Source organism: Actinomyces denticolens (assembly GCF_002072185.1).
Lineage (GTDB): Bacteria > Actinomycetota > Actinomycetes > Actinomycetales > Actinomycetaceae > Actinomyces > Actinomyces denticolens.
In genome coordinates, this window is record NZ_MVIW01000004.1 from 57672 (window position 1) to 113413 (window position 55742).

The 55742-nt window shown below is 71.8% G+C and carries 50 protein-coding genes and 2 tRNA genes (1 of these 52 only partly in view); 46 read left to right on the forward strand and 6 right to left on the reverse strand.

Annotated elements, in window-relative coordinates; translation table 11 throughout:
- Positions 1-916, forward strand: the 3' portion of a protein-coding gene (locus tag B1H55_RS01990; RefSeq protein WP_073452130.1) for a glutamate-5-semialdehyde dehydrogenase. The gene continues 431 nt to the left of window position 1, outside the view; the window shows 916 of its 1347 coding nt (coding positions 432-1347); its start codon lies off the left edge, out of view; its stop codon occupies positions 914-916.
- A 7-nt stretch (positions 917-923) separates the two neighbouring features.
- Here B1H55_RS01990 and B1H55_RS01995 read toward each other — a convergent pair whose 3' ends face one another.
- Positions 924-1700 carry a DeoR/GlpR family DNA-binding transcription regulator gene (locus tag B1H55_RS01995; RefSeq protein ID WP_073452128.1) on the reverse strand — a complete coding sequence of 259 codons (777 nt, stop codon included), beginning with the start codon at positions 1698-1700 and terminating at the stop codon, positions 924-926.
- A 330-nt stretch (positions 1701-2030) separates the two neighbouring features.
- On the opposite strand from B1H55_RS01995, the gene nadD reads away from it, so the two are divergent.
- The 7 genes from nadD (at position 2031) to B1H55_RS02030 (ending at position 7230) form a co-directional block, all read left to right on the forward strand.
- Positions 2031-2726: a nicotinate-nucleotide adenylyltransferase gene (gene nadD, locus B1H55_RS02000; protein WP_073452400.1), complete on the forward strand. Its 696-nt coding sequence runs from the start codon at positions 2031-2033 to the stop codon at positions 2724-2726.
- A complete protein-coding gene (locus B1H55_RS02005; protein WP_077240008.1) occupies positions 2707-4521 on the forward strand; it encodes a hypothetical protein in 1815 nt (604 codons plus the stop codon). Before nadD ends, B1H55_RS02005 begins: the two co-directional genes overlap by 20 nt.
- Before the next feature lie 77 nt (positions 4522-4598).
- A complete protein-coding gene (gene rsfS, locus B1H55_RS02010) occupies positions 4599-5021 on the forward strand; it encodes a ribosome silencing factor (protein ID WP_077240009.1) in 423 nt (140 codons plus the stop codon).
- A gap of 13 nt (positions 5022-5034) precedes the next feature.
- Positions 5035-5703, forward strand: coding sequence for a histidine phosphatase family protein (locus B1H55_RS02015; RefSeq protein WP_073452122.1), 669 nt, complete (start codon positions 5035-5037; stop codon positions 5701-5703).
- 108 nt (positions 5704-5811) lie between these two features.
- Positions 5812-5884 (forward strand) — tRNA-Ala (locus B1H55_RS02020).
- 35 nt (positions 5885-5919) lie between these two features.
- Positions 5920-5992 (forward strand) — tRNA-Ala (locus tag B1H55_RS02025).
- Between the two features lie 335 nt (positions 5993-6327).
- Positions 6328-7230 carry a hypothetical protein gene (locus B1H55_RS02030; RefSeq protein ID WP_073452120.1) on the forward strand — a complete coding sequence of 301 codons (903 nt, stop codon included), beginning with the start codon at positions 6328-6330 and terminating at the stop codon, positions 7228-7230.
- A 27-nt stretch (positions 7231-7257) separates the two neighbouring features.
- On the opposite strand, the gene B1H55_RS02035 is transcribed toward B1H55_RS02030, so the two are convergent.
- Positions 7258-7530 (reverse strand): DUF1540 domain-containing protein, encoded by a 273-nt coding sequence (locus tag B1H55_RS02035; RefSeq protein ID WP_073452118.1) that lies wholly within the window; start codon positions 7528-7530, stop codon positions 7258-7260.
- A gap of 455 nt (positions 7531-7985) precedes the next feature.
- Here B1H55_RS02035 and B1H55_RS02040 point away from each other — a divergent pair, with 455 nt between their 5' ends.
- The 8 genes from B1H55_RS02040 to B1H55_RS02075 all read left to right on the forward strand — a co-directional run bounded on the left by B1H55_RS02040 (position 7986) and on the right by B1H55_RS02075 (position 18116).
- Positions 7986-9572 (forward strand): sodium-dependent transporter, encoded by a 1587-nt coding sequence (locus B1H55_RS02040; protein ID WP_073452116.1) that lies wholly within the window; start codon positions 7986-7988, stop codon positions 9570-9572.
- A 1-nt stretch (position 9573) separates the two neighbouring features.
- Positions 9574-9744 (forward strand): methionine/alanine import family NSS transporter small subunit, encoded by a 171-nt coding sequence (locus B1H55_RS02045; RefSeq protein ID WP_073452114.1) that lies wholly within the window; start codon positions 9574-9576, stop codon positions 9742-9744.
- 83 nt (positions 9745-9827) lie between these two features.
- A complete protein-coding gene (locus tag B1H55_RS02050; RefSeq protein WP_080461547.1) occupies positions 9828-10700 on the forward strand; it encodes an HAD hydrolase family protein in 873 nt (290 codons plus the stop codon).
- Positions 10701-10712: 12 nt separating this feature from the next.
- Positions 10713-12818 (forward strand): serine/threonine protein phosphatase, encoded by a 2106-nt coding sequence (locus tag B1H55_RS02055; protein ID WP_080461544.1) that lies wholly within the window; start codon positions 10713-10715, stop codon positions 12816-12818.
- Between the two features lie 97 nt (positions 12819-12915).
- Positions 12916-13626: a vitamin K epoxide reductase family protein gene (locus tag B1H55_RS02060; protein WP_077240010.1), complete on the forward strand. Its 711-nt coding sequence runs from the start codon at positions 12916-12918 to the stop codon at positions 13624-13626.
- Positions 13623-14405, forward strand: a complete 783-nt coding sequence (locus tag B1H55_RS02065) for a metal-dependent transcriptional regulator (RefSeq protein WP_077240011.1) — start codon at positions 13623-13625, stop codon at positions 14403-14405. The genes B1H55_RS02060 and B1H55_RS02065 overlap by 4 nt, the downstream gene beginning before the upstream one ends.
- 123 nt (positions 14406-14528) lie before the next feature.
- The gene (locus tag B1H55_RS02070; protein WP_073452106.1) at positions 14529-14972 is read left to right on the forward strand and encodes an HIT family protein; all 444 of its coding nucleotides are present in this window, start codon (positions 14529-14531) and stop codon (positions 14970-14972) included.
- Positions 14973-15134: 162 nt separating this feature from the next.
- Positions 15135-18116, forward strand: coding sequence for a leucine--tRNA ligase (locus B1H55_RS02075; RefSeq protein WP_073452104.1), 2982 nt, complete (start codon positions 15135-15137; stop codon positions 18114-18116).
- A 288-nt stretch (positions 18117-18404) separates the two neighbouring features.
- Here B1H55_RS02075 and B1H55_RS02080 read toward each other — a convergent pair whose 3' ends face one another.
- The gene (locus tag B1H55_RS02080) at positions 18405-20378 is read right to left on the reverse strand and encodes a helicase HerA-like domain-containing protein (RefSeq protein ID WP_077240012.1); all 1974 of its coding nucleotides are present in this window, start codon (positions 20376-20378) and stop codon (positions 18405-18407) included.
- Positions 20379-20469: 91 nt separating this feature from the next.
- On the opposite strand from B1H55_RS02080, the gene B1H55_RS02085 reads away from it, so the two are divergent.
- The 4 genes from B1H55_RS02085 (at position 20470) to B1H55_RS02100 (ending at position 25395) form a co-directional block, all read left to right on the forward strand.
- Positions 20470-21384 carry a DegV family protein gene (locus B1H55_RS02085; RefSeq protein ID WP_077240013.1) on the forward strand — a complete coding sequence of 305 codons (915 nt, stop codon included), beginning with the start codon at positions 20470-20472 and terminating at the stop codon, positions 21382-21384.
- A 119-nt stretch (positions 21385-21503) separates the two neighbouring features.
- A complete protein-coding gene (locus B1H55_RS02090) occupies positions 21504-22253 on the forward strand; it encodes a ComEA family DNA-binding protein (RefSeq protein ID WP_077240173.1) in 750 nt (249 codons plus the stop codon).
- On the forward strand, positions 22250-23833 hold the full coding sequence (locus B1H55_RS02095) for a ComEC/Rec2 family competence protein (protein ID WP_077240014.1): 1584 nt from the start codon (positions 22250-22252) through the stop codon (positions 23831-23833). The genes B1H55_RS02090 and B1H55_RS02095 overlap by 4 nt, the downstream gene beginning before the upstream one ends.
- Positions 23834-24009: 176 nt before the next feature.
- Positions 24010-25395 (forward strand): replication-associated recombination protein A, encoded by a 1386-nt coding sequence (locus B1H55_RS02100; RefSeq protein WP_077240015.1) that lies wholly within the window; start codon positions 24010-24012, stop codon positions 25393-25395.
- A gap of 36 nt (positions 25396-25431) precedes the next feature.
- On the opposite strand, the gene B1H55_RS02105 is transcribed toward B1H55_RS02100, so the two are convergent.
- The gene (locus B1H55_RS02105) at positions 25432-25983 is read right to left on the reverse strand and encodes a zinc transporter (RefSeq protein ID WP_077240016.1); all 552 of its coding nucleotides are present in this window, start codon (positions 25981-25983) and stop codon (positions 25432-25434) included.
- Between the two features lie 284 nt (positions 25984-26267).
- Complete coding sequence (locus B1H55_RS02110) at positions 26268-27038, reverse strand: DUF6318 family protein (RefSeq protein WP_143221353.1); 771 nt, start codon at positions 27036-27038, stop codon at positions 26268-26270.
- Positions 27039-27368: 330 nt separating this feature from the next.
- Between B1H55_RS02110 and B1H55_RS02115 the strand changes: the two genes are divergently transcribed.
- The 11 genes from B1H55_RS02115 to B1H55_RS02165 all read left to right on the forward strand — a co-directional run bounded on the left by B1H55_RS02115 (position 27369) and on the right by B1H55_RS02165 (position 37035).
- The gene (locus B1H55_RS02115; RefSeq protein WP_077240174.1) at positions 27369-28151 is read left to right on the forward strand and encodes an SseB family protein; all 783 of its coding nucleotides are present in this window, start codon (positions 27369-27371) and stop codon (positions 28149-28151) included.
- Positions 28152-28228: 77 nt separating this feature from the next.
- The gene (locus tag B1H55_RS02120; RefSeq protein WP_073452092.1) at positions 28229-28972 is read left to right on the forward strand and encodes an ABC transporter ATP-binding protein; all 744 of its coding nucleotides are present in this window, start codon (positions 28229-28231) and stop codon (positions 28970-28972) included.
- 5 nt (positions 28973-28977) lie between these two features.
- Positions 28978-30600: a DUF6297 family protein gene (locus B1H55_RS02125; protein ID WP_080461545.1), complete on the forward strand. Its 1623-nt coding sequence runs from the start codon at positions 28978-28980 to the stop codon at positions 30598-30600.
- Between the two features lie 313 nt (positions 30601-30913).
- Positions 30914-31768, forward strand: coding sequence for a translation initiation factor IF-3 (gene infC, locus B1H55_RS02130; protein ID WP_077240024.1), 855 nt, complete (start codon positions 30914-30916; stop codon positions 31766-31768).
- An 89-nt stretch (positions 31769-31857) separates the two neighbouring features.
- Positions 31858-32052, forward strand: coding sequence for a 50S ribosomal protein L35 (rpmI, locus tag B1H55_RS02135; protein WP_073452087.1), 195 nt, complete (start codon positions 31858-31860; stop codon positions 32050-32052).
- 28 nt (positions 32053-32080) lie between these two features.
- The gene (rplT, locus tag B1H55_RS02140) at positions 32081-32461 is read left to right on the forward strand and encodes a 50S ribosomal protein L20 (RefSeq protein ID WP_017176906.1); all 381 of its coding nucleotides are present in this window, start codon (positions 32081-32083) and stop codon (positions 32459-32461) included.
- 103 nt (positions 32462-32564) lie between these two features.
- Entirely contained in the window at positions 32565-33425 is an 861-nt protein-coding gene (locus B1H55_RS02145) for a TrmH family RNA methyltransferase (RefSeq protein WP_077240026.1), read from the forward strand.
- A gap of 175 nt (positions 33426-33600) precedes the next feature.
- Positions 33601-34386 carry an amino acid ABC transporter ATP-binding protein gene (locus B1H55_RS02150; RefSeq protein ID WP_073452083.1) on the forward strand — a complete coding sequence of 262 codons (786 nt, stop codon included), beginning with the start codon at positions 33601-33603 and terminating at the stop codon, positions 34384-34386.
- 41 nt (positions 34387-34427) lie between these two features.
- Entirely contained in the window at positions 34428-35429 is a 1002-nt protein-coding gene (locus B1H55_RS02155) for a glutamate ABC transporter substrate-binding protein (RefSeq protein WP_077240028.1), read from the forward strand.
- A gap of 83 nt (positions 35430-35512) precedes the next feature.
- Positions 35513-36169 carry an amino acid ABC transporter permease gene (locus tag B1H55_RS02160; protein WP_077240033.1) on the forward strand — a complete coding sequence of 219 codons (657 nt, stop codon included), beginning with the start codon at positions 35513-35515 and terminating at the stop codon, positions 36167-36169.
- Positions 36166-37035 (forward strand): amino acid ABC transporter permease, encoded by an 870-nt coding sequence (locus B1H55_RS02165; RefSeq protein WP_077240036.1) that lies wholly within the window; start codon positions 36166-36168, stop codon positions 37033-37035. Before B1H55_RS02160 ends, B1H55_RS02165 begins: the two co-directional genes overlap by 4 nt.
- 46 nt (positions 37036-37081) lie before the next feature.
- Here the strand turns inward: B1H55_RS02165 and B1H55_RS02170 are convergent, their stop codons facing one another.
- On the reverse strand, positions 37082-38008 hold the full coding sequence (locus B1H55_RS02170; protein WP_157750269.1) for an alpha/beta fold hydrolase: 927 nt from the start codon (positions 38006-38008) through the stop codon (positions 37082-37084).
- Positions 38009-38253: 245 nt separating this feature from the next.
- On the opposite strand from B1H55_RS02170, the gene pheS reads away from it, so the two are divergent.
- The 15 genes from pheS (at position 38254) to tyrS (ending at position 55482) form a co-directional block, all read left to right on the forward strand.
- A complete protein-coding gene (gene pheS / locus B1H55_RS02175) occupies positions 38254-39348 on the forward strand; it encodes a phenylalanine--tRNA ligase subunit alpha (RefSeq protein ID WP_077240121.1) in 1095 nt (364 codons plus the stop codon).
- A gap of 1 nt (position 39349) precedes the next feature.
- Complete coding sequence (gene pheT, locus B1H55_RS02180; protein WP_077240140.1) at positions 39350-42016, forward strand: phenylalanine--tRNA ligase subunit beta; 2667 nt, start codon at positions 39350-39352, stop codon at positions 42014-42016.
- Between the two features lie 64 nt (positions 42017-42080).
- Complete coding sequence (locus B1H55_RS02185) at positions 42081-42575, forward strand: flavodoxin domain-containing protein (RefSeq protein WP_073452071.1); 495 nt, start codon at positions 42081-42083, stop codon at positions 42573-42575.
- Between the two features lie 70 nt (positions 42576-42645).
- On the forward strand, positions 42646-43755 hold the full coding sequence (argC, locus tag B1H55_RS02190) for an N-acetyl-gamma-glutamyl-phosphate reductase (protein ID WP_080461546.1): 1110 nt from the start codon (positions 42646-42648) through the stop codon (positions 43753-43755).
- Positions 43752-44921 (forward strand): bifunctional glutamate N-acetyltransferase/amino-acid acetyltransferase ArgJ, encoded by a 1170-nt coding sequence (argJ, locus tag B1H55_RS02195; RefSeq protein ID WP_077240141.1) that lies wholly within the window; start codon positions 43752-43754, stop codon positions 44919-44921. Before argC ends, argJ begins: the two co-directional genes overlap by 4 nt.
- 9 nt (positions 44922-44930) lie before the next feature.
- On the forward strand, positions 44931-45863 hold the full coding sequence (gene argB / locus B1H55_RS02200; protein WP_073452066.1) for an acetylglutamate kinase: 933 nt from the start codon (positions 44931-44933) through the stop codon (positions 45861-45863).
- Positions 45860-47143, forward strand: a complete 1284-nt coding sequence (locus tag B1H55_RS02205) for an acetylornithine transaminase (RefSeq protein WP_073452064.1) — start codon at positions 45860-45862, stop codon at positions 47141-47143. Before argB ends, B1H55_RS02205 begins: the two co-directional genes overlap by 4 nt.
- On the forward strand, positions 47136-47735 hold the full coding sequence (locus tag B1H55_RS02210) for an arginine repressor (RefSeq protein ID WP_073452062.1): 600 nt from the start codon (positions 47136-47138) through the stop codon (positions 47733-47735). The genes B1H55_RS02205 and B1H55_RS02210 overlap by 8 nt, the downstream gene beginning before the upstream one ends.
- 105 nt (positions 47736-47840) lie before the next feature.
- The gene (locus tag B1H55_RS02215) at positions 47841-49064 is read left to right on the forward strand and encodes an argininosuccinate synthase (protein ID WP_073452060.1); all 1224 of its coding nucleotides are present in this window, start codon (positions 47841-47843) and stop codon (positions 49062-49064) included.
- 164 nt (positions 49065-49228) lie between these two features.
- Positions 49229-50575 (forward strand): O-antigen ligase family protein, encoded by a 1347-nt coding sequence (locus tag B1H55_RS02220; RefSeq protein ID WP_077240142.1) that lies wholly within the window; start codon positions 49229-49231, stop codon positions 50573-50575.
- Between the two features lie 18 nt (positions 50576-50593).
- On the forward strand, positions 50594-52114 hold the full coding sequence (argH, locus tag B1H55_RS02225; protein ID WP_077240143.1) for an argininosuccinate lyase: 1521 nt from the start codon (positions 50594-50596) through the stop codon (positions 52112-52114).
- A gap of 1 nt (position 52115) precedes the next feature.
- Positions 52116-52835 carry a DNA-3-methyladenine glycosylase gene (locus tag B1H55_RS02230; protein WP_077240144.1) on the forward strand — a complete coding sequence of 240 codons (720 nt, stop codon included), beginning with the start codon at positions 52116-52118 and terminating at the stop codon, positions 52833-52835.
- Complete coding sequence (locus B1H55_RS02235) at positions 52835-53449, forward strand: class I SAM-dependent methyltransferase (RefSeq protein WP_077240145.1); 615 nt, start codon at positions 52835-52837, stop codon at positions 53447-53449. The genes B1H55_RS02230 and B1H55_RS02235 overlap by 1 nt, the downstream gene beginning before the upstream one ends.
- Positions 53446-54108 (forward strand): base excision DNA repair protein, encoded by a 663-nt coding sequence (locus B1H55_RS02240; RefSeq protein ID WP_073452053.1) that lies wholly within the window; start codon positions 53446-53448, stop codon positions 54106-54108. The genes B1H55_RS02235 and B1H55_RS02240 overlap by 4 nt, the downstream gene beginning before the upstream one ends.
- Before the next feature lie 111 nt (positions 54109-54219).
- A complete protein-coding gene (tyrS, locus tag B1H55_RS02245) occupies positions 54220-55482 on the forward strand; it encodes a tyrosine--tRNA ligase (protein ID WP_077240146.1) in 1263 nt (420 codons plus the stop codon).
- The last annotated feature ends 260 nt before the right edge of the window (positions 55483-55742 follow it).

Below are 55742 nucleotides of genomic sequence, written 5' to 3' on the forward strand. Positions count from 1 at the left end.
CGAGGCCCGGCCCAATGTCACCGTGGACGTCGCCGCGCTCGCCGTGAAGTCGGGCAACGCCGTCGTCCTGCGCGGCGGCAGCGCCGCCGGGCGGAGCAACGCCGCGATCGTCGCCGCGCTCCGGGCCTCCCTCGCCTCCCAGGGCCTGCCCGCTGACCTCGTGACCACCATCGACCCCGCCGGGCGGGAGGGCGCTCAGGCGCTCATGCGCGCCCGCGGCCTCATCGACGTGCTCGTGCCCAGAGGCGGCGCCGGCCTCATCCGCGCCGTCGTCGAGAACTCCTCCGTCCCGGTCATCGAGACCGGCTCGGGCAACTGCCACGTGTACGTCGACGCCAGCGCCGACCTCGCGGCGGCCGTGGGCATCATCGTCAACGCCAAGACCCAGCGCGTCGGGGTGTGCAACGCCGCCGAGACCCTGCTCGTCCACCAGGACGTCGCCCGGGAGTACCTCCCCGCCGCCGCCCGGGCCCTCTGGGAGCGCGGGACCATCCTTCACGCCGACGACGCCTCCCGCGCCGTCCTGGCCGATCCCGCCGTCGAGGCGGGCATGGAGCGCCTCCTCGTCGCGGCGGTCGAGGAGGACTGGGAAACGGAGTACGGCTCCCTGGACCTCGCCGTGCGGGTCGTCGACGGCCTCGAGGCGGCGATCAGCCACATCCGCCGCTACACCACCGGTCATACCGAGGCGGTACTCGCCCAGGACGTGGCGGTCGTCAACCGCTTCATCGCCGGCATGGACAGCGCCGCCGTCATGGTCAACGCCTCCACGCGCTTCACCGATGGCGGCCAGCTCGGCCTGGGCGCCGAGCTCGGCATCTCGACCCAGAAGCTCCACGCCCGCGGACCCATGGGCCTGGCCGATCTGACGACGACGACGTGGGTCGTCGAGGGCGATGGGCACGTGAGGCCCTGAGGCGCCCTCACACCGTGATGACCTCGATGCCGGCCCGCCGCAGGGGCTCGAGCTGCTCAGGGGCGGCGCCCGAGTCGGTCAGCAGCGCGTCGACGCGGTCGGCCCGGCAGATCAGCGCGAAGGCCGCCGTGCCCAGTTTCGTGTGGTCGGTGACGACGACGACCCTGCGCGCGCAGCGCACGAAGGCGGCGCCGACCGCGGCCTCGCCCTCGTGCTGCGCGTAGGCCCCCCTGGCATCGATCCCCTCGACGCCGAGGAACAGCGTGCCGATGGTGATCTGGGGGAGGATGAGCTCGGCCAGTGGGCCGGTGAGCTCGTAGGAGCGAGCGCGTGCCACGCCGCCGGTGACCACCACGCGCACGCCCTGGCGCACGGTGAGCTCGGAGGCGATGTTCACCGCGTTGGTCACCACCGTCACCGGCTGCTCGGGATCGGAGGCGCCCTCCAGGAGGGCGATCTCGCGGGCCACCTCCGTCGTCGTGGTCCCGCCGTTGAGGCCGACCGTGCCCCCGGCGGGCACCATGCCCGCCGCAGCGCGGGCGATCCGGGTCTTCTCATCGGACATCCGGGAGTTGCGGTAGCGCAGGGGGAGCTGCGCCGAGGTCGGATTGGCCGAGGCACCGCCGCGCGTGCGGGTCAGGAGCTGCTGGTTCGCGAGCAGATCGAGGTCGCGCCGTGCCGTGGCCGCTGAGACGCCGAGGCGCGAGACGATGTCGTCGATGTGGACTCCGCCCTCCTCGACGACGATCCCCAGGATCGCGGAGAGTCGTTCATGCCTGGACATGAGGGTTCCTCCTCGGCCGGTCAGGCCCCAGCGGGCCGCGCGGGCCCCGCCGAGGGCACGTCCTTCGGCTGGTCGCGGCGGATTATGGCGGTAGGGACGCGATCGTGTTGAGGCGTCCCAGGTCAGGAATAGGAAGAATGATGGCACTTCGACGCGCCTAGCACGCGGGAGCCACGCGACTCAAGGGCTGAGGGGAATCCCACGAGACGCGCTGACGCGCGCCGCGAGGCCCCCGAATTGTGCGCGTCATGGCAGGATGGGGGCATCCCGTGCGTGCGCGCGGGACCGACCGAAGGAGTATTCGTGCTCAAGAGCGCTGATGAGGCGGGCGTGGCGCAAGGAGCGCCGCGCCGGCTGCGCATCGGCATCATGGGCGGCACCTTCGATCCCATTCACCACGGGCACCTGGTGGCGGCGAGCGAGGTACAGCACGCCTTCGACCTCGATGAGGTGATCTTCGTCCCGACGGCGACGCAGCCCTTCAAGAAGGACCGCCGAGTCTCTCCCGCGGAGCACCGCTACCTCATGACGGTCATCGCCACCGCCTCCAACCCGCGGTTCACCGTGTCCCGGGTCGATATCGACCGCGGGGGCACCACGTACACGATCGACACCCTGCATGACATCGCCGCGAAATACCCTGGCGCCGAGCTCTACTTCATCACTGGAGCCGACGCGCTCGCGCAGATCCTCACATGGAAGGACAACGAAGAGATCTTTGAGCTCGCCCAACTCGTGGGCGTGACCCGGCCGGGCCACGCCCTGACGGATATGGGCCTGCCTGAGGACAGGGTCTCCCTCATGGAGGTCCCCGCGATGAGCATCTCATCAACGGACTGCCGTGAGCGAGTGAGTGACGGGGGGCCTGTGTGGTACCTCGTGCCCGACGGGGTGGTTCAGTACATTCGCAAGTACGGCCTCTACCGTAGGGCCGGGCGGGCGTCATCGACGACGTCGATGACCGCACGCGTCGCGCGAGAGCAGTCGCTCAGGAAGGAGAACGACGGTGAGCCCGGAGCCCACTGACGCCACGACATCCGATTCTACAGGCGACCCGAACCACTCCAGCCGCCGGTCCATCCGGCAGGCGGAGCGCGAGGCGGAGCGCGAGGCGATCCTCACCGGTCAGCAGCCCCTCCTGACCCGGCGGGAGATGAAGCGCCTGCGCGAGGAGGCCGAGGCGCTGCGCGCCGCCGTCGCCGCGGGTGAGATCACCATCGAGCAGGCCCGGGCGCTCCAGGACCCGCTGGCCGACGAGCACAACATCACGATCTCCTCGTCCTCGGCGGCCTCCTCGGCCGAGGCCGCGGGCGGATCCCACGACTACTCCGCCTCGGAGGGAGCGCTCGGCGTCGGTCACGGCTCCGGGCCGGAGGGCCCCGACGAGCCCGTCGCGACCCCCGGTGGCGGTGTCGTCGCCGAGCCCGCCGCGACCGAGGTGAGGGGGACGTCCTCGGCGGGGGTCGACTCCTGGCAGTACAGCTCCGCGCCGCCCGCGGGGCGCGCCGGGGACTCATCGGAGCACTCGGCGCCGGCCGATGAGCGCCACGGCCGCACGAGCCACGCGGCGGCCGCCCGGGCCGAGGAGCCCGCGGCCGGCCATGATGACGGCCCCTCCGAGGTCGCGGAGCTCCCGTGGGTGCGGGCCTGGTACGCCAGCCCCCAGGTCGCCCCTCCCGGCACATCCTCGGCCGCCGCGAGCGGGCCCGCCGATCCGTCCCCGAGGCCGCACGACGACGCCGGAGAGGCCCCCTCGTCCTCCGCGTCCCACGCGCCCGGGCGCACTCAGGGCGAGCAGACGACGGCGCGCGAGCAGCAGATCGGCTCGGCCGACTCGTTGAGCGCGGATCAAGTCGCAGAGATCTCCGAGGCGGAGACCGGGGTTCTGCCCGCGTCCGAGCTCCCACTCACCCAGGACGGCGCGGGTCAGATGGCGCCGTCGGCGGGTCTGGGATCCGGCAGCGCCGGCGAGCAGAGTCCGCCGACATCCCCCTCGCGGCGCTCGCTCATGGAGCGGGGCGCGCAGGCCGACTCCCCGAGTACCGCTCAGCAGTCCACGTCGCCCCAGCCGCAGCGCGGCTGGCAGCCGCCTCAGGCCGACCGGGGCTACGAGCCCACCTGGCGGGCGGCCGCCCGCGAAGGCTCCGGGCTCGATTCCCCGCGGGCCGGGACCTCCTCGGCTCCGGGGGAGGGGACGCCCACCGCCGCGCAGCCCGGCGGCGCGACGGCGGAGCCCTCGGCCCCCAGCGCCCTCCGCCGTCCCATCGTGCGCATCCCGGCGGCCGCCCAGGGCGTCCGCACGATGAACTCCAGCACCGGCAGGCTCAGCTCCGTCCAACCCGTCGACGAGGACTTCGATGGGATCGACTCCCCGCAGTGGCGCGCCCTGCGCTCCGGGGACGAGGCCCCGCTCGAGGCCGGGGCCTCCGTCCCCGCCGGGCCCGCCGACACCGTGGTGACCAGGGTGCCCGCGGATCTGAGGGATGATCCTGCGGGAGATCCCTCCTATGTCGTCCCCTCGCCCTACGGCACTTACGGCGGCTACAACGAGCCGGCCGCGCCGACGGCCCCCGCCGCGGCCGAACCGCAGTCCGGTCAGCCCTCCCTCGGGGTCCAGCCCTCCGCCGAGTCCTGGGAGGACGTGACGCGCGCGGGCAAGGACTCCTCGGGCTCCCCCGCCAGCCGTCGGACGCTCGCCTTCTTCTTCGCCCTCGTCCTGGCGGTCGTCATCCTGATCATCATCTGGTTCGTCGCCACGCAGCTGGGCGGCTCCTCGGTCAATGCCGAGGCGGCGCCCTCCTGGACGCCCCTCCTGACCTGATCGCGTCGGCCCGGTGGCCACCGCGCGGCCCATCGGGTCATAATCCGCCATACTCGCCCACCCCCGGAAGGAGCCCCATGGCCGCAACCGAACGCGCCGTCGAGCTGACGATCGCCGCCGCGCGCGCGGCCGCTGAGAAGAAGGCGGAGGAGAGCATCGCGATCGACGTCTCCGAGCGCCTGGCCCTCACCGACGTCTTCCTCGTGCTCTCCGGTGGCGGCGACCGGCAGGTGCGCGCGATCGTCGACGCCGTCGAGGAGGCCATGGCGCGCGCCGGCGCCAAGCGCCGGATGCGGGAGGGCCTCGAGGAGGCCCACTGGGTGCTCCTGGACTACGACGAGCTCATGATCCACGTCCAGCAGGCTGAGGACCGGGAGTACTACGGCCTGGAGCGCCTCTGGAAGGACTGCCCCCTCATCGCACTGCCCCCGGAGCTCGCCGGGATCGCCCGGGCGGCTGAGGCTCCCGAGGCTCCCGCGACAAGCGGGGCCCGGGGATGAATCCGGCACGGCTATGACCGACATCATCCTGTGGCGCCATGGGCAGACCGACTACAACGTGGGGCGCCGTGTCCAGGGCCGGGTGGACATCCCCCTCAACGCCGTCGGCCGGGCCCAGGCCGAGGCCGGCGCCGAGCTGCTGGCCGATGTCCTGCGCTCCCCGGGCGGCGCGCATGAGGCGGAAGGCGGGGCGTCAGCGCCCTGCACGATCGTCTCCTCACCGCTTCGCCGGGCCCGGGCGACGGCGCAGGCGCTGGCCGCGCGCCTCGCCGTGGAGGTGACGACGCATCCCGGGCTCGCCGAGCGCGACTTCGGGCAGTGGGAGGGGCTCACTGTCGAGGAGATCGAGTCCGGCTGGCCCGACGCCTACGCCATGTGGCGCACGGGGCATGACCCCCAGGGCGTCGAGGTCGAGCCCCGCAGTGCTGTGGGCCGGCGCTTCAGCGACGCCGTCAGGAGCCTCGCCGCGACTGCGGGTCAGGGGCCGCTCGTCGTCGTCGCGCACGGATCGGCCATCACTCAGGGCACGACGGCGCTGCTGGGCATGGACGCTTCCAGCTGGTTCGGGCTTCGGGGCCTGGACAACGCCCACTGGGCGCGACTGCGCTCCTCCCATCGCACCCCCGGATGGGAGCTCCGGGACTGGAACGCCGGCGCCGAGCCGACGGCCCTGCTGCCCTGAGGCACGCGCCCCGCGCGGCTCGGTGAGCCAGCACACGTGCGGTGGATTTGCCCAGGAGCCCGCGAGTCCATAGAGTTGTCCGCGTCGCCCGGCGGGTGGCGCCCGTGAGGGGCTATGGCGCAGTTGGTAGCGCGCTTCCATGGCATGGAAGAGGTCGGGGGTTCGAATCCCCCTAGCTCCACGATCCGATCGGCTCCGCCGTGAGGGCATCCCTTCGGGGCTATGGCGCAGTTGGTAGCGCGCTTCCATGGCATGGAAGAGGTCGGGGGTTCGAATCCCCCTAGCTCCACCCCTCGCACGAGGCCCGAATCCCTCCATCATCGATGATTGGATTCGGGCCTCGTGCGCACCTGGGCCCAGATGAGGGCCTCGGTGCTGGGCTCATAGCGCGCTTCGCGTTGATGGGGTTGGATTTTGTTGATATTGCGGGATTCCGCCGCGTTGGGGTCGGTTCGTTCCAGGCCCGATCGCGCGCCATCGCAATCCTCATGCCAAGGGCTGTCCGCTCCAGCGCTTCCGCGGCCCCTTCATCCACCCGCGGGCTCGACATACCCCCACCCCCTGAGGGTAGCCTCACCTGTGGTGTGAGGGCGCCCCGCCCGATCGCCGGATGAAGGAGACGGCATGAGCCCTGCCCATGAGCACCAGAGCACCGGCGCGCCCGGGATCGACGAGCGCGCGCGCCGCACGGCACGCAGGCTTCTCGCGGGCGCCGGGAGCGCCACCGTGAGCGCCTACAGGCTCGACCCCTCCAGGGCCGGCGCCTACGTCGCGCACGCGCTCGACGTCGATGGCCTCATCCTCATCGCCATCCGCCCCCAGCCCGGCACGCCCCTGGCCGACGCCCCGGACGACCGCCTCATCGATGTCCGCCTCGACATCGTCCTGGACTCCTCCGAGCCCGGCATCCGCGTCACCGCGGCCAGCGCCCATGTCCTGGGCTCCCTCCGCTGGGTGCCCGCCAACTGGGTCGAGACCGTCCTCGCCGAGAGCGCCACCCCCGTGTGCCACTGCGCCATCACGGGGGAGGACCCCCTCGGCCGCGTCAGCGAGCTCGCCCGGACCCCCGGCGCGCGCCTCGCCCTCGTCCAGGGCAGTCGCGTCATCCTCCACGGCCCCGACGGCGTCTCGCGCCACATGGTGGAGGACCTCGCCGGCCAGGGCGACGAGGACTCCGCGACGCCCGGGACCGCCTGGTCCCCGCTGGAGGTCCTCGACGCGCATGAGGCCGTGCGCTCCCTCGGAGACCTGTCCCTGCGCGCCCTGTGCGAGGCGGTCGTCGCCGACGAGGCGCCGGGCTCACTGTGCTCGAGACGGCCCAGCGTCGGGGTGGCCCGCAGCCTCATCGAGCGGGTTCTCGTTGTCGACGTCGACCCCTGGGGCCTCACCCTCATGCATGTCGGCGCCGACGAGACCCGCACCGTCCTCGTGGCCCTCCCCGGCGCGCCCCTGGCCCCGGCCGAGATCGCCCCGGTCCTGGGAGCCCTCGCCGACGAGCTCCTGCCCGCGCGCTTCGAGCTGGGCTGAGCCGCGCATCCGCCGCGGGCTCGCGCGTCAGCTGGCCTCGTAGGACAGGCACGCGGCGGTGTCACCGCCGATGCTCACGCCGTCGGCGGTGCACATGAGGTCGGAGTTGTGCACGCACTCGAGGCGCTGACAGGCGCCCACGTGCCCCTCGGCGACGGGCAGGCCGCCCCGGGCGTCCAGGGTGATGAAGGTCGAGCAGGCGGCCGCGCCGTCGACGGTGATCGCGAAGGCGGTGCAGCCCCCGTTGTTGAAGGCGCAGGAGGTGGTGGTGCAAGTGGAGATGGGGGCGACGGCGGCCATGATGGGCTCCTCTCGGATGGCGCCTCGCGGCGCTGGTGACTCGGACACCAATAAGGTCGCCCCGATGCGCCGGTCCGGCCAAGGAAGGCGATCCGAACCCTGCTCGCGGGGGGCCGGGATATCGTTGTCATTCCGGGGTTTCCTCGCTATTGCGCCGACGGGAGCGCCGACGGCGGCCGGGCCGTTCAACGGGACGAGTTGCCGCCTCAGGATGTTTCCAAACAGGGCCAGGTGAGCCTGGGCTGCCACATTTTCGCAAGCGCGCAATGGCCTCGAGGCGCCCGGCCGGCGCGGACTGGGACATGCGTCCCGGATGATGGACCGCCCGCGGGCGGTGGTGCGAGCGCGGCTACGGTGCCGAGGTTCGCCCCAGGGCGCGCATCGCGCGATCCCGCGGCATCCTCGATCCCCGGCGCCGGGCACCATTCCGACGCCCCACCCCAGGAGGGCACAGCATGTCGTCCAGCACCGACGGCGCCCCAGCGGCGCAGGCTCCCGAGCGAGAGCAGTGGAGCGGCCAGGTCGGCTTCCTCTTCGCCGCGATCGGCTCGGCCATCGGGCTGGGGAACATCTGGCGCTTCCCCGGCGTCGCCTACTCCAACGGCGGTGGAGCCTTCATGATCCCCTACATCATCGCGCTCCTGTTCGTCGGCATCCCCGTCCTCTTCCTCGACTACTCCCTGGGCCACCGCCTGCGCGGCAGCGCCCCGGCGGTCTTCCGCCGCCTGAGCCGACGCTTCGAGTGGCTCGGCTGGTGGCAGGTCTTCATCTGCTTCGTCATCATGACCTACTACGCCGTGGTGGTGGCCTGGTCGCTCAGCTACACGGTCTTCTCCGTCACTCTGGCCTGGGGCGACGACGCCGGCGGCTTCTTCTCCGAGTACGTGGGCACGGACCAGTTCGGCGACGCCGCGCCGTCGTTCTCGATCACCCCCATGGCCGGGGTCATCATCCCCCTGGTCATCGTGTGGGCCTTCGGCATCGTGACCATCTCGCGCGGAGTGAGCAACGGCGTGGAGAAGGCCAACAGGATCTTCCTGCCCCTGCTGGTCGTCATGTTCCTCGCGCTCGTGGTGCGCTCCATCCTCCTGCCCGGCTCCACCGGCGGGCTCAACGCCCTGTTCACCCCGGACTGGTCCTCGCTGGGCGACTTCAAGGTGTGGATGGCCGCCTTCGCGCAGATCTTCTTCTCCCTGTCCATCGGCTTCGGCATCATGCTCACCTACGCCTCCTACCTGCGTCCGCGCTCCAACCTCGTGGGCACGGGCCTCGTGGCGGCCTTCGCGAACTCCTCCTTCGAGGTCCTGGCGGGGATCGGGGTCTTCTCAACGCTCGGATTCATGGCCCACGCCCAGGGCATCTCCGTGGGTGAGATCGACAAGATCTCCGGGCCCTCGCTGGCCTTCGTCACCTTCCCGACGGTCATCTCCCAGATGCCCGGCGGCGCGATCTTCGGCGTGCTCTTCTTCGCGTCCTTCGCGATGGCGGGGCTGACCTCCTTCATCTCCATCATCCAGGTGGTGGTCCCCGGGATCTCCGAGAAGACCGGCCTGTCCATCCCGCGCGCCACCCTCCTGGTCTGCCTGCCCTCGGCCGCCCTCTCGCTCCTGCTGTTCGGCACCGCCTCAGGACTGTTCGACCTCGACATCGTCGACGCCTTCATCAACAACATCGGCGTGGTCGGCTCGGCCATCATCATGTGCATCGGCGTGACCTGGGTGCTGCGCCGCGCCAAGCCGCTCCAGCGCCACCTCAACCTCGTCTCCGAGACCCGTGTGGTGGGGGCCTGGTGGCGATTCCTCATCGCCGTCGTCGCCCCGCTCGCCCTGGGCTACATGATCGTCCAGACCGTGCTGTCCTACGTCCGGGACGGCTACGAGGGCTACTCCGACGCCATGATCGGCGCCTTCGGCTGGGGAATGCTCGCCCTGGGCGCCGTCATCGTCGCCGTGCTCACGCTCGCCAGATGGCGGACCCCGGTGGACGACTTCACCCCCATCGACCTGGACGCCCCTCTCGCCACCATCGAGGAGGAGAACTGACATGACCGGCGCCGCCATCATCCTCATGCTCGTCGCGATCATCATCATCTGGGGCGGTCTGGCCGTCTCCGTCACCGCCCTGTACGTGCGCGGGCGCCGGGAGGAGCGGGAGGCCCGCAAAGCGGCCCTCGCCGTGGCCCGCGAGCACTTGCGCGGCGGGCAGGGCTCCTGAGCCCGGAGCACCACCCGCCGGGCGCGGCGCGCCGGGCCCCGGTCCGTTTCCGCGGATCGGGGCCCGTGGGCGACAATCACCCCATGACCACCTCTTCCGACGCGCCGGCGCTCCCCGCGCTGGTGGCCTTCGACCTCGACGACACCCTCGCCCCCTCCAAGTCCGCGATGCCCGAGCCGATGGCCGCCGCCCTGCGCTCGCTGCTGGACGTCGTCCCCGTATGCGTCATCTCCGGGGGCCAGATCGGCCAGTTCCGCGACCAGCTCCTTGCCCACCTCGGCGCCGACGACGCCGAGCTCTCCCATCTCCACCTCATGCCCACCTGCGGCACCCGCTACTACGTCCATGGCGCCGGTGGGGCCGATGACCGGTCCCCGGGCGCCATCGAGGGCATGCCCGGCTGGCGGCTCGTCTACGCCAATGACCTGAGCCCGCAGCAGATCGAGGAGGGCTTCGCCGTCGTCGAGGCCGAGGCCCGCCGCCTGGGCCTGTGGGAGGAGCGCACCTGGGGCGACATCCTCGAGGACCGCGGCAGCCAGATCACCTTCTCCGCCCTCGGCCAGGAGGCGCCGCTCCAGGCCAAGCGCGCCTGGGACCCCACGGGGGAGAAGAAGGGCGCCCTGCGCGACGCCGTCGCCGCCCGCCTGCCCGGGCTCGAGGTCCGCTCCGGGGGCTCCACCAGCGTGGACATCACCCTCAAGGGGGTCGACAAGGCCTACGGCATGACCCGCCTCGCCGAGGTCACCGGCATCCCCGGGGAGCGGATGCTGTTCGTCGGCGACCGGCTCGACCCCGAGGGCAATGACTACCCGGTTCTCGCGCTCGGCATCCCCTGCCACGCCGTGTCCGGCTGGGAGGAGACCGCGATCTTCGTCGCCGACCTCGCCCAGCGCATCGCATCCGCCGGGGCGGGCGCCGCCCCGGATTCCGGCACGGCGGGCTCCGGGGGCGCCTGAGGGCGCGGGCCGATGAGACGCCGCGACGAGACCCCCCGTCCGGCCGGTGCCCCGGCGCCCCGCCCCGGCTCGCCGTTGGCCGCGCTGATCGGCGTGGCCAAGAGGATCGGGCAGGCCGTCTGGCGGGCCTGGTGCGCGCGCAGCGCCCGCTTCCGCCGCAGCGTGCGCGCACTGGGCCTCCTCCTCGTCTCCGGGAGCATCAGCCTCGGCCTCGGCGCCGCCACCGCGCAGGCAACCTCGCCCGTCGGCCCGCATGAGGCCCACTGGTCCACCAACCTCGACTCCGTCATCGTCCTCGACCTCGGCCCGCTCGGCAGCGCGTCCATGGACTCCCCGGCCCCGCCGCTGGGAGTGCGAGTCGTCCTGGGGGAGATCCCCTCCTCCATGGGCGTCGCCCCCGTGGACAGCATGAGCCTGGGCGAGTCCTTGACCCAGGACGCCAACGCCTACCTCACTCTCGCCTCCCGCCCCCAGCTGACCATCGACCGCGGGATCCACGCGCTCATCGACGACGCCCTGCGCAGGGCCGGACTCATCGAGTCCCTGTTCCTCACCGCCGTCGCCGCCGGCCGCCTGGGCGCCAAGGGGCGACTGCGGGCGCTCGTCGCCAAGGGGCTGAGCCGTCGCCCGGCGGCGGTCCTGGCCGGGGCGGGCGCCCTGGCCACGATGATCGTCATGCTCGCCCCCGTGCTGCGGCCCGCCACCGTGCCGGGCGAGACGATCCCCGCCCTGGAGGGCACTTCCTTCGCCCCGGCGAGGCTGTCCGGCCGCATCGCCGATATCGCCACCGCCTACGGGGGCACGGTCGCCGGCTACATCAGGGAGAACCAGGCCTTCTACTCCCGGGCCCAGGACAACCTCCGCGCCGCCTGGGAGGCCTCCCGGCGCGTGAGCGGGAGAATCGAGATCACCGCCTCCTCGGGGAGCTCCGATGAGGCCGCGATCCAGTCGGCGCTCTCCCAGTCCCAGGCCGCGGGTGAGGCCGCCGTCAAGAGCCCCGCCGCGACCGCGGGCCCGACACCCGGCACAGCGCCGCAGGCCACCGCCAGTCCGATCGACGGCGCCGCCCCCGGTCCTGCCGGAACCGCTGCGCCGCCGTGGGGCGGTCCCTCGGCCCCGCCCTCCGCCAGGGGCGTTCCCACCGCCCCCGCCACACCCGACCAGGCCCTGGCCGCCCAGGCCGACGAGGCGCCGGTGACCGCCGTCCTGTCCACGGACCTGCACTGCAACCTCGACGTCATCTCCTTCGCCGGGCTGCTGGACCAGTTGGCGCGCCCCGATGTCCACATGGACGACGGCGACCTCGCCATGACCGGTTCCAACCCCGAGCAGGTCTGCGTGGACGCCCTCAGCCAGGCGGTTCCCTCCGGCGTCGCGCGCGTGGCCACCATCGGCAACCACGACTCCGAGGCCACCGCCGAGCGCCTGCGGGGCCAGGGCTGGACCGTCACCGACGGCAAGCCGGTCAAGGCGGGCCCGCTGACGGTGCTCGGGGATGATGACGTCGAGCGCACCACCGCCGCGGGCACCACCAAGCGCGGGGGAGAGGACGCCTCCCAGCTCGGCCAGCGCCTGTCCGACCAGGCCTGCCAGGCCGCCGACGAGGGGAGCGCCGACGCCGTCGACGTCGTCCTCATCCACCGGCCCCAGGCCTTCGCGCCGCTCCAGGCCTCCGGCTGCGCCCCCCTGCTGCTGGCGGGCCACGTCCACGAGGAGAGGGGGATGACCTCCGTCGACGGCGAGAGGGGGAGGGTCAACGCCCTCACCTCCGGCGCGGGCAAGGGCGGCACGTCCATCGGCCCCGTCACCCAGGAGGCCTGGCTCCACGAGCTCGCCTTCACCTCCGACGGCTCGCTCATCGCCTGGAGGTCCATCGTCCTGCACCCCGACGCCTCCGTCACCGTCGGCGCCTGGCAGGGACCGCCCCGGCCCACCGGCGCCGGCACTGACGGCGCCGGTGAGGGAGTCGCAACGGCCGCGCCGACCGACTCGACGGCGACGCCCGTCCCCACCCCGGGGCCGAGCGCTGCTCCGACGGCGCCGTCGGGAACCGGGGCCGCCGAGCCCGATCCCCCCGACGAGGGCGAGGCGTGGGGCACGGCGAGGGCCGGGGGCTGAGGCGTTGCGCCGTCACGCGCATCCAGGGTGCACAATGAGCCGGTCGCCCCATCGGGCGCGGCCGGCCGACGACCGGGTCAACGAGAGGAACGCTGCAATGGCCCATGTGCCGACCCAGGCAGAGATCGACGCGATGAGCGAGGAGGAGCTGGAGGCCTACCTCGCCGGCGCCGAGGACGCCGACGCCCCCCTCCTCGAGGTCCAGGGCACCGGCGCCAGCGCCTCCTCCGGGGCCCCCCGCGAGTACGCCGTGCTCCTCATCATCGGCTCGATCATCGCGCTCGGCGCCTGCTGGGAGCTCACCACCGCCCACATCAAGCAGATCAAGGAGCCCCTCGCGGGCCTGTCCTGCGACATCAACCCCCTGGTCTCCTGCGGCGCCTCCCTGGACATCTGGCAGGGCAACCTGCTGGGCGTGCCCAACGCCCACATCGGGGCGATGGCCTTCTCCGCGCTCCTGACCCTGGGCGCGCTCCTCATGGGCGGGATGCGGCTGCCGCGCTGGGTGTGGCGGGGCATGGTGGCCGGCACCATCGGCGGGATCCTCTTCGTCGCATGGTTCCTGTTCGTCTCCGTCATCGACCTGGGCAAGCTCTGCCCCTTCTGCATGCTCATCTGGGCGGTCACCATCCCCATCGCCACCTCCACCTGGGCGTGGGCCGCAGCGGGCGGGCACCTGGGCGTGAGTCCCGCGACCGCCCGCCTCCTCGTGGCCCGGCGCTGGTGGGGTGCCGTGGCGCTGTATGCGCTCGTCGCCCTCACGGTCGCCGTCGGCCTGTGGTCCGAGTGGATGACGCTGCTGCGATGAGCGCCTCCGCCCGCCGGGACCGCGAGACGGCGCCCGCGCCCGTCGCCGACCCCACGGACTCGACCGTCGCCCAGGACTACCTCAAGGCCGTCTGGGCGGCCACGGAGTGGGGCGGCGCCGGCGCCTCCATCACGGGTCTCGCCCAGCGCATGGGGGTGGCGGCCTCCACTGCCTCGGAGAACGTCTCCCGTCTGGTCGACGCCGGCCTCCTGGAGCACGAGCCCTACCGCGCCGTCACGCTCAGCCCCGAGGGAACGCGCCGCGCCATGGGCATGGTGCGCCGCCACCGCCTCCTCGAGACCTACCTCGTGGAGGCTCTCGGCTTCGACTGGGACGAGGTTCATGAGGAGGCGGAGGTGCTCGAGCACGCCGTCTCCGAGCGCCTCCTGGACCGCATCGACGCCGCCCTGGGGCGCCCGGCCCGCGACCCCCACGGCGATCCGATCCCCACGGCCGGCGGTTCCATGGCGCTCCCGGCACTGCGCAGCCTCGACGCGCTGCGCGTGGGGGAGAGCGGCGTCGTCGCCCGCATTCAGGACGACCCCGCCACGCTCCAGGCGCTCGACCGCGCTGGGATCGGTCTGGACGCGCGGATCAGGGTGACCGGCAGGGGACGGGTCGACGGCGATTCGGGCCTTCGCCCCAGTCTCATCCGGCTCGTCAGCGCCACTGGGGCGGGTCGGGCGGACGCCCCCGAGGACGGGATCACCGGTGGCGCTCCGGAGCCGGGGGAGGCCATGATCCCCGCGGGCTTCCTGTGGGTCCTCGCCGAGGACTGACGGCGCGGCCGCCGATTGACCGCGACTCGGCCGCCGGGAGTCCGACGTCCTGCGGCCCGACGACCGTTGGACCTGAGCCCCGGCTCCGGGCGCGCGGCGCCATCGTCTGGAAGGATGGGGCGCATGAGCACCCTCTTCACCAAGATCATCAATGGCGAGATCCCCGGCTCCTTCGTGTGGGCCGATGAGCACTGCGCCGCCTTCGCCACGATCGAGCCCCACACCGACGGCCACGTCCTCGTCGTCCCCCGCGAGGAGATCGACTCCTACGTCGACGCCCCCGACGAGCTCGTCGCCCACCTGGCGGTGGTGGCCAGGAGGATAGGTGCCGCCCAGACCCGCGTCTTCGGGGCGGCGAGGGCCGGGGTCATGGTGGCCGGTTACGGCGTCGACCACCTCCACGTGCACGTCCTGCCCATCCGATCCGAGGAGGACCTGCAGTTCTCCTCCGCCCGCAAGGACGCCGCCCCCGAGGAGATCGAGGCCGCCATGGCGCGCCTGCGCTCCGGGCTGCGCGAGGACGGCTGGGGGGAGTTCGTCGTCACCAGCGCCCCCGGCACACGCTGAGGCGGGCCGCGCTCCCGGAGGCGACCGGCCGGGCCAGGGGCGCCCACTGCGCGGGCGCGGCGCGGGGAAGGCGCCGCCGAGGGCTAGGCTGTCCCCCAGCCACGCTCCCCGGGGGATGAAGCCCCTCAGGGCATGACGATCAGGGAAAGAGCACAGAGCACTATGACCCACAACCCCGCAGCCGCTCCGGAGCCCACCGACGCGCCCCCCTTCCGATACACGGCGGCGCTGGCGGGCAGCATCGAGACCTCCTGGCAGGACCGCTGGGAGGCCGAGGGCACCTTCTGGGCGGACAACCCCGTGGGCGATCTCGCGGGCCCGGGCGCCGAGCGCGAGAAGTTCTTCATGCTCGACATGTTCCCCTACCCCTCTGGCAAGGGTTTGCACGTGGGCCACCCCCTGGGCTACATCGCCACGGACGTCATCGCCCGCTTCACCCGCATGACCGGCAAGAACGTCCTGTACACGATGGGCTACGACGCCTTCGGCCTGCCCGCCGAGCAGTACGCCGTGGCCACCGGCCAGCACCCGCGCGTGTCCACCGAGGCCAATATCGCCAATATGCGCCGCCAGTTGCGCCGGCTCGGCCTGTCCCACGACTCGCGCCGCTCCATCCAGACCATCGACGTGGACTACGTGCGCTGGACCCAGTGGATCTTCCTTCAGATCTTCAACTCCTGGTTCGACCCCACTGCCCCTCGTCGCGACGGCCGGGGAACGGGCGCCGCCCGCCCCATCGCCGAGCTCGAGGCCAAGCTCGCCTCCGGGGAGGTCCCCACCCCGGACGGCCGCCCCTGGGCGCGGCTCGGCAAGGCGGAGCGCGCCGAGATCATCGACTCGCACCGCCTCGCCTACGTCTCCCACGCGCCGGTCAACTGGTGCCCGGGCCTGGGCACGGTGCTGGCCAACGAGGAGGTCACCTCCGAGGGCCGCTCCGAGCGCGGCAACTACCCCGTCTTCAAGCGCAACCTGCGCCAGTGGATGATGCGGATCACCGCCTACGGGGACCGCCTCGCCGAGGACCTGGACACCGTGGACTGGCCCGAGAAGGTCAAGCTCATGCAGCGCAACTGGATCGGGCGGTCCGAGGGCGCCGAGGTGACCTACGCGGTGCCCGATGCCGCGCTCGCGGGCGCCGGCCAGGACACGCTCACGGTCTACACCACGCGCCCGGACACGCTCTTCGGCGCGACCTTTATGGTGGTCGCCCCCGAGCACCCGATCCTGGGCGGCGTCCCTTCCGCCGCCTCGGCCCGCACGCAGGCGCAGATCGACGACGACGCCGCAGCGCTCACCCTTCCCTCGGCCTGGCCCGAGGGCACGAAGGAGGCCTGGACCGGTGGGCACGCCACCCCGGCCGAGGCCGTGTCCGCCTACCGCGCCTACGCCGCGGCCGCCACGGACGCCGAGCGCACCGACGAGGGGCGCGCCAAGACCGGTGTCTTCACGGGCCTGTTCGGCATCAACCCGGTGGATGGGCGCCGGGTGCCGGTCTTCGTCGCCGACTACGTCCTCATGGGCTACGGCACTGGCGCGATCATGGCGGTGCCCTCCGGCGACCAGCGCGACTGGGACTTCGCCCGCAAGTACGGGATCGACGTCGTCGCCACGATCCAGCCGCCCGAGGGCTTCAGCCTGGAGGAGGCCGCATGGACCGGCGACGGCCCGCTCATCAACTCCGCGAACGGCGAGATCGACCTCAACGGCATGGGCAAGGATGAGGCCAAGGCCGCGATGACCCAGTACCTGGAGGCCAAGGGCGTGGGCCGCGGCGCGGTCACCTACCGCCTGCGCGACTGGCTCTTCTCGCGCCAGCGCTACTGGGGCGAGCCCTTCCCGATCGTCTGGGACGAGGACGGCCTCGTCCACGCCGTCCCGGAGTCGATGCTGCCGATCGAGCTGCCGGAGGTCACCGACTATTCTCCGCGCTCCTTCGACCCCGACGATGCCGACTCCTCGCCTGAGGCGCCGCTGTCCAAGGCCACCGACTGGGTGGAGGTCGAGCTCGACCTGGGCGATGGGCCCAGGAAGTACTACCGCGAGACCAACACGATGCCGCAGTGGGCGGGCTCGTGCTGGTACGAGATGCGCTACGCGGACCCCACGAATGGGACGGCGCTCATCGACCCGGCCAACGAGGCGTACTGGATGGGTCCTCGGCCAGAGGGGGGCAACACCTCCGGTGGCACTGACCTGTACGTGGGCGGCGTGGAGCACGCCGTGCTGCACCTGCTGTACTCGCGGTTCTGGCACAAGGTGCTCTTCGACCTCGGCCACGTGTCCTCCTCGGAGCCCTACCACCGCCTGTTCAACCAGGGGTATGTGCAGGCCTACGCCTTCAAGGACGCCCGCGGTCAGTACGTGCCCGCCGAGGAGGTGGAGGAGAGCGTCGGCGCCGATGGGGAGCCGTCCTTCACGTGGCGCGGCGAGCCGGTGACCCGTGAGTACGGGAAGATGGGCAAGTCGCTGAAGAACATCGTCACCCCGGATGAGATGTACGACGCCTACGGGGCGGACACCTTCCGCGTCTACGAGATGTCCATGGGGCCGCTGGATGTGGACCGCCCGTGGGAGACCCGGGCCGTGGTGGGCGCGCAGCGCTTCCTGCAGCGGCTGTGGCGCAATGTGGTCGACGAGTCGACGGGTGAGGTGACGGTGGTCGATGAGGCCGCCGACGATGCCACGCGCCGGCTCATCGCCCGCACGATCGTGGGGGTGCGCGAGGACTACGAGGGGATGCGCCTGAATACGGCGATCGCCAAGCTCATCGTGCTCAACAACCATCTGACGGCGGTGGGCGCGGTGCCGCGCGAGGCCGCGGAGGCCCTGGTGCTCATGGTCTCCCCGGTGGCCCCGCATATCGCGGAGGAGCTGTGGAGCAGACTCGGGCACGAGGCCTCGCTGGCCCGCGAGCCCTTCCCGGTGGTGGCGGATGAGTCGCTGCTGGCGGCGGAGAAGGTGACCTGCGTGGTGCAGGTCAAGGGGAAGGTCCGCGACCGCCTGGAGGTGGATCCCGGGATCGATGCCGCCGAGCTGGAGCGCCTGGCACTGGCGGCGCCCGGCGTGGTGCGCACTCTGGATGGCCGGGGCGTGCGCAAGGTGATCGTCAAGGCCCCGGGGCTCGTGAGCATCGTGCCGGAGTGAGCGGAGCCGTGTCGCGGCGCGCCGCGCGGGTGGGGGAGTAGTACCCCGGCTCGCGCGGCGCGCTCGTGCCTGGGCGGCCTGGTCCGGATGTTCCTCAAAGCGATGCGAGCGGCGGCGAACTGGCGCGCGCTGGGATGCGCTCAGTTCACCGCCGCTCGCACCACTTGTGAGGGCAGTATGCCGTATGCCCCGCTTGCCGTCCCTTCTTACCGTGCGAGAAGGGGCCGGGGGCGGGAGGCCGTCGTCGTACCGCCCTCGGGAAAGCCACGGTGACGGCGGCTTTCGGTCTCAGCGCCTCCGCAGGACGTTGCCGAGGACGGAGCGCACGATCTGGCGGCCGACGGAGCCGATCGTCTTCTCGATCTCCCGGTGGCGGCGCTCAGCGGCCCGCTCCGCGGCCAGGCGCTGGCGCTCGGCCTCCTTCTCCGCCTGCCGCTGCAACTTCTCCAGCTCCTTGGCCTGGCGCTCAGCCTCCTTCTGCGCGGCCTTCTGAGCCGCTGCCTCCGCGCGCTCCGCCGCCTTCGCGGCAGCGGCCTCGGCCTTCGCCCGCTCCTTCTCTTCAGCAGCGGCGGCCTTCTCGGCAGCCACGCGCGCCTCCTCAGCCGCAACCGCGGCGGCCGCTTCCTCGGACTCAGCAGCGATCCGCTTCTCTAACAACTCATAGGCCGACTCGTTGTCCACCACGGTGCTGTACTTGCCGGCCAGCGGCGAGCCGGAGAGCAGCGACTGCACCGTCGACTCCTGCCCGGCGCCCATCACCGAGGCCGGGGCGTCCACCACCACGGCCGTCACCGGGGCCGGGCGACCCTTCTCATCGAGCACCGACACCACCGCCTGGCCCGTCCCCAACGAGGTGAGCACCTTGGCCAGGTCCAGCGGCGAGGTCGGGAAGGTCGAGACCGCCTTCTTCAAGTTCGCGGCGTCGTCGGGAGTATGCGCGCGCAAAGCGTGCTGCACCCGCGATCCCAGCTGAGCCAGCACCTCATTGGGCACATCCGTGGGCGACTGGGTGATGAACACGATGCCTACGCCCTTGGAGCGGATGAGCCGGACCGTGCGAGTGACGGCCTCCATGAACGCCTTCGTCGCATCCGCGAACAGCAGGTGCGCCTCGTCGAAGAAGAACACCATCTTCGGCTTGTCCAAGTCCCCGACCTCCGGTAGCACCTCGAACAACTCGCCCAGCAGCCACATGAGGAACGTGGAGAACAGCGTGCCCTGGGACTGGATGTCCTCCAGCTCCAAGGAGGAGACAATGCCGCGGCCATCGGAGGACACTCGCATGAGGTCCTGCACGGTCAGGCCCGGCTCGCCGAAGAACGCGTCCCCGCCACTGGCCTCCAGGGCCGCCAACTCCCGCAGGATGACCCCCGCCGTCGCCTCCGAGACGCCACCGATGGTCTTGAGCTCGGCCTTGCCCGCGTCGGTGTTCACCAGGTAGTTGATGACCGCCCTCAGGTCCTTCAGGTCCAGCAGCGCCATCCCCTGCGAATCGGCCCAGTGAAAGACGAGCTGCAGGGCGGAGGTCTGCGTCTCGTTGAGGCGCAGGACGCGCGCCAGCAGCACCGGGCCGAACTCCGTGATCGTCGTGCGGATCGGGGTGCCCTTGCCCTGGCCCCCCAGGCTGAACAACTCCATCGGGAACGACGCCGGCTTCCAGTCCTGACCCGTCGACGCCGTGCGCGACTCCAGCTTCGGGCTCGTGGCCCCCGGCTCGGCCATGCCCGTGAGATCGCCCTTGATGTCGGAGAGGAACACGGGCACCCCCGCCGAGCTCAGCCCCTCGGCCAGCAGTTGCAGGGTGCGGGTCTTGCCCGTGCCCGTGGCGCCGGCCACCAGCGCGTGGCGGTTGAGCAGCGCCATGGGAATGCCCACGCGCACACCCTTGACAGGGGCCGGGTCGCCTGATGGCGGGGCCGTCTCCAGGTAGGTGCCCACGGGGAGCATGTGCCCGTCGAAGGCGTAGCCGTCGCGCACCTGAGCCGCGTAGCCCTCCGGCTCGGTCGGCGACGGCGCTGCGGGAGCCTCGGCCGGGGCATCGGAGACGGCCTGCTCAGCGGCCGAATCGGGCTCAGCGGGCTTGTCCTCCGTCTTCTCCTCGGTGCGATCAGCCGGTGCGTCCTCGGACGCCTCCTGAACGGCACCGCTGGCCATGGCGGCCTCGAGGGCGGCCTGGGCGGCAGCGGCCTTCGCGGCGGCGGCCTCGGCGGCGGCCTGCGCGGCCTCGGCCTTGAGACGAGCAATGTCAGGCGTGTCAGTCATGGCGCCATGGTAGAGGGGAGAGCCCGGAAAACGCTGGCGCATACGGCTCTGAGTCTCTGACGGCGCGGCCGGGCACGGCTATCGTCGGAGCATGAGCCTCGCCGTTGTCACGGACTCCTCATCCTGCCTGCCGACCGATCTCGCGCGCGCCTGCGGCATCGGCGTCGTCCCCCTGCACGCCACCACGGGGGACGGGAACCGGCCTGGTAGCACATCCCGACCAAGTCTCGACGAGCTCGCCCACGCCTACGCCCACGCCGCGGAAGGCGCAGACGAGGTCCTCGCCCTCCACCTGACAGCCTCCCTGTCCGGCACTGTCGACGCCGCCACGCGCGCAGCCGACTCCATCAATCAGGCCCTCGGCCGACGGGTCGTCACCGTGCTCGACTCCGGCACCACCGGCGGCGCGCTCGGGCAGGCCGCCATCGCCGCCAGTGGTGCCGCCACCGCGGACGACGGCGTCGAGCGCGCCCGCGACCTCGTCTCCCGCAGCACCGTCCTCCTCCTCGTGGACGACCTCGCCCACCTGCGCCACGGCGGGCGCCTCGACCGCCGCACCGCCCTGCTCGGCGGAGCCCTCGGCGTGCGCCCCATCCTGCGCGTCACCGCCGACGGGATCCGCCCCGTCGAAGCCGTGCGCGGTGCCAAACGGGCGCGCGCCCGACTGGCCGAACTCGCCGCCGGCCTCGCCTCCCAGAGCGCCGGTGCCATCGGCCGGACCAGCCTCATCATCCACGCCGACGACGGCCCGGCGGGTCGTGCCCTGATCGACGGCATCGCCGCGGGCGCCCCCGGGGAGGAGCCCAATGGGCCCACTGGAGCGGACACCGCCGCGCCCGAGGCTGAGCGCCAGGCGACGCCACGGGTCGGTGGATGGACCGAGGAACCGGCGCGTTGCTGGCCCTTCGACCCGGCCCTCGCGGTGCACGTCGGCCCCGGGGCGCTCGGCTGCGTCATCATCTCGCCCGGCGGCCGGGGAACCACAGGCCCCGCCCTGCGTACCTGAGATCGCCCTCTTCACAGGCGCCCTGCGAGACAACTCCCGCGCTCCTTAACCTTGGAGACATGAGCGGCAGGCGCATCGCAGGCGGGCGGGCCCCGCGCAAACGACCCCTCGAGGACTACGTGCGCATCGCCTGCACCGCCGACCCCCAGGATCCGCCCATCAGACCCCGACGGGCCGCCATCACGCCGCGCGCCGCCATCGCCGGAGGCATTCTCATCATCGCCCTCGCCCTCCTCCTCGCCATCCGCTCCGTCCTCGTCTCCGCCGATACGACCTCGCGCGCCCCCGCACTCACGGCGGGCACGACCGGCAGCCCGGGCGCCGCCGGCGCGGCGAGCCCCACGAACACCCCTTCCGACCCGGCGACCACTGGGGAAGGTACCGCCGGGCCGGTGGGCAGCGGTGCGGCGGGTAGCGCCGTCGTCCACGTCACCGGCGCGGTGACCGCTCCCGGCGTCGTCACACTCCCGGCAGACGCACGCGTCACCGACGCCCTCAACGCCGCTGGCGGGGCCGCCCCTGACGCCGATGTGGAGCAGCTCAACCTCGCGCGCGTCGTCGTCGATGGCGAGCAGATCCGAGTACCTCGTCAGGGTGAGACGCTGCCACCCGCCGCGCCCGGAGCCACCGGGACATCCGCCGCCGGGGCGGGCGCGGGCCGAGACAGCGGTGGTAGCGGGCAGATCAACATCAACACCGCCGACGCCGCGGTGCTCGAGGCCCTCCCCGGTGTCGGTCCGGCCCTGGCCAAGCGGATCGTCGACTACCGCGCCGAGCACGGCCCCTTCGCCACCGTCGACGCCCTCACCGATGTCCCCGGCATCGGCCAGGCCAAGCTCGAGGCACTCCGAGGAGCGGCCACCGTATGAGCACCCATCCGGCTGCTGAGCCCGCGGTCCCCGTCCTCGACCTTCGTCTTCTCACGCCCGCCCTGGCGGCTTGGACCTGCGCGTGGGGCGCCACCGGCCTGACCGGCGCTCGCGCTTGGCAGGCTTCCGCCATCGGGAGCGTCGTCGCCCTCGCGCTTGCGGCAGCGCTCATCGGGCCGGTCGGCCATTACCGTCCGCCACGGCACCGCCACGACCCGCGCCCCGGCAACGCGGGCACTGCCTCCGCGGGCCCTGTCGCCGCCGGAGTGTTCCTGACCTGCCTGACGGTGACGGCCGTGCTCGGCGTTTCCTCAGCGGGCCAATGGGTCCGCGCCCGGGACCCGACAACGCTCGCCGTCGAATCCGGGCGCGTCGTCACCATCGAGGGGACCATCAGCGAGCGGCCGCGCGCCACCGCGTCACCGCGCGCCACGACCATCCTGACCGCCCTGGACGAGGTGCGCATCGACGGAGAGCCCTCGCGCCTGGGCATCCGGGTCCTCGGCGGCGCCCCCTGGCTGGAACAGCCCCTGGGCTCGCGCGTCACCGCGCGAGGCCGGCTCGGGGCCCCGGGGGCGGGTGCCTCCGAGGGGGCAATCCTCGGGCGGGGGAGCGAGCCCAAGAGGATCGGTGACCCCAGTGGGACCCTGGGCGCCGTCGGCGAGCTGAGAGATGGCCTGTCACGGGCGACCGGTCGGGCCGGGGGCAGGGCCCCCGTGCGTTGGATCGGGGGAGAGGACGCCGGTGCCCTGGCGCTCGTGCCCGGGCTGGCCCTTGGCGACGACCATGCCCTGCCCGGCGACCTGCGAGAGGATATGCGGACCGTCTCGATGACCCATCTGACAGCGGTCTCCGGGCAGCATGTCGTCATCGTGCTCGGACTCGTGCTCACCGGCCTGGGCGTCCTGCCCAGGCGCTGGCGGGCACTCGCGGGAGGGATCGTCCTCGTCGGCCTCGTCCTTCTCATGCGGCCCAGCGGCTCCGTCCTGCGCGCGGCCACCATGGGGGCTGTGCTGCTCGTGGGCGTGGCCGCGGGGCGGCGATCGGCGTCCATACCCGCCCTGTGCGGGGGCATGATTGTGCTGCTGCTCGTCGACCCGTGGCAGTCGCGCGACTACGGCTTCGCCCTGTCCGTGGCGGCCACCGGCGGGATCCTGCTCGGGGCGGGGCCGATCATGGCCGCCCTGTCCCGCCACCTGCCCCGTTGGGCGGCGGCGCTCATCGCGGTGCCGGTGGCCGCCCAGCTCGCCTGCGCCCCGCTGCTCATCCTCCTCCAGCCGCGGGTGGGGCTGTGGGCGGTGCCCGCGAATATGATGGCGGCCCCGCCGGTGCCCCTGGCGACGGTGGCGGGGCTGCTTGCCGCCCTCGCGGCGCCGGTGTGGGGATCCGCCGCTGATTGGCTCGCGCTGCCCGCGCTCGGCTCCTGCGCCTGGCTCGCCGGTGTGGCGCGGTTCTTCGCCGCGCTCCCCGGCGCGACGATCCCCTGGCCTGGCGGTGTCGGTGGGGCCCTCCTCCTCGCCATGGCCGAGGCGCTTCCCCTCGTCCTTATCCGCCGTCATCGTCATCCCCGTCCCCTATGAGCGTATGAGCGAGACCGGTCGATATGGGCGCCGAGACCGGTCGAAAACGACGTCGAGACCGGTCGAAAACGCTACCGAGACCGGTTCTGACCAGTGAATGAGGTGCCGGCCCACCCACGCTATTCGGTACGGCAGGCGCGCCGAAGGCGTCGGAGTCCGGTCGTAGTCTGTGCCTCATGACGCCCTCCGACGAGCCCTCTCTCTTCGACGCCGCTGCCGAGGCGGGCGGCCCCGCCGTCAATGACCTCACGCGTCCCCTCGCGGACAGACTGCGCCCGCAGGCGCTGAATGACGTCGTCGGCCAGGACCATGTGCTGGGAGCCGATGCCCCGCTTGGGCGGATGGTCGAGCAGGGGCGGCTCTCCTCGATCATCCTGTGGGGACCACCGGGCTGCGGGAAGACGACGATCGCACGGCTCCTGGCCGCGAGCACCGGGCTCGTCTTCGAGCAGGTCTCCGCCACGTTCTCCGGGGTGGCGGACCTGCGGAGGGTTTTCAGTGCCGCCTCGAAGCGCCGTCAGATCGGCCAGGGAACACTGCTCTTCGTCGATGAGATCCACCGCTTCAACCGGGCCCAGCAGGACTCCTTCCTGCCCTACGTCGAGGACGGTACGGTCGTGCTCGTAGGAGCGACCACCGAGAATCCGAGTTTCGAGCTCAACGGGGCGCTGCTCTCACGCTGCCAGGTCCTGGTCCTCTCCCGGCTGTCCGAGGAAGCTCTCAACGAGCTCCTCGTGCGTGTCGAGCGGCTGGTCGGCCGCGAGCTCCCGTTGACAGGCCCTGCTCGCTCCGCGCTTATCGCCATGGCCGACGGCGACGGCCGATACCTGCTGGGCATGGTCGAGCAGGTCCTCGCGGCGGTGAGAGGAACCGGCGACGGCGGCTCTGGAGGACTGCTTGACGCGCAGGACCTGGCCGATATCGTCGCCTCACGGGCTCCTCTTTACGACAAGACCTCCGAGGAGCACTACAACCTCATTTCCGCGCTGCATAAGTCGATGCGCGGTAGTGATCCGGACGCCGCTCTCTACTGGGTGAGCCGCATGCTGCTCGGCGGGGAGGATCCGCTGTTCATCGCCCGGCGGCTCGTCCGCTTCGCCAGTGAGGACGTGGGGATGGCGGACCCGGGTGCCTTGCAGATGGCTCTCGCCACCTGGGACACCTATGAGCGGCTCGGCTCTCCCGAGGGGGAGCTCGCGATAGCGCAAGCGGTGGTGTACTTGGCGACGGCTCCGAAATCCATCAGCGTATACCGAGGATTCAACAGAGCCTGGAAGCAGGCGAAGCGCACAGGCTCCCTCATGCCGCCGGCTCATATTCTCAACGCGCCAACCCGTCTCATGAAGGAATTGGGTTACGGAGAGGGGTACCAGTACGATCCGGATACTCCCGACGGGTTCTCTGGCGCGGATTATTTTCCCGATGGATATCCTGATCCGAAGGATCGTGAGACATTCTACGAGCCCACCGATCGTGGTTATGAGAAGCGCATCCGCGAGCGACTCGCGTATTGGGGTGATCTTCGCTCCAATAAGCGTGGGGGTGGTGGTGTGCCCTCGTGATCTAGATCGCTCTCGTCGAGGCCGGTTGGTGGTGGGTTAGTGGTTGTGGTGTTCTTGGGCGTCGTCGGTGAGGTAGGGGATGAGGCGTTGGATGGTTAGGGGTGGGGCGGTTTGGGTGGTGGTGATGTAGCCGGTGACGGGCCGCCATTCGGTGGCGTCGGTGGGGCGGAAGCGGGCGGTCCAGGTGGTGGTCAGGGTGATGGTGACCTCGGTGGTGGTGGTGTATTGGTGGGTGATGGTGTGGTTGGGGTAGGGGTGTCCGGGGTCGGTGGTGGTTGTGGTGGTTCCGTCTCCCCAGTTCCAGGTGTAGGTGGTGGGGGTGGCCTCGACGTCGATGCTGGTGCCTCCGACGGTGGTGGTCAGGGCCTGGGTGGCGGGGTTGGTGTGGGCGATCAGGGGCATGTGGAGCAGGATGGTGGTCCCGGGTGGTTGGAGGGTGATGCCTGAGCCGTTGATGATGAGGGTGGCTATGTCGTGGGAGGTGAGGGTGATGGGTGCGGGGGCCGGGGCGGCGGCGGGGGCTGTGGGGCTGTCGTCGTTCAGCTGGGCGCAGTGACCCGTTTTGCTGACATCGCTGATCTCCTCCACCCAGCACGTCCAGCGTCCTCCGCCTGGGCTGCCTTGAGGCGATGCCGCTGCTACTGCGACAGCGTTGGATGAACCTTCTGGCGCGTTTGCCGAGGCTCCTGAAGGTGGGCCCGCCTGGACCGGGACCTCCTCGACTGTCACCGCATCGAGGTCAACCGTTCGATCCGAAGCCCTGCCGACAATCTCCCGTTCTGAACTGGCGTCGTCTAACGCTGCCGCCGAAGCGTTTGCCGAGCAAATCGAAAGAGTGCCGCAAACAAGTAGCGCGACAATAGGAGATTGTCTCATTTTTCAACCGCCACGCCTCGAATGTGCCAACTGCCGTCGTAGTACCGTGCGGCTATTACAATATTAATGTTCTCCTCGCTGTTATCAATAACCTCGCCTTTACTGTCGATCGATGTTGATGCCGATGCGATCATAGTCCCTTCGATTCTTGAGTACTGCTTGCCTTCGCCTGGAGGCGCGTAACTGATGTTCGTGAGGCTGATTTCCCAGGGGTTGGCCCAGCCTCCGTCTTGGTGGAGTTTGGTGGCGTCGTCGATGGTGGATTGGCAGAAGACGCAGCCCTCCTCGCTCATGGCGGCCAGGTCGGTGGTGTCTCCGGTGATGAAGGCGTAGCGGTAGAGCTGGAGGAAGTAGGCGGCGGCGTTGACGGCGCCTTCCTCGGTGTTCTGACTGGCCGCTTCGGGCTTAGCGGGCTTGGGCTCGGCCAGGGCGGTGGCTCTTTGGGCGGCCAGCTCTGGGCTGAGCGCCGCCGGCGCGCTGGCGGTGGGCGTTCCAGTGGTGCTGGCGGGGGCGGTGGCCATGAACTGGGTGGGCAGTGTCCCGCTGGCCTCGGATGGGGGTGTCTCCTTGGCGCAGGCGGTCAGGAGTGTCGGGCTCAGGGCGCAGCAGGCCGCCAGCACAAGGGCGACCGGGTGCGCCCAGCGGCCACCCAGCGCCACGATGCCCTGCCGCCATCGGCCGGGTGGCCGAGCGTCAGCGCGGTGGTGCTGTTGCGGCGCGGTGGTGCCGAGGCAGTGGGACGGGGCGCGGGGTGGCGTGGGAGCCATGGGATCTGGGGCCTTCCAAGAAAGAGGGGGGCGGATGGGCGGACACGGACCAGGGGGACAACAGCTCGAGGCCCCAGGTCGGCCCCAGACGACGGCGGCATCGCCGTCGAACCCCAACCCTAGAACCAACCTTCCCCCAGCACCAGACCCCACCACCAATCTGTGGACAAACCAGCCAACACAACCCCCACCAACCCCACCCCGTGAACAAGGAACCGGTCTCGACCACCACTTCAACCGGTCTCGATGACGTTTTCGACCGGTCTCGCGATTAGGATCGGGGCGTGAAGGATCTGAATAGCGCGAAAGGATGTGGAAGGGATGGTCGACATGAATGCTGAGGGCCCTGTTCCGGTCGATCCGCAACTCGCATCGGCGCTCGCCGCGCGCGCAAAGATGGAGCGGCTGCTCGCCTCACCCACGCCCTTCGCGGATGATGACGGCTCGCCGATCCCCGAGGTCACCGCCGCCATTGAGGCCACCGATCTGCCGCGACACGAGTACATGCGCGGCATCGTCGCCGCCCTGACCGCCACGCGCGTCATCGTGCCCGTCGCCGCGCACTCGCTCGCCGGTCCCGCCGCGGCGGAGTCCCGCGCCCACGCCGTCCACACCAACGATGCCAGCCGCGATGCCGCCACCCTCGCCGTCGACCTGCCCGACGGCCACATCGCCCTGCCGGTCTTCACCTCGGCCTCCGCCATGAGCGCCTGGCGCGACGATGTGCGCCCCGTACCCGTCGACCCTCATCGTGCCGCCGCCGTCGCCTACGATCACACCGACCAGCTCTGGGTCCTCGACCCCGGGACTCTCGATCTGCGCCTGCCCCGGCCCGCCGTCGTCGCGCTGGCCGGGGGAGAGGAGTGGATCCCCTCCTGGGCCTCCGACGCCATCCAGGCCGAGGTCCGCGCCCAGCTGGAGACCGTCGACGGCGTCACCGGCGTCGCATTCGCGCCCGGCGAGACCTCCGAACTGCGGGTCTTCGTCCGCGTTGACGCCGGCCGGGGCATGCCCGCCGTCGCCGCCGCGCTCGACGGCTGTCAGCGCATCATGGTCAATCCCGCCTGGGGCGAGCTCATCGACACCATCGAGCTCTGCCCCATCCCCGCCTGACGGCCCATCGGCGGCCCCTCGCCCGTCTCATCCTCTGGGACGAGGCGTGCTCGATCTCCGCTTGTTAAGAAAACGGCATGATCCCGTTCATCGCGAGGCCGCGCGCGTCTGCCCGGGCGCCGCGGCACGACGGCCCCGAGCCCCTCATCCGGGCTCGCGGCCTCACCGTCGGCTACGGCGAGCGCCCCGTGTGCGCCCCCGCGACCTTCGACCTCGCCCCCGGTGAGGTCCTCGCACTCGTCGGCGTCAACGGCGCCGGCAAATCGACCCTGGCGCGCACCTGCTGCGGCCTCTTGCGCCCCCTGGACGGCGAGATCGAGGTCATGGGGCGGCGCCCGGACCCGCGTCGAGCCTCCTTCCGCGCGGCCGTGGCCAGAGACCTGGGCGAGGAGTCGTTCTTCCCGACGCTCAGCGCGGCCGAGCACCTCCATCTCGTCTGCTACGGGCACGGCGTCGCGGACCCGGGCGCCGTGGTCGAGGCGCTCATCGAGGAGCTCGAACTCGATGATGTCGCCGACTCCCTCCCCGACGAGCTCTCCAGCGGGCAGCGCCGCCGCCTCGCGCTCGCCGCCGTTCTCGCCCGTCCCCGCTCCCTGCTCATCCTCGACGAGCCCGAGCAGCGACTCGATCACGTTACCCGCCTCCGGCTGGCGGACCGGCTCATCGAGGAGCGCGAGGCCGGTGGGGCGGTCCTCCTCGTGTCCCACGACGCCGGGCTCGTGCGGGCCTGCGCCACCGCGGTCCTGATGGTCGGCCGTCGGACCCGACTCGCCGCCGGCGTTGAGGAGGGCGTGGAGGCGATCATCGAGGGCGTCCTATGAGGCGGATGCGCGCCCCCGTCGAGGGCGGGCTCGACGACGTCTCCTCCCTCGGCCTCGATGACCCCGCTCTCCTCCCCGATGGCGCCGCCCTGCGCCGCTGGGTGCGGCGCCACACGCTGAGTCGGGGGATCTGGGCGTTGATCGGCGACATCTACTCCGCTCTCCTGGGCGCGGCGGTCCTCGGCGCGCTCGTCGTGCCCCGCGTGGTCGGTGTCGTGCCCCTGGCCTCCGGTGATGCTGCCCGCGGCGGGCTGGGCGCGCTGTCCTCCCTCCGGCCCGGCTGGCTCGTCATCGCCTCCGTGCTGCTGGGGCTCAGCCTCATCGTCGGCCCCCTGCACCGCCTCGGGCCCCTATTCCTGCGTCCCTTCGAGGCCGCCTGGATGCTCCCACTGCCGGGATCCCGCGCGGGGCTGCTCAACCCCATCGCCCGCACGGAGATCGTCATCGCTGCACTGGTCGGCGCGCTCGTCGGCGCGCTCCTGTCGGTTCTCATCAGCGCCGACGCCGCCCTGCTCGGGGGCGCCGCCCTGCTCGGCTCGGGCGCGGGCGCGGCCCTCATCGCCGGGCTCATTCATCTCCAGATCACCGGGCGGCATCCCGGAGGTCCTCGCTTCGGCCTCCTGGCGGGCGCGGGCCTGGCCGTCCTCGCCTCCGTCCTCGCGCCACCACTGCCCCGGACGGCGTCGGCCGGCGCGTCAGTGCTCCTGGGCTCCGTGTGCTGGGTCGCCGTCCTCGCGTCCTGGAGGCGCCTGGGCCGGGCGATGCCACTGCTCGATGACGCACGCATCCTCGACGCCGTGGCCCGTTCCCTGGGCGCGCACGTCTCCCTGCTGTCCCTGGACACGCGCTCCCTGGGCAGGGTTCTCGCCGCTCCGCCGCGCCGGCCCTCCCGACGCTCGTCCATGCCTATGGCCCGCCTGGGGGCACGACTTCCGCGGTGGGCGCGCGCGGTCATCGCCATCGCCCAGGGCGACGCCCTGCTCGCGCGCCGCGAGCCCCACCGCCCGATCCAGATGCTCGTCGGCCTGCTCATCGCCCTCGTGCCCCAGCTCGTCCCCGGCGTCGGGCGGATCCCCTGCGCCATCGCCTACGTCCTCGGCGGCTGGGTCACCACCCTCGCCGTGGCCGAGCCCGCCCGTCGTGCCTGGTTCGACCCCGGGCTCGACGCCTCCTGGCCGGTTCGCCCCGGAGTCGTCCGCCTGGGCCACCTGGCCGTTCCCGCTGCGGGGATGATGCTGTGGACCACTGCCGCCACCGCGCCCCTGTGGGGCCGCATGACCGGGACGATCAGGCGAGTCCTCCCGGGCGGTGCCGTCGTGGAGGCGGCGGGGTCCATGGGCGGGGCCGTGGGACTCGTGCTCCTGGCCGGGATCTCCTGGGCGGGGGCGGCGCTGCGGTCCGGCTACCGCCGGACCCCCGATTTCTCCGCCGGCCTCGTCGCCTCGCCCATGGGGTCGCTGCCGCCGGGCGCGGTCGAGATGCTCGTCTCCGGCCCCGACGCCGCGCTCGTCGGCTGCCTGCCGATGCTCCTGGTCATCGCCGGGGCGCCCGCCGTCCCCATCGTCCTGGCACTGCAGGCCCTCGTAACCGCCTTCGTGGTGGCCTGGGGCATGAGCGTGGAGGAATAGCCCGCGTGAGCAGGACCACGTGGATCTCCCGGTATCGCGCCGCTCCCGGCCTGGGATGGCCGCGTGTGCTCTGGTACCCTCAGTGGTTGACCGGCCGGGGTCCATCCCCGGCGCGCAAGCGGAGCAATCCCACCTGGGTCCTGTCAAGGGGCCGGGTTCGTGCTGGGGGCATGCCCCCGGTGCTGACGCGTGTCCGCGCGTCGGCATGCTTGTACGAGCATATGAGGCCTCCGCTGGCGATGCGCAGCGGGGGCCTTTCCCGTTGCCACGGAATCCGAACAAGGAGTGAGGAATAGCCATCAGCGAGCCCCGTATCAACGAACGGATCCGCGTCCCCGAGGTGCGCTTGGTCGGCCCCAGTGGCGAGCAGGTCGGCGTCGTCCGCGTGGAGGACGCCCTTCGACTGGCCGAGGAGGCCGGTCTCGACCTCGTCGAGGTCGCCCCTGATGCGCGCCCCCCGGTGTGCAAGCTCATGGACTACGGCAAGTTCAAGTACGAGTCGGCCATGAAGGCGCGCGACGCCCGGCGCAACCAGGCGAACACGCAGCTCAAGGAGATCCAGTTCCGGCCCAAGATCGACGAGCACGACTACGCCACCAAGATGGGGCACGTGCGCCGATTCCTCGAGGGCGGGGACAAGGTCAAGTGCATCGTCCGCTTCCGCGGCCGTGAGCAGTCCCGTCCCGAACTCGGTGTGCGCCTGCTGGCGAAGGTCGCCGAGGAGGTCGGCGAGCTCGCCACCATCGAATCCCATCCGCGCCAGGATGGCCGCCAGATGGTCATGGTGCTGGCCCCCACCCGCAAGAAGGCGGAGGTCAAGTCCGACCAGCGGCGCCGTCGTGAGGAGGCTCGCGCCTCCCGCCGCGCCGAGAAGCACGCCGCCAAGGCCGCCCAGACGGCGGCTCAGGCGGCCTCCGCCGCCCAGGCGGTCGAGGCTCCGGCCGTGCCGCCCGCCCCCAAGGCCCCTCCTGCCGCGCCGCCGGTCGCAGCCAATCCCTCCGCGGCCGGGCCCGCCGCCACGTCGGCCGAGCCGGGGACCACCCCCAAGCCGGCCGCTGCCGCTAAGCCGGCCGCTCCTGCCAAGCCGGCCGTCCCGGCGAAGCCCAAGGCGCCTGCCAAGCCCAAGGCCGCCAAGCCCAAGGCCCCGGCGAAGCCCACCGAGGCCTGAGGCCTCACCCGACCCACCCCCTGGCGATGGCCAGCGGGGTCCGCAGCCCGGGACCACCCGGTCACCGAGCCGACAAGAGGAAACCGACAATGCCGAAGAACAAGACGCACTCCGGTGCCAAGAAGCGCTTCCGGGTCACCGGCAGCGGCAAGCTCATGCGCGAGCAGGCCAATAAGCGACACCTGCTCGAGGTCAAGTCCTCGCGCCGCAAGCGCAAGCTGTCCACGGACCAGCCGGTCGCCCCCGCCGACCTTCGCCAGGTCAAGAAGCTGCTCGGTCGCTGACCGGCCCAACGTCTGAAGGAGACATCACATGGCACGTGTGAAGAGGGCTGTCAACGCCCACAAGAAGCGTCGTTCTGTTCTCGAGAAGGCCTCGGGCTACCGCGGCCAGCGCTCCCGCCTCTACCGCAAGGCCAAGGAGCAGGTCACCCACTCCGGCGTCTACGCCTTCCGCGACCGTCGCGCGCGCAAGGGCGACTTCCGCCGCCTGTGGATCCAGCGCATCAACGCCGGCGCCCGCGCCGAGGGCATGACCTACAACCGCTTCATCCAGGGCCTCGGCCTGGCCGGTGTGGAGGTCGACCGCCGCATGCTCGCCGAGCTGGCCGTCAATGAGCCCGCCGCCTTCAAGGCGCTCGTCGAGACCGCTCGCAAGGCGCTCCCCAAGGACGTTAACGCCCCCAAGGCCTGACGTCCCGCACCTCCTACGGCGCCGCCGCCCTCCCCGCGAGGCCGGCGGCGCCGTCGTCCACTCATGCGCTGGTCGTGCCCGGGGCTCCCGTAGGCTTGCCATCATGACGCCCGCGACGCCTATCGACTATGACGACGCCCCGCAGATCCTTGACAATCCGACCTCCCAGCGCGTCGCCCGCGTTGCCGGGCTCGCTCGCAGACAGGCCCGCTCCAAGCATGGGCGATTCCTCGTCGAGGGCCCCCAGGGGGTGCGCGAGGCGGTCCGCTGGGCACCGGAGCGGATCCTGGACCTCTACATGACCGAGTCCGCCGCCAGTCGTCACCCCGGGATCTGGGCCGAGGCCAGGGCGGCGGGACTCTATCGGCACCTGACGACCGCGGAGGTCATGGCCGCGATGTCGGCCGATGCCCAGGGGGTACTCGCCGTCGCCGCGATAGGGGAGAGCAGCGGTGCCGACGCCCTGGCGAGAGCCCTTGAGGGGGCGCGCCTCGTCGCGGTGCTCACCGGGGCCCAGGACCCCGGCAACGCGGGCACGATCATCCGCGCCGCCGACGCCGCGGGCGCCGACGCCGTCATCCTCCTGCGCGGCAGCGTGGAGGCCACCTCCCCGAAGGTCGTGCGCTCGACGGCGGGAAGCCTCTTCCACCTGCCCGTCATCACCGGCGTCGGCCTGGAGGAGGCCATAGGGGCCCTGCGTGCGGCGGGCCTGACGATCCTGGCCGCCGACAGCCGCGGGGACACCGACATCTTCGAGGCCGAGGGTTCGGCGGCCGCCGGTGGGCTGCTGTCCGCCCCGAGCGCCTGGCTGCTCGGCAACGAGGCACACGGGCTCGCCCCCGAGACCCTGAGCCGCGCGGATACCGTCATCTCCATCCCGATCCTCGGGAGGGCCGAGTCCCTCAACGTCGCCACCGCAGCGGCTCTCTGCCTCTACGCCTCCGCCCGCGCTCAGCGGGCCTAGCAGCCCCTGCCCGCGTCGCGCTCGACGGCGCCCGCCGCCCTACCGCCCCCGTCCGCTCCGTGGACGGCGGGATGGCCCGGGAATGTTCCGGGGCAGGGTGGCGTTGGTCCTGCTCGCGGGCGCGCTGCCCGCAGCCTCCGCACCGCCCGAGAATGAGGTCAGCGTGACAGCACCCATGGATACCGGCGCCGAGCCCGTCGGCGGGTCCGGAACCACCGGCCCCGACGCACCCCTCATCCGCATCAGCGGCGTCACCAAGCGCTTCGGCGACTTCACAGCGCTCGACGACGTCTCCCTGGACATCCACCGGGGCGAGGTCGTCGCCGTCATCGGGGCCTCGGGCTCGGGCAAGTCGACCCTGTGCCGCACCATCAACCGCCTCGAGACCATCGACGCCGGCACCATCGAGATCAACGGCGAGCTCCTGCCCGAGGAGGGCAGGGACCTGGCCAGGCTGCGCGCCGAGGTCGGCATGGTCTTCCAGTCCTTCAACCTCTTCGGCCACCGCAGCGTCCTGGACAACATCACGCTCGCCCCGATCAGGGTCCGCCGCATGGATCGCGCCGACGCCGAGGCCCGCGCCCACGAGCTCCTGGCGCGAGTGGGCCTGGCCGACCAGGCCGGCAAGCGCCCCTCCCAGCTCTCCGGTGGTCAGGCGCAGCGCGTCGCCATCGCCCGCGCCCTGGCCATGGACCCCATCGCCATGCTCTTCGACGAGCCCACCTCCGCCCTCGATCCCGAGATGATCAACGAGGTCCTCGACGTCATCCGTGACCTGGCCACCACCGGCATGACGATGCTCGTCGTCACCCACGAGATGGGCTTCGCCCGCTCCGTGGCGGACCGCGTCGTGTTCATGGACGCCGGGCGCATCGTCGAGCAGGCCGGCCCGGAGGAGTTCTTCACCTCACCGAGCACGGACCGCGCCCGCGACTTCCTCGCCAAGGTCCTCTCGCACTGACCATCGATCCTCACTCCGCACCACTGATGAAAGGACCTGCCATGGCCCTCTCCACGACGCCCCGATCGATCACCCGGCCCGCCCTCTCCCGGCGCGGCATGCTCACCTGCGCGGGAGGCCTGGGCATCGCCCTGACCCTCGCGGCCTGCTCCGACACCGGTGCCGACGGCAAGGCGGTGGCCTCGTCGACCGCAGGCGGCGACTACGACACAGCGATCAATTCCGGCCCCGTCGCAGCCGATGACGCCGTGGCGGCCTCCACCTGGGCCAGCGCCATCAAGCAGGCCGGCATTCTGCGCCTCGGCGGCTCCAAGACCGCCCAGGTCTTCTCCATCGAGGATCCCACCACCCACAGGATCACCGGTTTCGACGCGGCCATCGGCCAGGCGCTCGCCCGCTACATCATCGGGGGCGACGACGCCGCCTCCCTCGTGGAAGTCACCCAGGCCACCTCCGACACCCGCGAGACCCTGCTGACCAACGGCACCGTCGACACCGTCATCGCCACCTACACGATCACCGAGGAGCGGGCCCAGAAGATCTCCTTCGCCGGCCCCTACTACTCCTCCGGCCAGACCGTCGCCGTCCACAAGGACACCACGGACATCGCCTCCGTCACCGACCTGGCGGGCAGGACTGTCGCCGTCCAGTCCGGATCGTCCTCCCAGGCCGCCCTCGCCGAGGCCTGCCCCGGCGCCACGCCCACGCCCTTCGAGGACAACTCCGCCTGCCTGTCCGCCCTGCAGACCAGGCAGGTCGACGCCTACGTCGTCGACGAGTCCCTCCTGCTGGCCGCCGTGGAGAACAACACCGACATCAAGATCGTCGGCCAGCCCTTCACCGAGGACCCCTATGGTCTCGGGCTGCCCAAGGACTCCGACGCCCAGGCCTTCGTCAACGGCTTCCTGGCCGCGATCGAGGCCGACGGCACCTGGACCAGGATCTGGCAGTCCACCATCGGCGCCATCATCGGGGGCGATGTGCCCCAGCCCCCCGTCATCGGCTCCGTCGCCGGCGCGCAGACAGCCGCCCCGGCCTCCTGACGCGAGCGCCCGCTGGGCCGGGCGCACCGGTCCGGCGGGTCGCTCAGCGGCAAGGACGCGCGGCAGGGAAAGGAGAACCGCCCGTGCACGTCATCCTCGACAATCTCGGTGTGATCGGCGAGGGGCTGAGGACCACCCTCATCATCGCGCTCCTCGCCTACGCGGGGGCGCTCGTCGTCGGCACGATCATGGCCGTCTTCCGGGTCGGCCCGATCCCGCCGCTGCGCGCGCTCGGCGCCGTCTGGGTGGCGGTGTCCTGCAACATCCCCACGCTGTGCCTCATGATCCTCGCCGCCTTCGCGGCCCCGCGCGCGGGGGTGCCCATCAGCCTCTTCTGGGCGGCGGTGCTCGCCATCGTGTTCTCCGCCTCGGGATTCGTCTGCGAGGCCGTGCGCAGCGGCATCAACTCCGTCCCGCGCGGCCAGATCGAGGCGGCGCGCGCCCTGGGCATGCGCTTCGGGGGGATCATCGGCCAAGTGGTGCTGCCCCAGGCCCTCGCCCGGGTCATCCAACCGCTGGTCAACATCTTCATCTCCTGCCTCATCGGGTCCTCGCTCACCGCGGCCATCGGGGTCAGGGAGCTCACCAGCGTCACCCAGCAGCTCAATCTGGAGTACGCCGAGGCCGTCATCTGCTTCCTCACCTCCGGGCTCATCTACCTCGCCCTGGCCTTCGCGGCCACTCGCCTCGGCCACGCCCTGGAGCGCCGCCTCGATGCCACGAGGGGGGTGACCGCATGAGTGCGCTCGCCGCCATCACCGGCAGCCTCGGAGACAGGGCCCCCGCGGCCAGGCGCAAGCGCGCCGAGAGCGATGCCGCCCTTCTCTTCGACGTCCCCGGCCCCCGCGGCCGGGCACGGATCCTCATCGCCTCACTCGTGGTCACCGTGCTCGTGATCGCGCTCGTCGCCGTCGCCATCCACCAGCTCTCGAGCAGTGGGCAGCTCGACTACGCGAAATGGCGCTACTTCCTGGGCCAGTCCATCGTGAACTACCTGGGCCGGGCGGTCCTCGACACCCTGCGCGCCGCCGCCGTCTCAGCGCTCCTGTCCTTCCCGATCGGCATCGCGCTGGGCTGGGCGCGGATGGCCCGCTCCACGGCGCTGCGCGGCGCCGTCGGCCTGTGGATCGACGCGATGCGCGCCATCCCCATGCTCCTCCTCGTCTACTTCTTCCTCCTGGCCGTGCCCAACTGGGGCCTCACCCTGCCATCGATGTGGATGCTCGTGGTCCCCATCGTCATGTGCACATCTGCGACGACGGCGGAGGTCTTCCGCTCCGGCGTGCGCTCCCTGGACGCCGGCCAGTCCGAGGCTGCGGCCGCCCTGGGGCTCAGCTCGGGGCAGACGATGCGCCTCATCCTCGCCCCCCAGGCCCTGCGGCTCATGCTTCCCACCCTGATCACCCAGATGGTGACGATCCTCAAGGACACATCGCTCGGCTACGTGGTGGCCTACGGCGAGCTCATGTACGCCACCAAGGTGCTCACCAACGCCGCGGGCTTCGACGTCTACCTGCCCGCCTACGTCATCGTCGCCCTCATCTACGTGGTCATCAACTGGGCGCTGTCCGCCGCCGCGCGCCGCGTCGAGGCCCGCAGCCGCTGACCGCTCGCAGCCGCCCCTCGGGTGCGTCGAGGAGGGACCGGCGTTCTCACATCCCCTGGGTCGCCCCCGGCTCGGGGTCGGCCCCGTCATTCGCGGCCCAGAAGGCCGTGAGGGCCTCCAGCAGCGCGGAGGGATTCTCCAGTTGGGCGGAGTGGGCGGCGTCGGGGATGAGCGTGAAGGACGCGCCGAGCCTCTTGGCCCAGGGCTCGTACCACTGCACCGGCCACATCGTGTCATTCGCGCCGACGACGACGTTCAGCGGCAGCCCGGTGGCGCGCAGCCGCTCGGTCATGTCGGGGAAGCGGGAGACGATCCTCGCGATCCCCCTCAGGCCGGCCATGGGGGTGGCCAGGGCCCGCAGGCGCAGCACCTCCAGATGCGAGTTCCCCTGGGGCTCCTTGGGCATCCTGGGATGGATGAGGCGGTGCGCGATCCTCGCGCCGAGGGGGCCGTACAGCAGGCGCATCCCGTTCATCAGCCACATGCGCGGCCCGGGCTTGGGGCCCGAGGAGAAGATCGTGAGGGTGCGGAAGAGCGTCGGGTCGGCGATCGCCGTCGCCCGGGCGATGATTCCCCCGAAGCTGTGCCCCACGAGGTGCACCGGGACATCCTCCGCCCCGAAGGACCTGGCGACGGCGAGAGCGTCCTCCACGTAGTTCTCGATGCGGTACTCGCGGGTGCGCTTGGGGGCCGCCGAGTCCGCCTGGCCGCGCTGGGAGTACGCCAGGGCGGTGTATCCGGCGTCCTGGACCATGGGCAGGAAGGAGGAGAAGTCCTCCTTGGAGCCGGTGAAGCCGGGGATGAAGAGCGCGCGCACGGGCTCGGCGCCGCCCTCCTCAGCGGGGGCCGCCTGGGCGAGAGTCGCGGTGAGCTCGCCCGCCGGCGCGGGGACGGCGAGTACCTGAAGATCCTCGTCGAGGGGCTCGGGTCCGAATGGGGCGTGCGGGACCGCCCCTGCGATAGGCGTCAGCATGTGTGAGAGCCTACCGGCCATAGCTGTTGCAATCACGGAGGAGGGATCGCGCCCGGCTCTCCCGGTGCTCGACCCCGGCGTCAGCCCCGCGTCGCGCCCGGCCTGAGGACGGATTCGTCCCCGTCGGGCCGGGGCACTACCCTGGGCCCAGCACCAGCGGCCACGCCGTCGGGCGCGCTCGCGCGCGATCCGGGATTCAAGGCGGTGCCGCACCGCACTGGACCTTTCGAGGAAGGCGCCCGCATATGAACGACGCAGCCGCCGCGACCGGCGCACTGTCCCCACTCGACGCCGACGGCATCAGCGCCGTCGTCGAGCAGGGCCTCGCAGCCATCACCGCCGCCGACTCCCTGCCGGCGCTCAAGGAGGCCCGCCTGGCCTACACCGGTGATGCCTCCGCGCTCGTGGCCGCCAACCGCGCCATCGGCGCCCTGCCCAAGGAGGACAAGCCCACCGCCGGCAAGCTGCTCGGCGCCGCCCGGGGGCGGCTGAACGCCGCCCTCGCCGCGCGGACCGCGGAGCTCGAGGCCGCCGCCGAGGCGGACATGCTTGCCACCGAGACCGTTGACGTCACCGTCCCCACAGACCGCATCGCCGCAGGGGCCCGCCACCCGCTGGACGTCCTCATGGACGAGGTCTCCGACTTCTTCGCCGCCATGGGCTGGGCCATCGCCGAGGGGCCGGAGGTCGAGCACGAGTGGTTCGACTTCGACGCCCTCAACTTCGACGCCGACCACCCCGCCCGCCAGATGCAGGACACCTTCTACATCGACGGCGCCTCCGTGGGCGCCGACCCCGGCGAGCCCTCGAACCTCGTCATGCGCACCCACACCTCCCCGGTGCAGGCCCACGTCATGCTCGCCTCCGAGCCCCCCATCTACGTGGCCTGCCCCGGCAAGGTCTTCCGCTCCGACGAGCTCGACGCCACCCACACCCCCGTCTTCCACCAGGTCGAGGGCCTAGCCGTGGACAAGGGCCTGACCATGGCCCACCTCAAGGGCACCCTCGACCACTTCGCACGCGCCATGTTCGGCCCCGAGGCCCGCACGCGCCTGCGCCCCTCCTTCTTCCCCTTCACCGAGCCCAGCGCCGAGATGGACCTGTGGTTCCCGCAGAAGAAGGGCGGGCCCGGATGGATCGAGTGGGGCGGCTGCGGCATGGTCAACCCCAATGTGCTGATCGCCTGCGGCATCGACCCCGAGGTCCACACCGGCTTCGCCTTCGGCATGGGCCTGGAGCGCACCCTCATGCTGCGCCACGGCATCGCCGATATGCATGACATCGTCGAGGGGGACATCCGCTTCTCCCAGCAGTTCGGAACCACCGGAAAGGGTCACTGACATGCCGTACGTCCCCCTGGAGTGGCTGCGCGAGCACGTCGACGTCCCCACCTCCACCACCGCCGAGGAGCTCGCCTCCGCCCTCGTGCGCGTCGGCCTGGAGGAGGAGCGGATCGTCCCCCCGGCCATCACCGGCCCCCTCGTCGTCGGCAGGGTCCTCACCCGCGAGGCCAAGGAGCAGACCAACGGCAAGGTCATCAACTACTGCCGCGTGGACGTGGGCCCCGAGCACAATGACGCCCCCGGCACCGGCAAGGAGCCCTCGGAACTGCCCAGCCGCGGCATCGTCTGCGGCGCCCATAACTTCGAGGTCGGGGACAGCGTCGTCGTATCCCTGCCCGGCGCCGTCCTGCCCGGCGACTTCGCCATCGCCGCCCGCAAGACCTATGGCCACGTCTCCGACGGCATGATCTGCTCGGCCCGCGAGCTCGGCATCGGCGAGGACCACTCCGGCATCATCGTCCTGGACCAGTGGCTCGCGGCGAACGGCCACGACGGCGAGGAGCCCCCCGCCCCCGGGACCGACGCCCTGCCCCTGCTCGGCCTGGGGGAGGAAGTCCTGGAGATCAACATCACCCCGGACCGCGGCTACTGCTTCTCCATGCGCGGAGTGGCTCGCGAGTACTCCCACTCCACCGGGGCCCGCTTCACCGACCCCGCCGACGGCGCCAACACCGGCCTGTTCCCAGCGGGCGTGGCCGACGCCTCCACCAGCACCGGTGAGGGCTTCCCCGTCATCATCGCCGAGGACCCCGCCCCCATCCACGGCCGCCCCGGCTGCGACCGCTACGTGGCGCGCCTCGTCACCGGCATCGACCCCACCGCGCCCTCCCCGAAGTGGATGGCCGACCGCCTCACCGCCGCCGGCATGCGCCCCATCAGCCTGGCCGTCGACGTCACCAACTACGTCATGCTCGACCTGGGCCAGCCCCTCCACGCCTTCGACGCCGACAAGCTCGTCGCCCCGATCGTCGTGCGCCGCGCCAGGGCGGGGGAGTCCCTCACCTTCCTCGATGAGGTCACCCGTGCCCTCGACCCCGAGGATCTCATCATCTCCGACTCCGACGGCGGGCAGGGCGCGCGCCCCCTCGTCCTGGCCGGGGTCTTCGGCGGCGCCGACACCGAGATCGATGCCTCCACCCGCAACGTGCTCATCGAGGCCGCCCACTTCGACGCCGTGTCCATCGCCCGCTCCTCGCGGCGCCACAAGCTGCCCAGCGAGTCCGCCAAGCGCAACGAGCGCGGCGTGGACACCGCCCTGGCCGCCGTCGCCGCCCAGCGGGCCGTCGACCTGCTCGTCGAGTACGGCGGCGGCAGCGCCGAGCCCGTGGCCACCGACGTCGACCGCACCAGCGCGCCCGAGCCGATCGTCATCCGCGCCGACGCCGCCGAGCGCCTCACGGGCGTTCCCTACGGCACCGCGCGAATCACCGAGCTGCTCGAGATGATCGGATGCTCCGTGATCCCCTCGGGGACGGATGACGCCGGCCGCGAGCTCCTCGCCGTCACCCCTCCCACCTGGCGACCGGACCTCGTGGGCGCCGCCCACTTCGCCGAGGAGGTCGCCCGCCTCGACGGCTACGACGCGATCCCCACGATCGTGCCCGCCGCTCCCGCAGGGCTGGGCCTGGCCCCCCGGCAGAAGGCGCGCCGCGACGCCGTCACGGCCCTGGCGCACGTGGGCCTCACCCAGGTCCTCTCCTACCCCTTCATCGGGGACGCCCACGACCGCCTCGGAATCCCGGCGGGCGACCCGCGCCGCCGGGCGGCCCGGCTGGTCAACCCCCTGGCCGAGGACGCCCCCGCGCTGCGCACCTCCATCCTCGACACCCTCGTGGATACCGCCCGCCGCAACATCTCCCGCGGCCTGCCCGACGTCGCCGTCTTCGAGATCGGGGCCGTTACGCGCCCCTCGGGAACCGTGCCCGCGCCGATCATCGGCGTGGATCGGCGCCCCACCGACGATGAGCTCGCCGCCCTCGAAGCCGGCATCCCCGCCCAGCCGCTCCACATCGGCGCCGTCCTGGCAGGGGATCGCGAGCGCGCCGGCGTGCTCGGCGCCGCCCGCCCCTGGGACTGGGCCGACGCCGTCGAGGTCGTGCGCGCCGTCGCCCGCGCCGTGGGCACCGGCCTGGAGGCCGCCGCGCCCGCCGCTCCCATCGCCCCCTGGCACCCCGGGCGTCTCGCCGAGCTGCGGCTGCCGGCCACCAGGGCCGGCAAGGAGATCATCCCCGGGGCGGTCGTCGCCCACGCCGGCGAGCTGCATCCCCGCGTGGCGCGCGCCCTGGGGCTGCCGGAGCGCTCCTGCGCCCTGGAGATCGACCTCGACGCCCTCCTCGACTCCGCGCTGGGCCGGGGCGTCCTCCAGGTGGGCGCGGTGTCGACTTTCCCCGCCGCCAAGGAGGACATCGCATTGGTCGTCGACGAGTCCGTCTCCGCCTCCCAGGTGGAGGCGCTCATCCGCGCCGCCGCCAAGGACCTCGCCGAGGACGTGCGCCTCTTCGACATCTTCCGCGGCGAGCAGTTGGGCGAGGGGCGCAAGTCGCTCGCCTTCTCCCTGCGACTGCGCGCCGCCGACCGCACCCTGACGGCCGAGGACACCGCCGGCATCCGCAAGCGGATCGTCAAGCGGGCCGCCAAGGTCCTGGGCGCCGAGCTCCGCGCTTGAGTCCCCGTGAATTCATGGACCGGAGTCCCAGCGCGAGACCCCTCTTCGTGCTTGACTTTCCGTCATGACGATCCTCCTGACATCCTCGTCCCGCCACGGCACCACTGATTCGATCGCCGGCGTCATCGCCCAGCGCCTGCGCGAGGCGGGCCTCGATGTCGATGAGGCGCGCCCGGAGGATGTCACCAGCGTCGAGGGGTACGACGCCTTCGTGCTGGGCAGTGCGATCTACATGACGCGCTGGACCGAGCAGGCCACCGACTTCACGCGCCGCTTCCGCGAGGAGCTGTCCACCCACCCCGTGTGGGCCTTCTCCGTGGGCCTGTCCGGTGTGGACAAGGGCGAAGTGAGCGACCCGCTCCGCATCGGCCCGGTGCTCCTGTCCCTCAATGCGCGCGAGCACGTGACCTTCTCCGGGCGCTTCGACCCGGCCCAGCTCAACCTCCGTGAGCGCACCATCGCCAGGATGGGGGGCGCCTCCGAGGGCGACTTCCGCGACTGGGACGCCGTGCGCGCCTTCGCGGACTCCATCGCCGCCGCCCTGCGAGCCCGGGCCTGAGGCTGTTCCGCTCCGCGAGACCTCGGATCTGTCATGTGCATGTCTATGCAATGGCATGTATGGTTCACGTATGACGTGGACAGCAGCGGTCGCGGGCGCGACCGGATACGCCGGTGGTGAGGCCCTCAGGCTCCTCGCCGCGCATCCCGAGATCGAGATCGGGGCGGTCACGGCCAGCTCCTCAGCGGGGACTCTCCTCGGCCAGCACCACTCCCACCTGCCCGGGCTGGCGGGACGGGAGGTCGAGCCCACGCGGGCCGAGCGCTTGGCCGAGCACGACATCGTCATCCTCGCTCTCCCGCACGGGGCCTCCGGCCAGGTCACCGCCGCCATCGAGGAGGCGGCCCGCGATCGAGGGCACTCCCCGATCCTCGTCGATTGCGGGGCCGACCACCGGCTCACCTCGGCCGCGGCCTGGGAGCAGTACTACGGCGGCCCCTTCGCCGAGCCCTGGACCTATGGCATGCCCGAGCTCCTCCACGCCGGGGAGACCAGCGCCGCCGCCCAGCGCGCCGCGCTGAGCGCCGCAACGCGCATCGCCGTTCCCGGATGCAACGTCACCGCCGTCACCCTCGCCGCCCAGCCCGGCGCCGCAGCCGGCCTCATCGACACCTCCTCGCTGACCGTCGTCCTCGCAGTCGGCTACTCCGGCGCCGGCAAGTCCCTCAAGTCCCATCTGACCGCCGCGGAGGCCCTCGGCTCCGCTCAGGCCTACGCCGTGGGGGGCACCCACCGCCACATCCCGGAGATCGTCCAGAACCTCCAGGTGGCGGGCGTGCCCGCGGGAGCCACCCGCCTGTCCTTCACCCCGGTGCTCGTCCCCATGAGCCGGGGGATCCTCGCCACCGTCATCGCCCCACTGACCGCGCTCGCCCAAGGTGCCGATGACCCCCAGGCCCTCCTGCGCGGGACCTGGGAGGCCGCCTACGGCCGCAATGGCGACGGCGAGGCCCTCATCCACGTCCTGCCCGAGGGCGTATGGCCCACCACCGGCTCGGTCCTCGGCTCCGGCCTCGCCTACGTGCAGGTCGCCGTCGACGCCGCGGCCGGGGTGGCGACGATGATGTGCGCCATTGACAATCTCGGCAAGGGGACCGCCTCCGCCGCCCTCCAGTCCCTCAACCTCGCCCTGGGCCTGACCGAGACCACGGGCGTCATCATGCAAGGAGTAGCGCCGTGAGCATCACCGCCGCCAGGGGATTCCGCGCCGCGGGCGTCAAGGCCGGGCTCAAGGCCTCGGGGAGCCCCGACCTCGCCCTCGTCGTCAATGACGGCCCGCTGGCGATCGCCGCCGGGGTGTTCACCACCAATCGGGTGGTCGCCGCGCCCGTGACCTGGTCCCGCCGGGCCCTGGCCGCCAGCCCTGCGGCCCGCGCCGTCATCCTCAACTCCGGATCCGCAAACGCTTGCACCGGTGAGCGCGGGGCCGCCGATGCCGCTTCCACCGCCGCCCATGTGGCGGGGCTCCTCGGCTGCGAGCCCACGGACGTCCTCGTGTGCTCCACTGGAGTCATCGGCGAGCCCATCGACATGGGCTCCCTGCTCCCCGGCGCGGACGCCGCGCACGCCGCACTGGCCGCCACGCCCGAGGCCGGCCACGGGGCCGCCGTCGCCATCATGACCACCGACACCGTCCCCAAGGAGGCCGCGGCCGCCCGCGACGGATGGACCATCGGCGGCATGATCAAGGGCGTGGGCATGCTCGCCCCGGGGCTGGCGACCATGCTCTGCGTGCTCACCACCGACGCCGTCGTCGATCCCGGCGCCGCCCAGGCCGCCCTGGCCTCCGCCGCCGCGCGCACCGTCAACCGCATCAACTCCGATGGCTGCATGTCCACCAATGACACCGTCGTCCTCCTGGCCTCAGGGGCCTCCAGGATCACCCCGACGGACGCCGAGCTCGCCGACGCCGTCCAGGAGGTCCTGGCCGAGCTGGGCCGCAGACTCGTCGCCGACGCCGAGGGCGCCACTCACGACATCGCCATCACCGTGCTGGGCGCGGCCAGCGAGGAGGCGGCCGAGGCCGCGGCCCGCACAGTCTCGGCCTCCAACCTGCTCAAATGCGCCGTCGCCGGTGAGGACCCCAACTGGGGGCGCGTCCTGTCGCAGCTCGGCACCGTCCCCGAGGAGGCCTGCCCCTTCGATCCCGACGAGGTGGACGTGACCATCAACGGCGTCACCGTCTTCCGCCACGGCGGCCTGGGCGAGCCCCGGGGCGCCGTGGACATGAGCCCTCGGGAGACCCGGATCGATATCGACCTGGGGGCGGGAACCGCCCGGGCGACCGTCTGGACCAATGACCTCACCCACGGCTATGTCACCATCAACGCCGACTACACCACCTGAGCATTCACGATGAGCATCGAGACATCCCAGATCAGCCCTCAGATCAAAGCCGAGGTCCTCCTCGAGGCCGTGCCATGGCTGCGCAGCTACAAGGGCGCCACCATGGTCATCAAGTACGGCGGCAACGCCATGATCGACGAGGGCCTCAAGCGGGCCTTCGCCCAGGACATCCTCTTCCTCCACCAGGTCGGGGTGCGCCCCGTCGTCGTCCACGGCGGCGGTCCCCAGATCAACGAGATGCTGGGCCGTCTCGGCATCGAATCCGAATTCCGCGGCGGGTTGCGCGTGACCACGCCGGAGGTCATGGACGTGGTCCGCATGGTGCTCACCGGCTCGGTCCAGCGCGAGCTCGTCTCCCTGCTCAACCTCGACGGGTCCGCCGCCGTGGGCATCTCAGGGGAGGACGGCGGCCTCCTGCGCGCCAGCCAGCGCTCCGCCACCGTCGATGGAGCCAGCGTGGACGTGGGGCTGGTCGGCGACGTCGTCGAGGTCAGCCCCCAGCCGATCATCGACCTGCTGGACCAGGGGCGCATCCCCGTCATCTCGTCCGTGGCGCCGCTGGTGACCGACTCGGCGACCGTCCTCAATGTCAACGCGGACACCGCCGCCGCCGCCATCGCCATCGCGCTGAGGGCCCGCTCACTGGTGATGCTCACCGACGTCGAGGGCCTTTACGCCGCTTGGCCGGACCGCTCGTCGCTCGTCCCCTTCATCTCCGCCCGCGCCCTGGAGGAGATGCTCCCCAACCTCGCCAGCGGCATGATCCCCAAGATGGAGGCCTGTCTGCGGGCCGTGCGCGGGGGAGTGGGACAGGCCCATGTCATCGACGGGCGCCAGGCGCACTCCATGCTCCTGGAGATCGTCACCGATGAGGGAGTGGGCACCGTCATTCACCCGGGGGACAGCCCCGTACCACCACTCGACGGAGGGAAACGGCTATGACCGAAGCGACCACCACCGCGCCCAAGAGCGCCGGCGGCAACGCCGAGTGGCGCGACCGCTACGCCAATGCGGTCATGAACACCTTCGGCACGCCCTCGCGCGTCCTCGTGCGGGGCAGCGGGACGAGGGTCTGGGACGCCGACGGCGCCGAGTACCTCGACCTGCTCGCGGGCATCGCCGTCAACTGCCTCGGCCACGCCCACCCGGCGGTCATCGAGGCCGTGAGCACCCAGTTGGCCGCGCTGGGGCACGTCTCCAATTTCTTCACCACTCCCGCCCAGGTCCGCCTGGCCGAGGAGCTCATCGCCCTGACCCTCCCGGGCGCCGAGCCCGGCGCCTCCCGGGTCTTCCTGGCCAACTCCGGCACTGAGGCCAACGAGGGGGCCCTCAAGATCGCCCGCCGCCATGGCGGCTCCTCCCGGCCCCGGGTCCTCGCCCTGGAGCAGGCCTTCCACGGGCGCACCATGGGCGCGCTCGCCATGACCCACAAGACCGCCTACCGCGAGCCCTTCGAGCCCCTTCCCGGGGGCATCGAGTTCGTGCCCGCCGGAGATGCGACGGCCCTGAGGGACGCCATGGGGCCCGATGTCGCCGCCCTCATCGTTGAGCCCATCCAGGGCGAGGCCGGCGTGCGGCCCCTGCCCGACGGCTACCTCGAGGCCGCCCGCGCCCTGACCCGCGACGCCGGCGCCCTGCTCATCATCGACGAGGTCCAGACCGGCATGGGCCGTGCGGGCGCCTGGATGGCGCACCACATCCTGGCCCCCGGCGTCGTCCCCGACGTCGTCACCCTGGCCAAGGGCCTGGGCGGCGGGATACCGATCGGCGCGGTAGTGGCCACCGGCCAGGCCGCCGAGCTCCTCGGCCCGGGTCAGCACGGCACGACTTTCGGAGGCAACCCGGTGGCCGCCAGCGCTGCCCTGGCCGTCATCGACACCCTGCGCTCCGAGGGCCTCCTGGCGCGCGCGGCGGACCTGGGCCGCAGGTGGGCATCGGAGATCGCCCGAGTCCCCGGCGTCGACGGCACGCGCGGATTGGGACTGCTCATCGGCGTCGCGCTCGACCCCGCGGTCGGCCCCGCCTCCGCCATTGCCGAGGACCTCGCCCGGGCCGGGTTCATCGTCAACGCCCCCCGGGCCGACACCTTGCGCCTGGCGCCGCCCCTGATCCTGTCCGATGAGGATGCCGACGCCTTCACCGCTGGGCTCTCGGCCCTTCTCGCCGCGCGCCTGGCGAGCGCCTCCGAGGGTGCCGCGACGACTGCGGAGAGCCATGACTGAGCGCGTGATCGATCAGAGCGCCACCGGCGCCGAGACCACATCCCCGGGGCTTCCCGCCGCGCCGGCGACGAAGGCCGCCAGGCACGCCCTCATCCGCCAGATCCTGGGCCATTCCCGGATACGCTCCCAGGCCGAGCTGCGCGAGGCCCTGGCCGAGCGCGGCGTGAGCACCACCCAGGCCACCCTGTCCCGGGATCTCGTCGAATTGCGCGCCACGAAGATTCGGACATGCGACGGCGTGCTCGTCTACTCCGTCCCCGAGGCCGGCGCCCCCGGCCAGCTGCGCGCGGCGCAGGCGGTGGCCGAGGGCGCGGATGAGAACGACCTGGGCCCCTACACGACGCCCCGGCTGGCCCGCTGGTGCGCCGACCTGCTGGTGACGGCCGAGTGGTCCGGCGGCCAGCTCGTGCTGCGCACCCCGGCAGCCTCGGCCCAGCTGCTGGCCAGCGCCGTCGATGACTCGATGCTCCCCGGGGTCCTGGGCTGCATCGCCGGCGACGACACCGTCCTGGTCATCACCCGGTCGGAGGAGGTCGCGGCCCGCGTGGCCACCCATCTCCTCGCCCTGGCCGACCCTGCGGGAAGACGCTGACGGCAGATCCCCGCCCTCGACCTCCCTCAGGGGCGCCCCTGCCCGGGCGCTCCCTCCAACCGACAGGCCGGCCCGCCGGCACAACCCCTCCTATGGAGATCCCTCATGAACAAGAACACTGATCGCGTCGTCCTGGCCTACTCCGGCGGGCTGGACACCTCAGTCGCCATCGGCTGGATCGGAGAGCAGACCGGCCGAGAGGTGGTCACAGTCTCGGTCGACGTCGGGCAGGGCGGCGAGGACCTCGACGTCATCCGTCGACGCGCGCTCGACTGCGGCGCCGTCGAGGCCTATATCGCCGACGCCCGCGACGAGTTCGCCTCCGACTACTGCATGCCGGCGCTCAAGGCCAACGCGCTCTACGAGGGAACCTACCCGCTCGTATCCGCCCTGTCCCGGCCGGTCATCGCCAAGCACCTCGTGCGCGCCGCCCGCGAGTTCGGCGCATCGACGGTGGCGCACGGCTGCACCGGGAAGGGCAACGACCAGGTCCGCTTCGAGGTCGCCATCACCTCCATGGCACCGGACATGGACTGCCTGTCCCCGGTGCGCGACCTCGCCCTGACGCGCGATGTCGCCATCGAGTACGCCGAGAAGCACAGCCTGCCCATCGAGACCACCAAGCACAACCCCTTCTCCATCGACCAGAACGTGTGGGGGCGCGCCGTCGAGACCGGCTTCCTGGAGGACCTGTGGAACGCCCCGACGAAGGACATCTACACCTACACCGATGACCCCACCTACCCGCCGCTGCCCGACGAGGTCATCATCACTTTCAAGGAGGGCCTGCCCGTGGCGATCGACGGCGTCGCCGTCACCCCGCTCCAGGCCATCCAGGAGCTCAACCGCAGGGGAGGGGCCCAGGGGATCGGCCGCATCGACATGGTCGAGGACCGCCTTGTGGGCATCAAGTCCCGGGAGATCTACGAGGCCCCCGGTGCCGTCATCCTCATCGAGGCCCACCGCGCCCTGGAGGCCGTCACCCTCGAGCGCCTCCAGCGCCGCTACAAGCGCCAGATCGAGCAGACCTGGGGCGAGCTCGTCTACGAGGCGCAGTGGTACTCGCCGCTCAAGCGCTCCTTGGACGCCTTCATCGAGGACACCCAGCATTACGTCAGCGGCGACATCCGGATGGTCCTCCACGGCGGGCGCGCCACCGTCAACGGGCGCCGCAGCGAGAGCGGGCTCTACGACTTCAACCTGGCCACCTACGACTCGGGCGATACCTTCGACCAGTCCTCATCGCGAGGATTCATCGAGATCTACGGCATGCAGCCCAAGCTCGCCGCCGCCAGGGCCGAGCGGCTCGGCGAGGGCGCGGGCTTCTGATCCCGGTGAGCGTGCGACCAGCGTCTTCCCGCGCCGCTGGTCGCGCGCCGCCCATCGGGCCGCGCTGTGGCGCCATGTGGGACTAACATCTGAGGAGCTCCGTCGTCAGGCATCGCCCGCAGGAGCGCCGATGGAGCAGGACCGACAGACACGGATGACCAAAAATGCAGCGTGAGGAGATCGACGCCCCCACGGGGCGCGCCCATGGGCGCTCGATCATCCCCGGCCTCGCCGTGTGGGCCTTCTTCCTGACCTTCTCCGGGCAGGGCATCCGCAACGTCGTGGGTTGGACGCCCTTCGGCATCATCGCGGCGATCAGTGGAATCGCGCTGTACGCGGCCTTCCGCCTCGAGGGGCACCGGATCGTGTGGCGCGCGCTGCCCCCCGCGATATGCGCCTACTGCCTGTGGTGCGTGGCCAGCATCGTCTGGACCCAGTTCCCCAACGAGACCCTCCTCGCCTCCGCCCTCATGGTGGCGACCACCGCGGCCGGCATCCTCCTGGCCTGCGCGCTCTCCCTGCGTCAGCTCACGGTCGCCCTGGGGCGCTCCCTCGAGGCGACCATCGCGTTGAGCCTGGCGCTCGAGGCCTACGTGGCGCTCGTCCTCAAGCACCCTCTCATCCCTCTCTACATGAGGGGATGGGAGAGTGTGCCCATCTCCTACTTCTGGAGCGAGGACCGGCTCCTCCAGGGAGGCCCGATCCAGGGGATCGTCGGCAACCGCAATCCGCTGGCCTTCATCGCCCTGCTCGCCCTCATCTGCGTGGTCGTGCGATGGAGGGACCGGCAGATCAGCCGCTCCCACCTCATCGTGTGGTCCTCGCTCTCGGTGCTCACTCTCGTCCTGACCCGCTCGGCCACGGTCACCGTGGCGGCGGTGATCTGTGCGATCCTCGCCGTGGTGCTGTGGTGGCTGCGGCACGTGCCCCGGGAGCAGCGCTACCAGGCGATCCTGCGCACCGCCGCGGCCTGCCTGCTGATCGGCCTGATGGCGCTCCTCTTCCGCCACGACCTGGCCGTGCTGCTCAACCGCAGCCCGGACATGTCGGGCCGGGCGATCATCTGGGAGCGCGTCATCGACCTGTGGAAGCAGCACTCCATCCTGGGATGGGGATGGGTCATGTACTGGCAGCCCTGGCTCCCGGTGTTCCAGACGCTTGTCGTCCGCCCTGACGGCACCCCGACCATGAGCGCGCACAACGCCTACCTCGAGGCGCTGTTCCAGACGGGCATCATCGGCTTCATCCTCGTCGTGGCCGTCGTCCTGCTGCTCCTCGTGCGCACCGGACGGCTCGCCCTGCTCTATCTCGACTCCGCGCCCTCGGTGCTCCTGCCGCTCCTCGTCTCCGCAGCGCTGGCGATCCAGGCCCTGACCGAGTCCCGCCTGCTGTCCGAGGGCAACTGGATGGTCGCCTGCGCCATCGGCACCTGGTTGGGCCTGCACCGCCTCACCGTCAAGGAGGCCGAGCGGCCCAGCCGGACCAGGATCGGGGAGGACCCCCGACAGTGAATGCGTCATGATGGGGGCATGACGCCTCCGACCGACCGCACTCCCGACGCCGCAGATGCCGCCCCTTCCAGCAGGAACCCACCGGAGGGCGGGGGCGCTATCAGCCTGTGGGGCGGGCGCTTCACCGGCGGCCCCGCCCAGGCATTGGCCGCCCTGAGCGTGTCCACCCACTTCGATTGGCGCCTGGCCCGATACGACATCGCCGGCTCGCGCGCGCACGCCCGCGCACTGGCGGGCGCGGGCCTGCTCGACGACGGCCAGCTGACCGGCATGCTCGACGCCCTCGACCGGCTGGAGGACGACGTCGTCTCGGGGGCCTTCGCTCCCGCGCCCGCCGATGAGGACGTCCACACGGCCCTCGAGCGCGGCCTCATGGAGCGCGCGGGCGACGACCTGGGCGGGCGCCTGAGGGCGGGGCGCTCGCGCAACGACCAGATCGCCACCCTCATCCGCATGTACCTGCGCGACCAGGCCCGCCACGTCGCCGGCCTCGTCCTCGACGTCGTCGACGCCCTCATCAACCAGGCGGCGCGCGCGGGTGAGGCGATCATGCCGGGCCGCACCCACATGCAGCACGCCCAGCCCGTGCTCGTCGCCCACCACCTGCTCGCCCACGCCTGGCCGCTCATGCGCGATGTCGAGCGCCTGGAGGACTGGGACGCGCGCGCCGCCGTCAGCCCGTACGGGTCCGGCGCCCTGGCGGGCAACACGCTCGGGATGGACCCCGATGCCGTCGCCGCCGACCTGGGCTTCGACGCCTCGGTGGAGAACTCCATCGACGGCACGTCGGCGCGCGACGTCATCGCCGAGATGAGCTTCATCCTGGCGATGACCGCCGTGGACGTCTCCCGCCTGAGCGAGGAGGTCATCATCTGGAACACCAAGGAGTTCGGCTTCGTCACCCTCGATGACGCCTACTCCACGGGTTCGTCGATCATGCCGCAGAAGAAGAACCCGGATGTCGCCGAACTCGCCCGCGGCAAGGCCGGCAGGCTCATAGGCGACCTCTCCGGCCTGCTCGCCACCCTCAAGGCCCTGCCCCTGGCCTACGACCGGGACCTGCAGGAGGACAAGGAGCCGGTTTTCGACGCCCTCGACACTCTCGCGGTCCTCCTGCCCGCGGTCAGCGGCATGGTCGAGACCATGACCCTGCACCTCGACCGGATGGCCGAGCTCGCCCCGCAGGGCTTCTCCCTGGCGACCGACGTGGCCGAATGGTTGGTCAAGGAGGGCGTGCCCTTCCGCGAGGCGCACGAGCTCTCGGGCGCCTGCGTGCGCGAGTGCGAGAACCGCGGCATCGAGCTGTGGGACCTCAGCGACGAGGACTTCGCGGGAATCGATGCCCGGCTGACGCCCGGTGTGCGGGAGGTCCTGTCCGCCGCCGGCTCGGTGGCGGCGAGGAGCGGCCACGGCGGTACCGCGCCCGTGCGCGTCGTCGAGCAGCTCGCCCGTGCCATCGAACACGCCTCCGAGCTGCGCGTCTTCTCCTGGGAGGGCTCTCTGCTCGACGGCCCTGGCAGCGAGGGGCAGGGGAACTGACATGCCAGCCGAGCCCTGCGAGCCCGCCGCGCCCGAGGGCCGCGAGCGGGGGAGCGGCCCGCTCGAGGAGACTCGACGGATCCTGGCGCTGGACTCCCTGGATGCGGCGCCGCTGCTGCTCGGGGCGGTCTTCTCCGCCACCGACTCCGAGGGGACCGTCTCGGTGCGGATCACCGAGGTGGAGGCCTACCGGGGTGGGCGGGACCCCGGCTCACACGCCTACCGGGGCCGCACCGCCCGCAACACCTCGATGTTCCGCGCGGGCGGCATCATCTACGTCTACTTCACCTATGGCATGCACCACTGCGTCAATGTAGTCACCGGGCCCGAGGGTGTGTCCCGCGCCGTGCTGCTGCGCGGTGGTGAGGTGGTCGAGGGACTCGAGCTGGCGCGATCGCGCCGGTCGGCGGCGCGCACCGACCGGGACCTGGCCCGTGGGCCCGCGCGCCTGTGCGCGGCCCTGGGGCTCACCCGCCTCGACGACGGCGCCGCGCTGGGCTCGCCCGGATCGCGCGTGAGCCTGGCCGTGGCCGGGCCCGGGAATGCTCCGGCGTCCGGTGCGATCCGCACGGGCCCGCGCACGGGGGTGGCCGGTCCCGGGGGAGACGGCCAGGCCTTCCCCTGGCGCTTCTGGATTGAAGGCGACCCCACCGTCTCGCCCTACAAGGCGGCCGCGCCCCGGCGGGCCGGGCGCGGGGGAGCCGTGCCCGGAGGATCCTGATGCCTGAGCACTACTGGAACCACAACACGGCCTTCCACGACGAGCTCGTCGCCGACGCCGCCGTCCGCGGCGGGCGGGCGCTGGACGTCGGCTGCGGGGACGGCCTGCTGCTCGAGCGGCTGGCGGGCGTGTGCGAGGAGGTTGTCGGGGTCGAGGCCGATGCTGCCACCGCGCAGCGCGCCCATGAGCGTCTGGCCGGGGTCCGCAACGCGGACGTGCACCGCCTGGACGTGCTCGGCGGCGACGTCGTCGGGCAGCTCGGGCGCTTCGAGACGGTGACCTGCGTCGCCGTCCTGCACCACCTGCCGCTGGAGGCCGGGCTGGAGCGCCTGGCCGAGTTCGTGGCGCCCGGAGGCCGGCTCACGGTTGTCGGCCTCGCCGCGAACGCGAGCGCCTGGGACTGGATCGTCTCAGGGCTGAGCATCCTGCCGATCCGGGTGGCGAGCCGGCTCCACGGCGAGATGCGGGACATCGGCGTGCCCGTGACCCGGGCGCGAGAGCCCCTGGCCGAGATCCGCCGTGCGGCGGCGCGGGCTCTCCCGGGGGCGCGGGTGCGGCGCCGCTTCTACTACCGCTACACACTCACCTGGGACCGGCCCGGAGCGGGCTCGTGAGCGCCGCCGGGACCTCGCCCCTGCCGGTCCGACTCGTGCTGGAGCGCCTGCGGCGGGCGCTGGGCGAGGTCGAGCCATGGCCGGGGGAGTGCGACCTGGAGTACGTGTGCGGCGCCGTCCTCGTGCAGAACACGGCGTGGACGAATGTCGAGCGCGCCCTGGACGCCCTGCGGGAGGCGACCGCCTTCGACGCGCGGCGCCTGCTCGCCCTGGACGACGACGAGCTGAGGGCCCTCATCCGTCCCGCCGGCTTCATGAGGGCCAAGTCGGCGACTCTGCGGGCCTACGTCTCGTGGTCACTGTCGCCCGCAGGGCGTGGCGCGGAGCACCTGGACGACGCCGCCCTGCGCGACGCGCTGCTCGCCCTGCGCGGCGTCGGCCCGGAGACGGCCGACGTCATCGCCCTCATGGTCTTCCACCGGCGCCGCTTCATCTTCGACACCTACGGGCGGCGGCTGCTCGCCCAGGCCGGCTACGCCGTCGGCAACGGCTATGAGCCGACACGGCGCGCCCTGGAGGAGCGGATCGACGCCGAGGCGCTGAGTCTGGCCGAGCTCGTCGAGATCCACGGCCGCATCCTCGAGGCGGGCAAGCGCGCCCGGGCCGCCGGAGGCTGGGAGGTCTACGGGCCGAGCATCGGTCTCCTCCCGGAGCGCTGAGCCGGACGGGAAGCCTGGGCGGCTCCGTCGTCGTGGCAGACTAGCGGCGCCGGAGACCGCTCCGGCCCCGGGCGTCATGCGCCGGGAAGAGCGAGGAAAGGCATCAGGGCCGTGACCGACATCCTGGATGAGCTGCAGTGGCGGGGCCTCATCGCCCAGCACACCGACATCGATGCGCTGCGCCAGGCGCTCAACGGGGGGCGGCTCACCTTCTATTGCGGCTTCGACCCGACCGCCCCCTCGCTCCACCACGGACACCTCGTGGCCGTGAAGGTCATGCGGCACCTGCAGCTGGCCGGGCACCACCCCCTCGCCCTGGTCGGCGGCGCCACCGGATTGGTGGGCGACCCCCGGGACAAGGGCGAGCGCGTCCTCAACACCCCCGAGGTCGTGGCCGGATGGGCGCGCTCCCTGCAATCGCAGTTGGAGAACCTCCTCGACTTCGAGGGGGACAACCCCGCGCGCATCGTCAACAACCTCGACTGGACCGGTGAGCTGACCGCCATCGGCCTGCTGCGAGACCTGGGCAAGTACTTCCGCCTGGGCACCATGCTCTCCAAGGACATCGTCGCCCGCCGCCTGGCCAGCGAGGAGGGCATCTCCTACACCGAGTTCAGCTACCAGATTCTGCAGGCCAACGACTACCTCGAGCTGTACCGCCGCTACGGCTGCACCCTCGAGGTCGGTGGGAACGACCAGTGGGGCAACCTCGTGGGGGGCATGGACCTCATCCACAAGGTCGAGGGGGCTTCGGTCCATGTCATGACCAATCCGCTCATCACGAAGGCGGACGGCACGAAGTTCGGCAAGACCGAGGGCGGCGCCATCTGGCTGAGCCCCGATTTGCTCAGTCCCTACGCGTTCTACCAGTTCTGGCTCCAGGTGGATGACGCCGACGTCGTGCGCTTCCTCAAGGTCTTCACCTTCCTGGACCGTGAGGAGATCGAGCGCCTGGAGGCCGAGGTGACGACCAACCCCAAGGCCCGTGAGGCGCAGCGGGCGCTCGCCCGCGAGGTCACGCGCTGGGTCCACGGCGAGCCCGCCCTCGCTCAGGCCGAGGCCGCGACGGCGGCGCTATGGGGCCGTGGTGACCTGTCCGCGATCGACGAGGCAACGATGGCTGCGGCCACGGCGGACCTGCCGAGCTCGGAGCTCGTCGTGGGGGAGTCCACCATCGTCGACCTCCTCGTCGGCGCGGGGCTGGAGAAGGGGCGCGGGGCGGCGCGCCGAACGATCGCCGCGGGCGGCGCCTACCTCAACAACACCAAGGTGGCCGACGAGGAGGCAGTGGTGACCGAGGCCGACCTGCTCGCCGGGGGAGTGGTCCTCGTGCGCAAGGGGCGGCGGACTCTCTCCGTGGCGCGGAGCAAGTAACGGAGGAGACCTCGGGCATACCGTCTGATCTGCGAGAATTCAGCGACGGCGTCCATGTGGGCGCCGTCACTGATTTGTGATTTGACGACGCGGTGAGCGCTACGTAATCTACTCCTCGGCCAAGCGCGGCACCGAGGTCATCTCGGGGTCGGGCGGCCGGAACTGAACAGAGGAGCGCGAGATCGGGATCACCGGTTTCCGGTTTGATCCGAGGCGTTCCAATCTGTAATGTTCTCTCTGCGCCTCTTCGTGGTGGTGGC

Coding starts and splice junctions, on each gene's coding strand:
- B1H55_RS02115 (WP_077240174.1), top strand. CDS start 27,369: ATGAATGCTGAGGGCCCTGTTCCGGTCGATCCGCAACTCGCATCGGCG.
- B1H55_RS02145 (WP_077240026.1), top strand. CDS start 32,565: ATGACGCCCGCGACGCCTATCGACTATGACGACGCCCCGCAGATCCTT.
- rpmI (WP_073452087.1), top strand. CDS start 31,858: ATGCCGAAGAACAAGACGCACTCCGGTGCCAAGAAGCGCTTCCGGGTC.
- B1H55_RS02080 (WP_077240012.1), bottom strand. CDS start 20,378: ATGACTGACACGCCTGACATTGCTCGTCTCAAGGCCGAGGCCGCGCAG.
- B1H55_RS02110 (WP_143221353.1), bottom strand. CDS start 27,038: ATGGCTCCCACGCCACCCCGCGCCCCGTCCCACTGCCTCGGCACCACC.
- B1H55_RS02120 (WP_073452092.1), top strand. CDS start 28,229: ATGATCCCGTTCATCGCGAGGCCGCGCGCGTCTGCCCGGGCGCCGCGG.
- B1H55_RS02125 (WP_080461545.1), top strand. CDS start 28,978: ATGCGCGCCCCCGTCGAGGGCGGGCTCGACGACGTCTCCTCCCTCGGC.
- B1H55_RS02150 (WP_073452083.1), top strand. CDS start 33,601: ATGGATACCGGCGCCGAGCCCGTCGGCGGGTCCGGAACCACCGGCCCC.
- B1H55_RS02185 (WP_073452071.1), top strand. CDS start 42,081: ATGACGATCCTCCTGACATCCTCGTCCCGCCACGGCACCACTGATTCG.
- argB (WP_073452066.1), top strand. CDS start 44,931: ATGAGCATCGAGACATCCCAGATCAGCCCTCAGATCAAAGCCGAGGTC.
- argC (WP_080461546.1), top strand. CDS start 42,646: ATGACGTGGACAGCAGCGGTCGCGGGCGCGACCGGATACGCCGGTGGT.
- B1H55_RS02055 (WP_080461544.1), top strand. CDS start 10,713: ATGAGACGCCGCGACGAGACCCCCCGTCCGGCCGGTGCCCCGGCGCCC.
- B1H55_RS02230 (WP_077240144.1), top strand. CDS start 52,116: ATGCCAGCCGAGCCCTGCGAGCCCGCCGCGCCCGAGGGCCGCGAGCGG.
- rsfS (WP_077240009.1), top strand. CDS start 4,599: ATGGCCGCAACCGAACGCGCCGTCGAGCTGACGATCGCCGCCGCGCGC.
- B1H55_RS02100 (WP_077240015.1), top strand. CDS start 24,010: ATGACGCCCTCCGACGAGCCCTCTCTCTTCGACGCCGCTGCCGAGGCG.
- B1H55_RS02075 (WP_073452104.1), top strand. CDS start 15,135: ATGACCCACAACCCCGCAGCCGCTCCGGAGCCCACCGACGCGCCCCCC.
- B1H55_RS02085 (WP_077240013.1), top strand. CDS start 20,470: ATGAGCCTCGCCGTTGTCACGGACTCCTCATCCTGCCTGCCGACCGAT.
- B1H55_RS02060 (WP_077240010.1), top strand. CDS start 12,916: ATGGCCCATGTGCCGACCCAGGCAGAGATCGACGCGATGAGCGAGGAG.
- B1H55_RS02235 (WP_077240145.1), top strand. CDS start 52,835: ATGCCTGAGCACTACTGGAACCACAACACGGCCTTCCACGACGAGCTC.
- pheT (WP_077240140.1), top strand. CDS start 39,350: ATGCCGTACGTCCCCCTGGAGTGGCTGCGCGAGCACGTCGACGTCCCC.
- B1H55_RS02030 (WP_073452120.1), top strand. CDS start 6,328: ATGAGCCCTGCCCATGAGCACCAGAGCACCGGCGCGCCCGGGATCGAC.
- B1H55_RS01995 (WP_073452128.1), bottom strand. CDS start 1,700: ATGTCCAGGCATGAACGACTCTCCGCGATCCTGGGGATCGTCGTCGAG.
- B1H55_RS02095 (WP_077240014.1), top strand. CDS start 22,250: ATGAGCACCCATCCGGCTGCTGAGCCCGCGGTCCCCGTCCTCGACCTT.
- B1H55_RS02035 (WP_073452118.1), bottom strand. CDS start 7,530: ATGGCCGCCGTCGCCCCCATCTCCACTTGCACCACCACCTCCTGCGCC.
- B1H55_RS02220 (WP_077240142.1), top strand. CDS start 49,229: ATGCAGCGTGAGGAGATCGACGCCCCCACGGGGCGCGCCCATGGGCGC.
- B1H55_RS02040 (WP_073452116.1), top strand. CDS start 7,986: ATGTCGTCCAGCACCGACGGCGCCCCAGCGGCGCAGGCTCCCGAGCGA.
- B1H55_RS02065 (WP_077240011.1), top strand. CDS start 13,623: ATGAGCGCCTCCGCCCGCCGGGACCGCGAGACGGCGCCCGCGCCCGTC.
- argH (WP_077240143.1), top strand. CDS start 50,594: ATGACGCCTCCGACCGACCGCACTCCCGACGCCGCAGATGCCGCCCCT.
- B1H55_RS02015 (WP_073452122.1), top strand. CDS start 5,035: ATGACCGACATCATCCTGTGGCGCCATGGGCAGACCGACTACAACGTG.
- B1H55_RS02070 (WP_073452106.1), top strand. CDS start 14,529: ATGAGCACCCTCTTCACCAAGATCATCAATGGCGAGATCCCCGGCTCC.
- pheS (WP_077240121.1), top strand. CDS start 38,254: ATGAACGACGCAGCCGCCGCGACCGGCGCACTGTCCCCACTCGACGCC.
- B1H55_RS02205 (WP_073452064.1), top strand. CDS start 45,860: ATGACCGAAGCGACCACCACCGCGCCCAAGAGCGCCGGCGGCAACGCC.
- B1H55_RS02170 (WP_157750269.1), bottom strand. CDS start 38,008: ATGCTGACGCCTATCGCAGGGGCGGTCCCGCACGCCCCATTCGGACCC.
- B1H55_RS02215 (WP_073452060.1), top strand. CDS start 47,841: ATGAACAAGAACACTGATCGCGTCGTCCTGGCCTACTCCGGCGGGCTG.
- rplT (WP_017176906.1), top strand. CDS start 32,081: ATGGCACGTGTGAAGAGGGCTGTCAACGCCCACAAGAAGCGTCGTTCT.
- B1H55_RS02210 (WP_073452062.1), top strand. CDS start 47,136: ATGACTGAGCGCGTGATCGATCAGAGCGCCACCGGCGCCGAGACCACA.
- B1H55_RS02045 (WP_073452114.1), top strand. CDS start 9,574: ATGACCGGCGCCGCCATCATCCTCATGCTCGTCGCGATCATCATCATC.
- B1H55_RS02165 (WP_077240036.1), top strand. CDS start 36,166: ATGAGTGCGCTCGCCGCCATCACCGGCAGCCTCGGAGACAGGGCCCCC.
- B1H55_RS02155 (WP_077240028.1), top strand. CDS start 34,428: ATGGCCCTCTCCACGACGCCCCGATCGATCACCCGGCCCGCCCTCTCC.
- B1H55_RS02050 (WP_080461547.1), top strand. CDS start 9,828: ATGACCACCTCTTCCGACGCGCCGGCGCTCCCCGCGCTGGTGGCCTTC.